The following is a 57671-nucleotide window of genomic DNA, read 5'->3' on the forward strand; positions in this document are numbered from 1 at the left end:
TTGATTTAACCAAGTTATTAAATCAGTATCTGCAATTTTAGCAAGATTATTGTCAGAATCAGGATATCCAGGATTTAAGGATTTACAGGATGTAAACTAATACAAATAGTTTTGAGAAGGATAATATCCCGAATTTCTTTTTTATTCTGTCAATAAATTATAATTGTCTGAATGAGATATTGGGTGGGTTGACGTTAGGAAAACCAAGATTTTCAAGCGTTTGTTGGGTTGCGCTGTTGCTTAACCCAACCTAGGAAAACTATTATGGATGATCTTGTTGATTTAACCAAGTTATTAAATCAGTATCTGCAATTTTAGCAAGATTATTGTCAGAATCAGGATATCCAGGATTTAAGGATTTACAGGATGTAAACTAATACAAATAGTTTTGAGAAGGATAATATCCCGAATTTCTTTTTTATTCTGTCAATAAATTATAATTGTCTGAATGAGATATTGGGTGGGTTGACGTTAGGAAAACCAAGATTTTTAAGCGTTTGTTGGGTTGCGCTGTTGCTTAACCCAACCTAGGAAAACTATTATGGATGATCTTGTTGATTTAACCAAGTTATTAAATCAGTATCTGCAATTTTAGCAAGATTATTGTCAGAATCAGGATATCCAGGATTTAAGGATTTACAGGATGTAAACTAATACAAATAGTTTTGAGAAGGATAATATCCCGAATTTCTTTTTTATTCTGTCAATAAATTATAATTGTCTGAATCAGATATTGGGTGGGTTGACGTTAGGAAAACCAAGATTTTTAAGCGTTTGTTGGGTTGCGCTGTTGCTTAACCCAACCTAGGAAAACTATTATGGATGATCTTGTTGATTTAACCAAGTTATTAAATCAGTATCTGCAATTTTAGCAAGATTATTGTCAGAATCAGGATATCCAGGATTTAAGGATTTACAGGATGCAAACTAATACAAATAGTTTTGAGAAGGATAATATCCCGAATTTATTTTTTATTCTGTCAATAAATTATAATTGTCTGAATCAGATATTGGGTGGGTTGACGTTAGGAAAACCAAGATTTTTAAACATTTTAGGACTCACGCACGAAGTAATCAAAAACCTGATTCTTTCCTAGGGGTAATTCATGAATTACCCCTACTTTCGAGGTATTTTGCGTAAGTCCTGCATTTGTTGGGTTGCGCTGTCGCTTAACCCAAGCTACGAAAACTAATTAATATCAGAAGTTGGGGATATGGATAAAGCGATATTATTGAGAACTTTCGATAATTTCAATTTCCTCTGCTGTTAAATTATATAGTTGATAAACCATTTGATCAATTTCTGTTTCTAATGCGGTTGTATCTGCATTGGGATCTGATTTTTTAGCGTTGAGAATTTTAGTAACGATGTTCATTAATATATGTCTTTGATGTAAATCAGTAACTATAATGGGCAACTTTCTAATATTGATTGGTTTAACTTCAGCAAAAGTTCTACTCTCTTCTTGAGTTAACTGCTTATAGATATAATTAATCAACTTTGAATTGAGAATAGCAAGAATATATTTGTAATCGAAATCTATTTGAAATTCTTTCTGTATTTTTAAAATAATTACATTATTCATAGCATAGTATGAATCATTATCAATAGTAGCAATTATGCGATCTGCGGTTTGTCTAATTATAATCTTATCTTCTTCAAATAATTCCTTGTATCGTGGCCAATGAAGACACCACCAAGGCAAAATCCCTTTCTTTGTTTCACGTTTAGTTTCTAGTTTCTCTCTATATTTTTCTAAATACAATAAAATATTAGGATAGTCATTAATATTAATTGATTTTGTAGTATATATGACCTTAAATTCACTTCTATAAACTATATATTTATTAAAATCTCCTCCTACTAATACATTTTTTAATATAGATTCTTCTAGTTTAAGTTCATTTGCTTCAGAAGAATGAATCCTAAAAATCTTATCTCCTGTAGGTTGAATACCATTTGCAACTTCAAGAGAAATATCATTAATTAATTTTATATTAATCGAATTTCTAGCATTAATAAATGCTAGTAGTTTACTAACTCCAAATACTGAAGATGGTGTATTTAATATATCCATCTTTGAATATTTAGAAAATTTAGTTGTATGAAACAAAAAGTGTGATTTATCCAATGACCTTAAATCTGCATATTCAACAAAATAATTAGCATTGACTTCTTTTTTAAACAACAAAATAGCAGTAGGCACTTCTGCATCATCAAAAACATTATCACCTAAATTTATTGTTAAATCAATTGATGATATTTCTAATAATTTTCTTCGAGATTTTTCATACTCATTCTGGAATAAAAAATTATTTGGTATAATTAAACAATTATATGACTTATCTTTTGCAATTAGTAAATTCTTACCTATAAAATAATTAAAGGTATCAGTCCATCTGGTGTGGTAATCTGAATATTCAGCCTTCATAAATTCTTTATCTACATCAGAAAGAGTTGCACCATAAGGAGGATTACCAATAACCACATCAAAACCAAGAAAAATACCGTCATCATTTAATACTTCAGGAAACTCAAAACGCCATTCCAAAGCATTTTCATAGATTTTACCATTTTCTATATCCTCAATCTCAACCCGTAACTTATCAATCTCATTATTTAACTTAGCAATTTTTTTCTCCCGCTTAGTTTTCTCAGCTTTAGTTTCTGGAATCAGAAAAATTTGATCCTCCAAATTCTCAACCTCACCCTCTAACTTTCTTAACTTAGTTTTATTAGGATCACTTAGTCCTAAACTAGTCTTAAAATTACCCTTAATTTCCTGAATTAATCTCTCCATTTTCCGCTTCTGCTGCTTATTTTCAGCATTGCGGTAAGTTTTGACAGCATTTTTATAATCTTCTATAGTGTATTTCTGCTTACTTAAAGCAACTTGCAAATTACCATCTAAGGAAAACCGACTAATTAAAGAATTACCACATTTGATATTAATATCAATATTCGGTAAAGTCTCCAATTCTCTCATATTCCCCTCTCCTCCTAAGAGAGGGGTTAGGGGAGAGGTCTTATAATAAGCATTTTTCAAAAGTTCAATCCATAAACGCAACCGACAGATTTTTACAGAGTTGGGGTTAATATCCACACCAAATAAACAATTTTCAATAATCGTTTGTTTCTCATGAAATAGAGTTTCTTGTACTCGTTGACTTTCCTGATTTTTCGGGTTATACTCAAATAATAAACCATCTTCATCAGTGACAATTAACTCATCATTAGCAACCTCAAAACTATATTCCTTTAATCTCTTACCTTGTCTATCCAGTAAAATTTTTAACTCACTTTTAATCGCAATAATTTCATTTAAAGCAGAGACTAAAAAATGTCCTGAACCCACAGCAGGATCACATATTTTCAAATTGTTAATAATATCATTAGCTGCTTTTTTATCCTCGATTTGATCATATAAATCATCAATAGTTTCACAATTCCAACCCTTAACATCATTAAACTTTTGGATAACCGCTCTTCTAATGGTTTCCCGACACATATACATAGTAATAAAACCGGGAGTAAAGAAAGAACCATCTTTATAACCATTAATTTTCTCAAAAATTAAACCCAATACAGAAGCATTAATTAACCTTTTATTTTCTTCCTGAATTTCTTCCCCAATGTCACTACTAAAATTGTAAGCATTGAGAAAAGCAAACAGATATTCTAAGGTATTAATTTCTCCGGTCAGTTTTTTACCATTATTGTCTTTTAAGATCGTACCAGGGAAAATGGGCAATTTTTCATTTCTCAAATTGCTAATACAAATAGTTTCTTGTTCAATGTCTGTCGGTTCAAACAAAGAACTATTCAAATAAGGAACATGAGCAAATCTTTCTTGTAATTTTTGTTGTAAATTCTGACTTCTTTCCTGTGGTTTACGCGCTAAAACACTAAAAAATAGACTATTGAGATCATCATAATTTGCAACTTTTTGTAAATTCAAGAATCCCCAAGACAGGTCATTTTTATGATATCTAATTAATTGAGCTTCTAATAATTTTAAAAACAGGATTCTATTCATCCAAGTAATTGCTAATTCTAAACCTAGATTAAAAAGTTGTTGTTGATATGTTTCTCCAAATAGTTCGGGTTTTTCTAAACGAGAAATTTTATCTAAACTATCAATTTGGGAAATAGCATTTTCTATCAAAGAACCAATATTTCTATCATGTTGTTTTTTGCGTTGAATCAGTTTTTTACCACCTTCTTTAGTTTCTACCAAACCGATAATATGTAATAATTCACTGTAAAAACCTTTATCAAGAGTATTACTATCATTGGTAAAAGGTAATTTTAATAAATGTTCTGGAGAAAATAGTTTAAATAGGGAAATTAACTTATGTTCATCTGGATGTTTACCAGGGTTTAAATATTCCTGATATTCTCGAATATCAAAATGGGTAAAGGTAATTTTATCGGTAATTTCAGTAATCGCAGGTTGAGCAATTTCTTTATAGAAAAATTCAGTTTTTTTGCTGGTTAATCTCCCTGCTTCAAAATCAGTAAATTGTTTAACCAGGGATTTATTACCAATAAATAAGTTTTCAAAGGTCTGAGCATCGAAAATAAACCATTCGTAAATATTAGTAGCGATTAAATATTTAATTTCTAAATTTTTCCCTGTTAAACGTTCTCGCAAGAAATATAAAACTAATTCCTGAAATGCTTTAGTATTGAGATGATCAACTTTCAACATTTCACTTTTATTATTTGGCTTTTTAAATTCTAAAATCACCCCTACACTAGTTTTAGCATCTTTACCATTATAAATAACTAGATCATTGCGTCCCTTAGTATTAATAAAATGATTTGCACTATAAAAAGTATTCTTGAAAAAATCCACAATGAGATTTTTATGAAATTCCTCAGATTCCGATTCATTGATTTTGTTAAGTAGATTTTGCAGATGATTTTTAAAATTTTCAACATCATTTCTAAAGGGGTTAATTTTCAGAAATGCTTTATTTAATGCTGCTCTAGGTTGTAATTTTTGTAAGTTCATTTTTTCACACTTTGATATTTATTAAAGTTGGTTAATTTCTATTATCTCATAAAACATCCTGTAAATCCCTAAATCCTATACTTCGACTAGCTCAATACAAGTCGCTCAGTAACCGGACACCCTGGGCTTGTGTCATGCTACGCTATCAGATAAATTATTATATAATTATAATATTAAGTAGGTGAACGGAAAAAAACCGACATAAGTAACGAAAAGTAAAGTTGCCGAAAACCGTTCGGCTGACGCTCACGGCGAAGCCTCTTCCCTGTTCCCTGTTCCCTGTTCCCTGTTCCCTGTTCCCTGTTCCCTGTTCCCTGTTCCCTTGTCATAACGACAATTTTTAACGCCAACTGTAATAAATGAAATTGATCAGGCAAACCTTTCTCCTCTGGATCTTCACTTTTGAGATCATACATCGTGGGTAACACTTCTTGGGGTGAAGGAGGTGGATCTGTTTGATACATAGTAGTATTCCTGGAAAATATACTTTATTGTGTGTTCACAGTGTCTTAAAACCCACGCAGATGGATTTTCTTTGTGTGCAAGATGAGTCACTTATGCTAATAAATCATAACTTATCTTTTCCCAACCGCAGACCAGGACATTTTTGTAAAAAACTGGCCGCTTTTTGATTAACATCTGCATTATTAATTTGTAGCTGTGTATTATTATTTGTGTATTATATATTTATAATATACAATTTAGAGGAGTATGAATAATATGACCATAGATAACAATACTTTAGATTTAGTCACCGGGGGATTAGCAATCATGATTTTAGTAGGGGGAATGTTGATGATGTTTACTACCATTTTCACTACCAAGAAATAATTAATTACTTCACTGACAAAAACTGAGTGATAAATAGTATCAGCAAACCTAATTTTTTGAAGAGAATGGGGAATTTGAATGATAAGCTTTAAAAAACTCAGTTAAGCAAATTAATTATAAATTAAATCTAATAAAGTACAAATACAATAATTAAAATAGTTTTTAGCACGCAACTATACATACATTTATAGTAGAGGTCAGAAACATCTGTTATGGAGGGAAAACAAGAAAATAACTAAAAAAATCAGATTTTACCAATATTTATTGGTCAATTAGTCAAAGATTGAGTTAGAATAAGGGGTCGCAAACCCAAGCAAAAAACCCGGATATTCCCCGGAGGTGTAATTGACCAAGTTCATTTTAAAAATTCTCTGGTTAGACGAAAACGTCGCCCTTGCAGTTGACCAAGTGGTTGGTAAAGGTTCTAGTCCCCTAACCAAATACTTTTTCTGGCCCAGAAATGATGCCTGGGAAGAACTAAAAAAAGAGTTAGAATCCAAACATTGGATTACAGATGTTGACCGCGTGGAGTTGCTCAATAAAGCCACAGAAGTAATTAACTACTGGCAAGAAGAAGGCAGAAAACGCCCAATGGCAGAAGCGCAATTAAAATTTCCAGAAGTTGCCTTCACTGGTAGCGCCTGATTATTTTCAACTGATAATTGATAATTGACGATAATTAATTATTGTCAATTATCATCTACGCCATAATTTGATTGTATTGTCTTTACTACCACTGACAATTAATTCTGTATCATCGCTAATAGCAAGGCTAGATACTGAGTCTGTATGACCTACAAGGCTGGTAATTTCTGATTTTGTGCTGATTTGCCAAATTTTCACTGTTTTATCCCAACTGCCACTAATTAGCTTTTCCCCATCTGTACTAAAGGCTACAGCTACTACTGACCAGGAATGACCGGAAAGTGTGTTAATTACTTCACCAGTGTTAACATCCCATAATTTAATTGTATTATCACCGCTACCAGTTGCCAATAAATTCTGATTGGTGGGACTAAATGCAACTGTCAAAACTGCCCAAGTATGACCTAAAAGAGTTGTTAATAAGTTATATTTTCCGTTTTGTAGTTGCCAAATACGAACTGTTTTGTCATGACTAGCACTAGCTAAAAGTTCCCTTTGAGGACTAAAAGCAACAGCATTTACTTGTAATTTATGTCCAGTTAAAGTGTGAAGTTCTAAACCTGTATTTATATCCCATATTTTAATGGTTTTATCCCAACTTCCACTGGCTAAAAGCCCATGGGGATGAAATGCTAGAGACTTGACAGCGTGGGAATGTCCACTTAAGGTCTGAATTGTTGTTAATGTTTTTATGTCCCATAATTTGATAGTTTTATCATCACTAGCAGTGGCTAAAATTGTCCCATTGGGATTAAATTTAACTGTTGTTATGGCTTGGGTATGTCCTTTGGAGTTAGCTATTAATTGTTGAGTTTTTAAATCCCATAATTTAATACTTTTATCATCCTCACCACTTGCTAAAATTTGACTATCAGGGTTTAATGCTATGGTATTAATAGGACTATGAATTTGATTTGTGATTGTATGATAAAGTTGCCAATCATCCTGGGAAATATGAGATGATAAACGTAAATAATTAGCTTTAATTCCCAAATTGTAAATAAGTTCATTTGCCGATTTCCAGCGTTCTTGTAAATTGTGTTTTACCAGTTTATCCAGGGTTTGCGCTAAATGTTCACTAATTTGATTAGTTAAATAATCCCGCCATATCCAGCTATGATGAGTTATATTAAATAATTCAAATGGTGGTATGTGAGTTAGTAAATAAATACAAGTTACACCTAAACTATATAAGTCACTTGCGAAAACGGCTTTACCTTGTATTTGTTCTGGAGAAATATATTCTGGACTCCCAACTATATCATCTTTTGATTGATTTCTATTGACGAATTTAACGACTGTAAAATCCGTTAAAAATAGATTTTCTAATAAATTTTGATTTTGGTTAACAGTCGGGCAAATAATATTGTCTGGGTTAATATTGCGGTGAATAATTTGATGATTATGAATAAAACTGAGAACGGGTAATAAACTTTTTAAAACTTGCCAAATCTGATTTTCATGAAAAATACCTTGCTTTTCTAACACAGTAGCTAAATTATCACCTTCGATAAATTCCTGAATTAAATAATCATATTTGTCTTCTGTAAAATGGGTGATTAATTTGGGAATTTGAGGATGTTTACCTAATTCTGTTAATTGCTGTACTTGATATTCAAAATCTTCAATTGTTTGCCCTGGAGATGACAATTTTTGAACAATACAAGCAAGGGGAGGAAATTGATTTTCATCTACTGCAAGAAATGTTTGATAAAATTCCCCCTTAGCAATCTGTTTGAGCAAACGATAACGGTTTTTAATTAACATCATAAATCGCAGAATTATAGCAAAGCAAAAAGCAAGAGGCAACAGAAAGCACACTGGTAGGGAGCGTCAGATATCAACAATCTGTTTATTTGCAAGATTTATGCAGTAGTAAAGCACCCTAAAACTTACAAAATTTCTAGAAGGGTTCATCGTTCCCTGTAACCTGTAACCTGTTCCCTGTTGCCTGTTCCCAGTTAAGAGTCCCCTGTTCCCTGTTCCCTGTTCCCTGTTCCCTGTTCCCTCTTCCCTGTTCCCTGTTCCCTGTTCCCTAAAACTAAAAAACTTTGTACCTTAGGAGCATGGGAACTGCTATAATTTATCCAAAAATGGACTAACATCAACCGCTAGTTTTTGTCCTAATTTGAGCAATTGACGACATTGTATGGTTTCTGCTTCACTGTTAATATTGGCAATTCGTGGCAATATTTGACTGTGTAAACAACTCCAATATAGTTCTTGGGAATGGTTTAAATTAATGCCAATATGCAGCTTATAACCAATATCAATCAACCGTTCTAACCGTTGGATATCTGTATCCAAATTGCTATTGGCATCATACAATAATTGCCACAATAACTTAACTATTAATTGTTCTAGGATTTGATTGCCTTCGGGAATATTTAATTGACAACGAAGATGTTCAGCTTCATGAGAAATCGCCTCCAATTCTACCATGAGATTCCAGTTTAATTGTGCTTCATTAATATCTTGTTCTAGCGATAGCTGCGCTTGCTGTAGCGATAGCTGCGCTTGCTGTAGCGATCGCAATGTTATCAAACAACGATGTCCTAAAGCAATTTCCGCTGCTACTTGTAATTCCCGTGGTACTTCTAATCCATCTCGATGAAAAGCCATGATAACACCGTAATTATCACGATAAGCTTGAGTATATAATTGGTCTAACCGCGCCAATGTTTCCTGACTTAACAACCGCATAATCCGATGACGTTCTTCAGCAAATAGAGTCTGTAAACTAAAAGCTTCACCCCCAAATACTTGAGTCATTACCAAAATAACATGAGCTACACTAGCTTGCTGTAAGGCTGTAAACAGCTTTTCTTTAATTTCACCATAGTTACGTCTGCCAGTAAACTGTTGAATGCAGCAGTGAAAATCCCAACCCCCCAAATGCAGTACAGCAAATATTAAATTTTCACTTTCCCAAGTAATATCTGACACTAGCTGCAAATGTCCTACTACCATAGTTAACGGACCAATACGCTGCTTATAGTAATCTAACTCATGGGCAGTATAGCAATAGACTCGCTGATAATTACCATGGGATTGTTTATCTGTGTCCTGTCCAGAAACAGTATTTTTGCGATGATTAAATAAGGAAGTAATAGCATAATGGGCGGCGACTTGTTTAAATCCAATTTGAGCAGTTAATACCAATTTATGATATATATCTGCTCCATGTTTAAACTCTTCCACATTACTAGGAGCTAACATCAGGCGTTTGAGAAAACCCTTTTCCAATTGTACACCTGATACATCTCCTGCTAATTCTAAAGCACGGGCGGCATAACGCAAAATCTGTGTTCCCTCTGGGCGGGAAATTTCTTCAAAAAACCAGCCGCAACTAGTGAACATTAGTAAAGAATGACGCTGCATTTCTAACAAGCGTAAAGCCTCTACCTGTTCACCAGCGTCTAGTTTATGAGTTTGATGACGAGATAAAAAATGGCTAACATTAGTATGAGAACGATCAGACATGACGTGAATATATTCGTCCCTTGCTTGCCAAGGATTACGGAATAACATACCACCATGTTTTTCATAAACATCAGTTAACTGATCCCGTAACCAATTTAACGCATTTCGTAGTGGCCGCCGCCATTTTTGATGCCACACACCCCCTTCCCCACCACAACCACAATCATCTTGCCATCTATCCACACCATGAGCGCAACTCCAGGCTGTGACGGGCTTTAATTGCACTTCCCAACTAGGAGGATTTAAACTCAAATAATGGGCGTAGTTGGTGACAGTCCAACCATGATCAGGAAACTCACCAATAAAGGCATAGGCCAGAGTCTTCTCCGTGCCTTTTTTGTGGTGTCCAAAAGTTTCCCCGTCCGTGGCTACAGAAATTAACTGGGACCGACGATGATCCCCACGAATAGCCGCCCCCACCCGGCCAGCAAAATGATGGGAATTATAGACAACATCACTAAAACCCATATCCCGGGAAATCGGACCATCATAGAAAAAGATATCAATATAGGCCTGTGATTTTTTTCCAGTTTCCCGACTATCCAAATAACAACGATAGGGACGAGTGGGATCAATCTGATTACCCCCTACCTCATGCCATTGACTATGGGGATCATCCTCTGTCGGGAAAGGACGACAACGTTGGGCTTGAGAAGGTGCTAAAATGATAAATTTAATCTTTTCCGCTACCAATGCCTGTAGGGTGGCATAATCTACGGCTGTTTCTGCTAACCACATCCCTTCGGGATCACGGCCAAAGCGCGAACGGAAATCTTCTTTACCCCAGCGAATTTGTGTGTATTTATCTCTTTCGTTGGCTAAGGGTAGGATAATATGATTATATACTTGAGCGATCGCATTGCCATGACCATTTAACCGTTGGCAACTTTTAGCATCAGCCTCCAAAATCCGCTGATAAACCTCCACATCATAGCGTTCTAACCAAGACATCAGCGTTGGACCAATATTAAAGCTCATGTACTCATAATTATTCACAATCCCCACAACTTCTCCACGGTCATTTAATACCCTTGCAAAGGCATTAGGACGATAGCATTCCCAATGAATGCGCTCATTCCAGTCATGAAAAGGCGTGGCGCTGGGTTGACGTTCAATCGCATCCAGATAAGGATTTTCTCTAGGGGGTTGATAAAAATGACCATGAACCGTAACATAAACACCTTGAGCAATTTTCAGGGGATCATGTTCAGGACTGTATTTAGCCCGTTTATCTAATGGTAAGATCGAGACAGAACTACTTGGTATTTCCGCTGCTGAAGTCATATATTGTTACCCAAATAAATGTGCAATTTTGAAGAAGATTCTTGCTATGTCTACCTTTCTACAATTGTTGTCTCACAAAATCAGTTATAAATAAAACATAAGAAACAAAACTAAATCTTATCACAATCTTTTCTAAACAAGAATACAACTATAGATGAAGCCAATTACCCATTACCCATTACCCATTACCAATTACCAATTACCAATTACCAATTACCAATTACCAATTACCAATTACCAATTACCAGTTCTGGCAGATATGATAGGTGTGCAAATGTAGATGATATTTCAGGGGATCTGGCACAGATACCCTGAAATTAAGGTAAAAATGTCAATCAAGAACATTATTTTCACCGTACTGCTGCTGTTTATACCCGTATCTCTAGCAGCCCACTTTTTAGAATGGGGAGACTTAATAATCTTCATCACTGCTGCATTAGCTATACTACCACTAGCCGCTTGGATGGGTACAGCGACCGAAGAAATAGCTGTGGTAGTCGGTCCAATTCTGGGCGGATTTTTAAACGCGACTTTTGGTAATGCTACAGAATTAATTATTGCCTTAGTTGCCCTGAATGCAGGACTAATTGATGTTGTCAAGGCCAGTATTACTGGATCAATTATCGGTAATTTACTCCTCGTCATGGGTTTATCCATGTTATTAGGCGGTATTCGTTACAAAGAACAAACATTTGAGTCAGTTGTAGCGCGGGTAAATGCTTCCTCCATGAACTTGGCGGTAATTGCCATTTTACTACCAACTGCAATGAACTATACCTCGGCAGGTATTAGCGAAAAAACGGTACAGAATCTCTCTCTAGCGGTGGCTATAGTCTTAATTCTAGTTTACGGCTTAACACTACTATTTTCTATGAAAACTCATGCGTATTTGTATGAAGTTGGTGTAGTGGACGTAGAAGGAATAGAAGGAGAAGAAGAGGTTGCCCATGAAAAACCAAATATTTGGTTGTGGACTGGTGTACTTTTAGCCTGTACCTTGTTAGTTGCCTTTGAGTCAGAATTATTAGTGAGTTCCCTAGAAGTTGCTACATCTAAACTAGGTTTAAGCGCACTATTTACTGGGGTGATTTTAGTCCCCATTATCGGTAACGCTGCTGAACACGCTACCGCTGTCACCGTAGCCATGAAAAATAAAATGGATCTTTCTATGTCTGTCGCTGTGGGTTCAAGTATGCAAATTGCCCTATTTGTGGCCCCAGTTTTAGTCATTGCTGGTTGGATAATTGGTCAACCCATGGATTTAGATTTTAACCCATTTGAATTAGTAGCCGTTGCTGTCTCAGTTTTAATTGCTAATAGTATTAGTTCTGATGGTAAATCTAATTGGTTAGAAGGGACTTTACTTCTAGCAGCTTATACTGTATTAGGTTTTGCCTTTTACTTTCATCCAGTTGCCAATAGTATTGGTTAAACTATTACCCTAGTCAAATCTTGACAATCTGAGATTCCCAATCTAATCTAAATAGATTGGGAATTTTTTTATACTCAAACACATTGCAATCTGCCATAAATATTTTTTTAATAATTTGAACTCCCTTAAGATAGATGACTAAAATTAATAATTCTTATAGTCTTCTTATAGTCTCAAATCAGATCGTCCTTTTGATATCAACTTCTTGAGGATATTTACTTGTAATTTAAATCTTCATGCTTGTGATACATCAATTCTCCTCAATGGCTAGAAAAACTCCATACACAACATTATTTTTGACTATTTCATAGTAGTAATTTTCTTTAACTTTAAATTACGTATAAATATTAGTAGTTTTATATTAGTAGTTTTATACAGTAATTATATTTTGTTTTTCCCTTTTCCCTGGCGAGTAAGTATATCTATAAAATACAATGACTGAAATCGGACTGCTGATGATGGGTGTATTTAATCCAAGAGAACTAAATATTCCCCATTTTCCATTCAACCAAACCCTGTTTCACTTAGAAAATGGTGTGCCATTAACAAATAGTCAATCAACCCAGTTAATTTCCCCGACTCAAATTATACCACCAGAATTTATACAAATAAGTGAACCTTCCCCAACTCATCCCTTAGCCATCTCTTTTCGACGGAACAAAATCTTTGAGCAAATTACACAAAAACAAATGTCTGTCAATTCTTTTGAAGCACAACTTCTTTTGGCTGATGCTGGTGACATAGACATTATAGCAACAACAGATATTAAATTACCAACACGATATCCCACAACCCAGAATAATCCTATGCCCGTGATTAGTTTTGGTAACTCAGGTATATCTGTGAGAGTTTTACAAAAACTTTTAGTTTCTAATGGTTATGGAATACCTGTTGATGGCGTTTTTGGACCAATCACCGAAGCCGCTGTTAAAGCCTTTCAAAATCGTCGAACTTTATCAGCAGATGGTATGGTTGGTCAAAAAACTTGGTGGGAATTAACAATGTAATTAAGTAGGTTGTCTTTTATCCGTTGTCCATTAATCATCTACATCACCAAAATCACCAAAATCACCAAAATCACCTTTAAAGTTGTTCTCTATCAGTGAGAATTTCATAACCAGTATCTGTCACTAACACCGTATGCTCAAACTGAGCCGATAAAGCATTATCAACCGTTACCGCTGTCCATCTATCAGCTAAAATTCTGGTATTTTTAGAACCAGCATTTAAAATTGGTTCAATTGCTAAGGTCATCCCTGAGCGTAATTTCACATTCGGTATTTCATGAGTCCGATAGTTGAAAACCGCTGGCTCTTCGTGCAAATTTCTACCTACACCATGACCAGTAAATTGTTCTACTACTGTAAAACCATGACCTTTCGCATGATCTTCAATCGCACCCGCAATCTCCGTGAGATGTACACCAGCTTTTACCTGTTCAATTCCCTTGTATAAGGATTCTTCAGCTATTTTAATCAGTTTCGCAGCTTCATTTGTGACATTCCCGACAGCGATAGTAATACAGGAATCACCGTGAAAACCTTGATAATAAGCTCCTGTATCAACTTTTAAAACATCTCCAGACCGAATTACCTTTTTAGGGCTAGGAATCCCATGGACAACCTCATTATTAATACTGGAACAGATGGAAGCAGGAAAGCCATGGTATCCTTTAAAACTAGGAGTTGCATCCATTTCCCGGATACGTTTTTCAGCATAAGCATCTAAATCAGCAGTTGTCATTCCCGGCTGCACTAGCTCAGAAATTTCTTTGAGGACGGTTGCTACAATCTTAGCTGATTGCCGCATAATTTCGATTTCACGGGGTGATTTAATTTCAATCCCTCGACGTTGTTGTTTTTCGGGTTTTGGCTCGACTGGTTGCGAAAGCAGGCTGGTGAAAATGTTCATCATTAAATTGAGAAATTACTGGTGCTTTACTAATTGAGTGTGAAGTTGTTGAGATTTATTGCCAAAAATATCTATATTGACGTTAACTTATTTTCGCGCCTCTAGAAAGAGATGATCACTTAATCACAATTTCTCCTTTCATTCCCGCTTCTGTGTGTCCAGCTATAGTACATCGTAAAGCATATTTTCCTGATTTTATGGGGACAAACACCCATTCTGCTTCTGCACCAGGTTTAAGTTCTAGTTCGTGAATATTACCTTTAATTTCTACCTTACCCGCTTCGACTTTTTGTGTCCAAATTCCATCAGCAAAGTCTTTAGCAGTAAAATAATGTTTTTGGGAGCTAGGATTATTTAATTTCAGGTTGTAACGTTTACCAGGGGTAAATTCTAAGTAATTTGGTTCAAATTTTAATTCATTAGCAGTATTACCCAAGCTGACCGTAATTTCTAACTGAGGTTGTTTTAAGAGATTATTCCATAGATTCTCTGCTGTTGCTGGAGATGTACCCATGATTACTATACTCATGAGCAGGGAGAAAATAACAGTCAAAAATTTACTCATAGCTAAATAGATAGTTGTAGATTACACCTTTGACAATGACTCATAACTATACTCAATTGATGTTTTTATGGGCAAGAATTGGCGGACCTGCTGTCACAACAACAATTTTATCAGAGTGAAGTAACTCACGAGCAGCTTGATTGACTTGACTCAATTTAACCTGCTCTATTTTACTAATAAATGAGCGCAATTCTACCTGATTTAAGCCATAAACCTGATTCATGACCATTCTTTCACTGAGTTGTTCTGGACTGGCTAAGGAAATATTATAATTACTGATTAAATTAGCTTTGGCTGTTTCTACTTCCTCTAGGGTAACACCTTGTTGGTGAACTTGTTTGAGCAGGTCACGGGTACTGGAAATCGCTTTGTGTGCGTCTTCTGGACTGGTTTGCATTTCAATTAAAAATGTGCCGACATTCTTACCTGTGATGAAATTACTATAAATTCCGTAGGTTAAGCCTTGACGATCGCGCACTTCTGCCCCTAGTCTACTTGATAATGTATCACCTCCGAGAATTTGATTCAAGACCATCGCCGCATAAAATCGTTTATCTTGACGATTAATCCCTGTATAACCCATATAAGTAATCGCTTGGGGTTTACCAGGAACAACGGGATTAACATTAATTACATTTTTCGGCATCTCCACCTTGGGGTATTTTACCACTGGTGGTTGGCCTTTTACTTGCCAATTTCCTAATTGTGCTTGAATGAGCGATCGCACTTTGTTAATATCAAAATCGCCTACAATTGCTAACACTGTAGTATCTGGACGATAATGTTGGGCTTTAAAAGCTATCGCGTCTTGACGTTTAATGCTCTGAATAGTCTCCGCTGTCGGAAAGCTATGTAATGGGTGTTTTTTTGGATAAATAGATTGAAGGAAGATACGAGTTGCAATCTTTTCAGGATCATCTAAATCTGAATCTAGGGAGGTTAAAGCCTGTTGACGCGAGAGTTTAAACTCTTTTTCTGGAAATGTGCTATTTTTAATTACGTCTGTCAATGTTAAGAGTAAAATCGGTAAATCTGCTGCTAAACTGCTACCTTTGATCCTCACACCTTCACGATAGGCTTGAAAGTCCAAATTTGCGCCTTTTGCTGCTAATTCTTGAGCAATAGTCCGCATATCTTTATTTTTCGTCCCATTCATCAGATTTGCTGCTACTAAGGAGGCTAATCCTCCCTTATTACTTCCATCAAATTCTGTTCCTGCTTTAATATGTCCGCTTAAAGTGACTGTAGGTGTAGTTTTATCTGGTAATAGTAGTATGCGTAACCCATTAGCAAATTTTAACTCCTGGGGTATTTCTTTTGTTCCTGTTTTCGGTAAGATATCTACTGGTGGTAAATATTTCTTTACTTCTGCTGGAACTACCGTAAGATCAACGGCAAAATTATCTTTTGTTATCCCGGAATCAGATTTGATCTGATTTGTACCTGTTTGTTGAGTAGGTTCAAAAAATCCCACTGTCCGCGCTTCTGGTTGTAGATATTTATTGATGACATTAATTACATCCCTAGGTTTAACTTCCCGAATATCTACTAAATGATTTTCTGTATATTGGTAATTATCTGTTGTGATTTGATCATTACCCAATTGCATGGCTTGACTGGTTATATCACGATTATTTAAAATAACTGAAGCTGTTAATTGGGTTTTTGCTCGTTCTACTTGTTCTGTTGTGATACCTATGTTAACAAGGTTTTCCAACGCTTTTGTTACCGCTATATCAATTTTATGCAAATCCTGATTTCTCGCAGCAGTTACTAATATTTCATACCAGCCACCAGCCCGTAAACTAGCGACATTTGCTTTCAAATCACTAGCTAAACCCGATTCTACCAACTCTTGATATAGGTAAGAATTTTTACCCGCAGTTAAGATATAATCCATGACTTCTAAAGCGGGTACATCTGGTTGATTAATTTGAGGAAGCGGATAAACTATCTGTAGTAATGGATTTCCTCCCGGTTCTTGTAGTTGAATTGCTGGTGATGGGGAATAGGATGGAGTTATAAGATTATCGGGTGAATATTGGCCTTTAGGGATTTTACCAAAAATAGCTTGGACATTTTTTAACGTTGGTGCGGTGTCAAAATCTCCTACAATTACCAAAACAGCATTGTCAGGACTGTAGAATTTTTGGTAATATTCTCTTACTTGTTCAACCGTTAATTTCTCTACATCAGCCTTAGTACCACCAATGGGTAAACCGTAGGGATGATTGGGAAAAACCGACTTCATCACAGCGCGTTTTAGACGGTATTCCGGGCTATTTTCGTAACCAAGTAATTCAGAAATCACCACTTGTTTCTCACTAGCTAACTGTTGAGGATCTATAAGTGAGTTTTTCATTCTATCTGCTTCTAACGTCAACAGAGAGGTGAGTTTATGCCCTTGAGCAGTGTTGTAATATGCAGTTTGGTCATAACTGGTAAAAGCATTAGAATCACTACCTAAAGCACTAAATAACTGGCCAAATTGAATCCGGCGATCGCTAGTACCTTTAAACATGATATGTTCTAATTGGTGAGCAATGCCATTTACCCCAATTGCTTCTTGACCAGAACCAAATTTATACCATACTTGTACTGTCACCACCGGAGCATTATGAACCTCCTTCGTGAGAACAGTTAAGCCATTGTCGAGGACTGTTTTGCGAACGTTTGCTGTAATGGCGAAATTGGCTGTTTCTTTAGTAACTAGTGTTTGATGGGATTTTTCCGGGTTGGACTTGTAGAGTGTTGTTGATAAACCCCCTTCTTTGAGATTAAAAGCAGCATCATGATTTAATGAAAATGCGGCTATTACCCAAAGACTCAAAATAACTAAAGAAAAGCGATGTCGTTGTGCTAGAGAAAAAAAAGGCATATCTTTGGCGAATAGATATATGTAACTTAGATTACATATATTGATGGACTAGAAAAATTGAGCAAATGTTTCCTTAGCACCCCATGGAAAATAAAAATGTACCTGAAAGGGAAAAATATTTTATCACCCAAAAGGCATGAATACTAATTTTCGGGCGATTTATGGAGAAACCGTATAAACTCCAGAGGTAAGCCGTCAAAATCAGCGATAAACGTGACTTCTAGGATGTTATCGCCAATTTGCTGCTGTGTAGGCTGCAAAAGAATCTTTAGAGGTGGTAAACTTTCTATTGCAGCTAACCGTGTTTTTAAACTTTCTAACCAAGTGGGTAAATCTGGTGTAATGTGTGTTAAATCAAAAGCCAGATGATAGTAACCCACATAATGTTCATCCTCAAAAGCATCTGGGGCTGGTTTGGGTTGGGGAATTTGGATGAGTTCAATTCTCCCTCCCAAACCTTCCATCCAGCAAGCTAGAGTATAACCGGTGGTGAAGCGATCGCCCACCGTAAACCCTAGTGTTTCATAAAAAGCGATCGCTAGATGGATATTTGCCGTTCTAATCGAAGTATGGTGCATAGAATTTCAGATTTTGGATTTTAGATTTTGGATTAATCTACAACCTAAAACCCAAAAAAGAGAACAGGTAGGAATACAAGAAGATATTTACAATCACCCATTACCCATTACCTATTACCCATTACCCATTACCTATTACCCATTACCCATTACCTATTCAAACAAGCGGAAATATGGGTAACGGACTGGTACACCAGGTTCTTTATCCAAATCAAAATTAATCACTTCCCAACAAGGTTCTGCGGCAGAATCAGGGCTAAAATCTACAGGTAAGCCATATAACCGCGCTCCTGTAGTAGTTTCCCCTTGTCCAGAACGCCAAGGTGTACTACGTTCTAAATAGCCACTCATTAACTCCTGATAACGGTTAGCAACAATTATTCTCGTAGCCCGATAACCTTGAGTATAAAGCTTATCTAAAGCTTCGTGAATTTCAAAACGAATCCCATCAGGATGAGTATGTTGACGATACCATTCGCCATCCCATCTGCGCCAGTGACGACCGGACTGTAAATGAACCAATTCCCCAGTTTTGGGTTCAGCTTCAAATGCGCCATGACGGGGACACAAATAAGTATCCGTCAATGTCAACGCTGAAATATTTTGGCGACAGTGGGGACACTGTATTTCAGGGCCAAATATCGGGTACTGAAAGCCTGGATTTATCATGAAGTGCGTATAAACATAGTATTGTTTTTCTGCCAGCACCAGTAGGTTTAACTTTACACTCCTGCTCCACTACTTTAGATAACTTGCTTACTCCTGCATAAAAGTGAGGATAGTGCCTGAGAACAAGTTTCACAACCGTCTGACCATAGAAGGCCAAAGCCGTGATATTCTGGTTTGACAACCAGCCCTAAAGGTTGGAGTTTCTCCAGTGTTCCTGGGTACAATATCCATATTCTATCGTGTCTATCTCTTCTGACTCAAAATCTCCTGAATTTTCTCAAGCCGCCTTTGTGGCAGCCAACGCTATAATCATTGGTTCTGTAAGCATAGCAGCCAGAGCCAGTGTTTGGTATGGATCTGTGGTTAGAGGTGATGTAGAACGGATTGAAATTGGCAAATATACAAATATTCAAGATGGTGCAATTCTCCATGGTGATCCAGGTGTACCAACAATTTTAGAAGATTATGTCACTGTTGGCCATCGGGCTGTGGTCCATTCTGCTCACATTGAACGTGGTAGTTTAATTGGTATTGGTGCTATCGTCTTAAACGGCGTGAGAGTCGGTGCAGGTAGTATTATCGGCGCTGGTGCAGTAGTTACCAAAAATGTCCCCCCCGGTTCTCTAGTCCTCGGCCTCCCCGGTAAGGTAGTTCGTCAACTCACAGACACCGAAATCACCGAACTCATTGCACACGCCGAAAAATACTATCAATTAGCCCTCCTTCATGCTGCTAATGACAACTGACTAGGGAATAGGTAATTGGTAATGGGTAATGGGTAATGGGTGATTCACGTTTTACAACTGACCACTAACTTTTAATGAAACTTTACATAGAACATTGAAAAAATTCCCCACTTGAGATCACAATAAAAACTGAGAACTGTTGACCGAAAAAAATCGGATACAAGCCCCATCTTTCTAGGACGGCTTTATAGTAAACTAGGTATAGTCGCCACAGGGCATTGGGAGACTATAAACGGACACTCAAGACCGGATCACACTACTTTTCGGTAGCACCAGTCAGTGAAGTGTCAAGGAATCCTCGCTCATGAAAGGACGAGGGGGTATGTCAAAAACTTAAAATTTTTAATTTACAGAGGGTTTCTAAATATGGACATTGATACTCGTGTAGTAATTGTTTTAGCACCTTTAGCGATCGCTGCTAGTTGGGCTGCTTTCAATATAGGCGCTGCTGCTATTAGACAAATACAAAACTTTTTGAGCAAAGAAGCGTAATTTGGGGAATAGGGAATAGGGAACTCTTAACTCTTAACTGGGAACTCTTAACTCTTAACTGGGAACTCTTAACAGGGAACAGGCAAAAGTTTCACCAATTACCAAATTACCCAAATTACCAATTACACAATTCCCATGAGCATAGATTCCCTACTCCAACCCTTTCAGCATTTTGGTGTCAATTTGGGATTATCTCGAATTGTCAATTTATTGGCAACTTTGGGAAATCCCCATCACCGAGTGCCAATTATTCATGTCGCTGGTACTAATGGCAAAGGTTCTGTTTGTGCTTATCTGTCTGCGGTACTTACTGAAGCTGGTTATAAGACCGGACGCTACACCTCCCCCCATTTGGTTGATTGGACAGAACGTATCTGTGTTAATGAACAAGCAATTAATAGTAATGAATTGTGTGAATCAATACTTCAAGTTCAAGCAGCAATTAATCCAGATGAAGAATCTCCTACCCAATTTGAAGTAATTACCGCAGCAGCTTGGTTATATTTTGCCCAGCAACAAGTTGATATTGCGGTAATTGAAGTGGGACTAGGAGGACGTTTAGATGCCACTAATGTCTGTGATCATCCTTTAGTGACAATAATTAGTTCCATAAGTCGAGAACATTGGCAACAACTAGGACCGACTATAACCCATATTGCCAGAGAAAAAGCGGGAATTATCAAACCCGGATGTCCGGTGGTGGTGGGTTTATTGCCAGAAGATGCTCAAAAAGTCGTGCGATCGCGTATATTAGAACTAAAATGCCCGATTTTTACCCCTAAACCATCTCGGAAAATCAATCAAAACTGGGTAGAATATCAAAAAATAGCAAGTCCAGAAACAATAAAATACCCCTTAGCATTACAGGGACAAATTCAATTACATAATTCAGCCTTAGCAATAGCTGCTTTAGAAATCCTGCAAAAACAGAATTGGCAAATTTCTGAGGAAGCTATTATTCAAGGAATGGCTAAAACCAAGTGGCCAGGAAGAATGCAATGGATTACTTGGAGAAGTCAACAAATCCTCATTGACGGCGCACACAACCCAGCCTCAGCTAATGTTTTACGTCATTATGTAGATACACTCAACAGCGAAAACATCACTTGGGTAATGGGAATGCTGGCCACTAAAGATCATGGTGAGATTTTCCAGGAACTTCTCAAACCAGGAGATAAATTGTATTTAGTGCCAGTACCCGATAGCAATTCAGCGAATTTAGGAGAATTAGCTAATTTAGCAGCGTCAATCTGTCCAGACTTGAATTTTTGTAACACTTATACAGATGTATTTTCAGCCTTAGACGCTGCCTATCCCTCTACAGATAATCAAGTTGTATTATGTGGTTCTCTGTATTTAATTGGTTATTTTTTGTCAGTAGTCAGGGGTCACTAGTCAGGTGTCAGGAAACACTTTTATTACCCATTACCCATTACCCATTAGCGATTATCCCACAGTTGAGCAGCATCTTCTACAGCTTTATCAACTGTTTTTTGTCCTAACATTGCTGCTTGTAAATTTTCGTAAATTGATTTTTGCAAAAGTTTAAAATCTTTGAGTTTAGGGGTTAATACCTGAGCTTGTTGTAACTGTGACGCACTAATTACCCGTCCATTTTCTGCGGTAGTAGCATTAGCAGGAACTTCCTTAAAGTAAGTATTAGACAATGCCTTAATTGTAGAAGGTAGGACATTAGCGGCTTTGGCAAAAGCTAATTGATTTTCGTCATTAGTCACAAATAAGGCAAATTTAACAGCCTCATCAGGGTATTTACTATCACGAGGAATGACAATATTCATCACAGCAACATTTTTCTTACCTGTATTACCCGTAATTTGCGGGGCAATAGCGGAGGCTAAGGCAACCTTGGGGGCATTATTAGCAATGGTTTTGAGAAACTCAGGACCGGAAGCTAAAAAAGCAGTTTCTCCAGATTGGTATAAATCTATAGCATGACGATGCCCTTGGGTTAAAGATTCCTTTGGTAACAAACCTTTTTTATACAAATCTACCCAATATTGAAAAGCAGCTTTTCCTTGAGGTGTATTAAAACCGGCTTTACCGTCATTATTAACTAGAGTGACACCCATTTGTACCAGTGATTCCAGAACCTCACCGGAGTCTTGAGGGACAAAAGTAGCAAAAAAAGCGTACTTACCAGTTTTGTCTTTGATTTGTTGTGCCATTTGTCCCAACTCAGCATAAGTGGCAGGTGGTTTAGTGATACCAGCCTGTTTTAATAAATCGGTGTTATAAATAGTTAGTCGCGTGGTAAGATACCAAGGAATGCCAAAACTCTTGCCATTAAGGGTACTTGCTTGCCAAATATTTGGTAAATAGGAGGAACGAACTTGATTAGAAACTTTATTGTCTAAATCTAACCAAGCATTTTTTCCCGCTAATTGGGAAGCAAAGTCTGGGTTAAGGTTAACAACATCTGGAGGTGTTTTTGCGGATACTGCGGTTAAAACCTTGTTCTCCATAGCGGACCAAGGTACATCTACCCATTTAACTTTGATACTTGGGTTCTGTGATTCAAATGTCGTAATTAGACCCTGAAAATAGTTGGTAAATTGAGGTTGAAGCTGCATTGTCCAGAACTCAATAGTGGCAATTCCTTTAACAGGAAGTTTCGGGTTATTATTGGAATTGCTAGAACCGCAACTAACAATAAAACTAGTAAATAAACCTAATAATGCCCAACAAACCAGTTGTTTAAATTTTGGTGATCGAATCATCTTAATAACAGTTTCAATTACTAATTAACTCTACAGCATCTCGTCCATCAATATCTTGTAAATAAACTTTAACAATTTCTTCTTTTGCTGTCGGTAATTTTTTACCAACGAAATCTGGATGAATTGGTAACTCTCGATGACCTCTATCTACTAATACAGCTAAACGAATCACTTCTGGTCTACCATATTCATTGACTGCATTTAAAGCAGCACGAATAGTTCTCCCTTTAAAAATGACATCATCTACAAGTACCACGGTTTTAGCAGTCAAATCAAAAGGAATATCGGTTTTTTCTGGAGTTCTCAAGCCAATTTGATCAAGATCATCACGATAAAATGTAATATCTAAAGCACCTACAGCAACACTAATATTTTCCAGAATTTCTATTTGTCGTGCTAATGAATAAGCTAAAGGAACTCCTCTAGTGTGAATACCCAGAAGTAACAACTGAGATAAATCTCGCGTTCTTTCCACAATCTGAGAAGCCATACGAGTTAATGTCCGACGCAGTTCCTCTGATGAAAGGATTTCAACTATTTTAGTAGACATAGGATTGGTAATTGGTGGTTGGTAATTGGTAATTGGTAATTTTTCATTATCTCGTTTCCATACTCTCCATAAGCACGAGATACTGGGAAGCAGATAACTAAGGTATTAAAAATATTGCTAATATTGCTAATCCTAACCACAATAAAAACGCATATCGGGTTAATTTTAAAGCTTTATCAATAGAATCTGGTGTAATGGGATAAATAGGATCTCCTAAAAGTGGTTTATGTTTAGCCACCCCACCATACCAATTTACACCTCCCATTTGTACACCTAAAACCGCAGCATAAGCGCATTCACTCCAACCAGAATTAGGACTAGGGTCTTTAATTGCGTCGCGGCGGCAAATTCGCCAAACATTTACAGGTTTGGTGGATAATAATGATAAAGTTATCACTGTTAGGCGACAGGGCAACCAAGTAAAACCGTCTTCCCACCGCGCACTAAACCAACCAATGTAAGTATAAGGTGCTTCCTTATAACCGATCATTGAATCTAAAGTGCTACTAGCTTTATATGCTAAAGCCAAAGGAACAGGACCGATAACAGGGATAAATGTACCAATAATAGTATAAAAAAGAGGAGCCATTACCCCATCCGTAGCATTTTCTGTAACAGTTTCCAAAACTGCTCGGAGAATTTCCGCTGCGGAAAGATTAGCTGTATCTCTCCCCACATAATTGCTTAAAATTTGTCGTGCTTGAGCTAATTCTCCATTACTTAAAGGTTGTAGAACTTCCATAGCTGCATTTCCTAAACTTTTGAGAGCGAAACAACTAGCTAGAAGAATGCTTTCCACAGTAATTCCTAAAAATGGATGTACCCCCTGGGCGATTTTAACTATTATCCACCCTAGCAACCCACTGGCAATAATGACAGTAATACCCAATATAATGCCCGCGAGACGCTGAGAAAAAGGATTTTGACAATATTTGAGGGAGAAATTACTCAAACGGTAAATTACCCAGCCCATGACCCGGACTGGATGCGGCCAACCCCAAGGATCACCTATTAAGTAATCTAACAATGCAGCCAAAATCAAAACGAAAGCAGATATCATTTATTATTCCTTGTTTCCTGATCCCGACCCCTGTTAAAACTAACGACTAAACCACAAAATTGGCCTCTTCACCAAGAGAAGCTTGCCAACTGCGAGCATCATAATAAAGATCAGCCAGGGTAATATTGTACAAAGCTTCTTTGAGCTTTTGGTTGAGCCTGTTCCAGAGAGAGGATGTTACCCAATCGGCTGTTTGAGAAGGTATAGGATGATTGAGAGGTAAATTAGTGATATTTTCACCAACAGCCTCCAAGATTTGTCCAATAGATATTTGTGCAGGTTTTCTGGCCAACTTGTACCCACCAACGCTACCACGAATTGATGTTACTAAACCAGCGCGACGCATTTCTATGAGCAGCTTTTCCAGATAGGGAGCGGGAATATCTTGACGTTTAGCGATCGCTTTAACTGATTCAGGACCATATTTTGGCTGTAAACTCAAATCTAGCAGAGCCTTCACACTGTAGTGTCCTCTAGTCGTTAGTTTCATCTATAGTATTCCTATTTAATTTTGAAAATGATTGATGAAAAAGCAGAAAAGGGGAAAGGAAAATCCCGGGAAACAACCATCCAGTTAACAATATATTTTTAGGACTGAGGCAAAATATCCCTCAAAGCCTTTTTTATTCGTGTTCTTCGCTCCTTCGTGGTTCATTATTCATTGACCTGTGTGTAAGTCCCGATCTTATAGAATTTCTGGAAAATATTGATGATAGTACAACAATTTTGTCCATGAGTGTAATATACTTGGCTAGAGTGATTGAAAAATTAAAGGAATCCTTTCCTATTAGTTCAATGTCAGCTAAAATAAAATTCACTTAACAACTTCAAAAATTCGTTTTCGACCCAAGTTAATGCCTAAACAGAAAAAAATTGAACCCCTAGTTGGCGAAGAACTGATCACAAAAGTCAGAGAGCTAGAAACCCTCAGCAAAGACGAGAAAGCTAAAGAGTGTGGCTACTATACTGTTACAAAAAATGGTGTAGAGCGTGTCAATATGATGAAATTCTTGAATGCCCTAATTGATGCAGAGGGTATTCAATTAGATAGTTCCCCTGGTGTTAATGGGCGTGGTGGTCGCAGTGCCAGCTATAGAATTAGTGTGCAATCAAATGGCAACTTGCTCATCGGTTCAGCCTACACAAAACAGATGAATCTTAAACCTGGAGATGAGTTTATCATCACCTTAGGCAAAAAACATATTCGACTCCGGCAAGTAGATTCAGAATCTTTAGAAGATGCAGAAGTAGAAGCTACAGTTTAGTTTAGTTCTGAGTTGTCAGTTGTCAGTGGTTAAGTTTTACCCCTGACGGCTGCACACTGATCTTCAATGTCCCTCTATACCTCTATATCGCTAACAGGTAGAACTGGTAAATAGCTATTGAGTGCTTTAGTAATTGCTGTTATATTACAAGTCAATTCCAGTTCCCTAAATTCTAGTAAACCCAGGATAAAATCGGGATTTTCCCTAGCTACCACTGGTAACTGATGTAAACCACGTAATGCCATGCGGTTTAAAGCTTCAGATAAAGGTTCATCAACCCAAGCATAAAGAATATCAGTAGTACAAATATCTATCAGTTTTTGGGTAGATAAAGTTCCGTGAATTTCCGGAGGCAAATTGGCGATATTTTGCCATAGAGAAAGAGTTCGCTTAATATCTTCCAGGGAAAGAATTCCCACCAATCTTCCTCCATCATCAATTATTAAAGCGCTGCGTGTACGTTCTTGGGTCATTGCCACCGCTGCCTCTATCACTCCCAGGGTAGCTGATAATTTTTGGGGACGAGTGTGCATGGCATCTGCGACTAACATTTGCTGCCACATTTCCACCTTTTCATCTTTCAACTCTGGCAAACCAATCTGTTGCAGATTAGAATTGGCATCTATTGTTGGTTTAATTCCTTCTACCAACCAAACACTTAGACCCACAGCCGCCATCAAAGGTAGTACAATGCGGTAATCGCGGGTTAATTCAAATAACATGATAATTGCCGTTAATGGCGCTCTGACGCTACCTGCTAAAACCGCCGCCATACCCACCATGGCATAAGCTGGAGGAGCAGCCATATATTTCCCCAGTTCTGGTGCTATCAAAACCAGAAATTTAGCATAAGTAGACCCAAAGGACGCACCTAAAAACATAGCTGGTGCAAATAGTCCACCGACAAAACCACTACCGGAACTTACTGCCGTCATCAGGAGTTTTAATCCTAGTAATATTAGTAATAGATTCAGGGAAAAATCCTCATCCTGTAGCATTGCTTGTACAGTTCCATAGCCAATACCCAAAATTTGCGGGTAGCGCCAACCTACTGCACCAATAATTACACCACCAATGATAGGCTGAATTGACTGAGGAATTTTCCCTAATAGCTTTAACCCTGGTAAATTCCCAGCAAAGCCGGCTTTAGCTAAACGAATTGATTCAGTATAAGCCAGAGAAATTAAACTCGCACCCAAACCCAAACCAAGATAAAGAGGTAATTCTAAGTAACTACGAACTTGATAAGCAGGTAAAGCAAAAGCCGGTTGTGAACCCAAGCCAATTTGACCAATTAAAGCGGCCACCACGGCGGCAAGTAAGACCACACTTACAGCCGAGGTAGCAAAATACGTAGTTCCCATGACTACTTCTAAGGCAAAAAATACTCCTGCAATGGGGGCATTAAAACCAGCGGCTAAACCAGCCGCCGCCCCAGCGCCCAAAAGTAACCGCTGGCGTTCCTGAGAGACTTGTAATATATCAGACAATAAAACCCCGAAATTCGTACCAATTTCTACACTTGGACCTTCGGGACCTAAGGACGCACCACTACCGAGAGAAACAGCCGCAGCGATCATTTTTGTCACTGGTCGTAGTGGTTTCTTGGCTTCCTTGCCTTGAGAAACAGCGATCAGAGATGAGAGTCCCGGTCCAAAATCCTGAGTGCGCCAACGCATCAAACCAACAATGATCCCACCTAGAGTAGGGACAGCGGCTAAAGTCCAAGCACCCCAGCCCCCAATCTGTCCCAGAAAATTTTCCAGCATCAAGTAGTTAATTAGCTGGATTAAATAGTGAAAGGTGACTATACCCATACCCGTACCACCGCCAATTAATACGGCTAAAAACAGCACTACTGTTTCTTGGGAGGGTTGAAAACGATTAATTAACTGGGTAAACTGAATGGAAGGTGTGGGAAAAGCAGGGGATTCCCTGACCTTCCTCTGGGAAGCAGGAGGCAAGAGAGTCATAGTCATTAACAACGGGGGTAAACTTAAGAAAAAATAAATCTATTTTTTATTTGTTATCTCTTATTGTGGTTCATTATGGGGGCAACTAGCCGATCAATAATTGATTAACTAAAATTACAAAATCTGTGGGAAAAAAGAATTACGCCTGGCGGTGCTGACAACTTGAGTTAAGATTGAAAGGAGTATGTCACCTGGACTTCCATTCTCAATCTGATGCTATTCTTCAAATAATTACAAGTAATTATGGTAGAGGTAGTAAATTTTAAGTAAAATTCAATACTGCTATTGTTATATAGAAAATCAAGGGATTAGGCGGACGAGGTAGATGAGTACAAATACTTTTGATAATCATTATGTTACTTGCCCAATTTGTCAAAGAAATAACAGAACAACGCCAATTAGGTCTTACATTGGTTTGTTTACCTGTCCTTATTGTCAAGAAAAGTTAGTTGTTTGCCAAAGTGGACATTATGTACGTGATCCGTTTATTTGGAGACAGATGATGATCTCTTCGGATCTCCGTCGTCAAAGCCGACCTTTAGCCAGGATGATCAGAGATTTTATCTCTATTAAACGTCCTCTTTTGTCTTTGGTGCTGGGAAGTGTGGTTTTTTTGGCTATTATGACTATAACCCAAAACAATACGAGTCAAGATAGCCAAGAAATTACCCGAATCGAAAGCATCAACAAGGTTGAAAAATAGATTTTTGTAGAAGCATGAACTGAATTTTGGATTTTAAATTTTGGATTGAAAACTCAAGATTTGCAAAGCTTTTAAGCCTTCAAATGTAAACACAAGAATAAATCTAAAATCCAAAATCTAAAATCTAAAATTGTTTAACTGCTAGATTCATATGATAGCCAGCCTGGCCTGGCCATCTGAATGTACAGATATATCAGTAGGATACTCACCTCATTATGCCTCATTTACTTGCAATATTGTGTAATTACCACATCCAATAATTAGATCTCATGAATAGAAATAGAGATATATAAGTTCCCCAAATGAGAATTTTTAGAAATTGCTTATCGCCTCGTTCTAGCAAAATTGCAGCTAAAGTCATAGTTAAAGCTACAGCCGCAAAAATGATCTGCAACTCAACTTTGTCTACAGTTCTCCAGCTAAAATAAATACTACCGGCAGAAGCAACCACCGCCAATATTGCTAAACTCGTTACCCAAGCACGGGGATAGCTTGAGAATAAAGGTACATTAGACATTTCTGTTAACCCAAACCCTAGGGCTAAAGCCAAACTAGGATAAATGGGGAGTATGTACCAGGGAAGTTTGACGCTAATGAGGGAAATAATGAATAAATAAACGCCAAACCAGACAATAATCAGTTTTGCCCAACTTAAGTTATTATTCTCCCAGGTGATACGGATAATTTGGGGTAGAAATATCAACCAAGGCCATGTCCACTTACAGATTTCGAGGAGATAATACCAAGGTGGTTCTGAATTGCCATTAGTACCATTAGTACCATTAGTACCATTAGTACCATTAGTAATAGTTTTGATATCGGACGAAAACATATTGATATCAAGTCTCAACGGATAACCATAGTGGAATAGCTCAAACCCATACCAACAAAGTACGGGTAGACAACCAATAAAAATACCCATCCAGAAATAATAACAAGTTAGCAGTCTGGGTGTATCCCAATAGAGAAATACTAAGACAATTGCACCCAAATAAATGCCCGTTATGCCTTGAATTAGACAAATTAAGCCAAAACTAATGCCTATACCTAAACAGTAGCGTAAATCTCGACGCGATCGCAAGACAAACCACATCATCAATATCAAAAAACTGACAACTGGGCCATTTAATATGGCCAACCTGCCATAACAGACAACAGGCAGCATTGTCAGATAAATTAAAGAACTATAAATAGCTACCCAACGTTGGCGAAATATTTCTCTACCAATACAATATAACAAAGGTACAGAAATTGCCGTCAAAATCGCACCGGGTAGCCTGGTTGTCCAATGGTTAACACCACCCAGGGAATAAGCTCCGGCAATTAGCCAGTGTATAAGGGGCGATGTATGATGATAGGGTTCACCATCTAAAGTGGGGTAAAGCCAGCGCATTGAATCTGCTGGGGCTTGCCAAATTTCCCGTGCTACCTGTGCCACAATTGTCTCATCGCCATTTTGTAAAGGCAACCCCCCCAGATTAATGGTAAACAATATTACTGCTGCCAATAGCAATACTAGCAACCAGAGCCAATCAATCTTCTTTTCAACCACACGGTGTTGTTTTTCCAGATGAGTCCAAACAAAACTTCCTTCTTGCATATTTTATTGGTAATATTATGACTGCTGGGGTTCATTACATAGAGATCAGAGGCAATCTCCAGTTTTACCATCCAGAACCTATATTTTAAACAATGGCTATATCCCAAATTAACTCAGTTTCTCAGGAACAGAGATAATTTTTTGGCGAAGATTTTCTTATTAATTTTTTAAAAAAGTTTACAAGCATTTTCCCTATTAAATGATATAAATACTACTATCAGAAGTTAGTCAATTATCCCTAAGGAGAATGTCAATGAACCTACCTTTCATTTTAGATGTGGCACTAGGCCTAATTTTTATTTACTTAATTTTAAGTCTACTGGCTTCAGAAATTCAAGAACTAATAACAACATTGCTGCAATGGCGTGCTGAACACTTGAGAAGATCCGTGGAAATTTTCTTAGCTGGTGATGCTCAAAATTCAGAAAAGCCGGAAGTAATTCAACTAGTTAATAGAATTTATGGCAATCCTTTAATTCAAAGCATTAATCAAGAAGCCAAAGGTTTATTAGCAACTTTACCGCGCCGGGCGACTTGGGTATTTGCTTCATTCTTTAGTCTCTTGAGAAAGTCTAACTCTAGATTTAAGAAAGAAACTGTTTTTGGTGATCAAAAACGTAGTGCGCCTTCCTATATTGGTGGAGACAATTTTGCCAATACTTTTATGGATACCCTACAATTGCCAACTCTGGTAAAAAAGATAACCCAAATCAGGCTAGAGAAATTCAAGAAAGAAAATTTAGATGAGATTATACAAGTTTTAATTACCTTGGAAAGTAGCATTAATAATCAAGAATTATCGAGTGATTTTGCTAAAAGTATTGCTAAAGATTATAAGCAGTTGGAATTTGAGTATAATCGCATTGTTAATGAATTTCAAAACGAAAAATATGATATATACATGAGTATAAATCTGATGAGAGATAGCCTGGACAAATATATATATTGTTTCGAGTCCAATATGGAAAATCATGAAGATATTCTCGATAAACCTTTACGGGAACTAAAATTCCTGAGAAAAGATATTTTTGAAGATCCAGAAAAAGCCATAGTTCTGGGAGGGCTAAAACCTAATATCAATGAAATTGTCAAATCTATTAAAAAAGGTAGTGATATTCATGATGAAGTTATAGCCAACCTCCAAGACAAAGATAGTGAAACTTATAAAAAAGTTAAAGAACTAATTGATATTTTACCAGATTCTGTAGTCAATGGTATTGAAACTATGGCCAAACGGGTGCAAATGAGAGCTAAAAGCACGGAAGAAGGAATTACTCTCTTGCGGAAAGAAATTGAAAATAGTTTTGATAGTTCTATGGAAAGAGCCGGTGGTGTTTATAAACGAAATGCAAAAGGAGTTGCCATTTTAATTGGTATAACTTTAGCTATTGCTACTAATACAGATACTTTTCATGTTATTAACCGTCTATCTAAGGATTCCTTATTGCGGGAAATAATTATTAAAAAGGCTGTAGAAGTAAAATCATCTAATGATTTAGGTATGAATCAACCAGATCCTAATGAGCTTTTAAAGGATGTTGAGTTACCAATTGGCTGGACAATCCCTAACTTAACACAGCAAATTTGTGGAGATGATGTTTCTGCGGAAAATGCAATTTTTTGTGTAAGAGTAAAAAATGGTCAATCAAATGTTTCTGTAACGGAAATTGACTGGAAAAAGTTCCAAGTTAGTAATTCACCTATTTTCAGAGTTTTGATTATGATTGGTGGTTGGTTTATTAGCGGTATTGCTATTGCTATGGGTGCGCCCTTTTGGTTTGATTTATTGAGTAAAGTTATGAATGTGCGCAACGCGGGTAAAAAAGGCAAACAATCATCTAAAAATCAAGATGAATAATCTGAATAACGTAGATACCTGACTTCTTAAATAAGTCGGGTATTTAGTAATTTAGAAAATAAAAATTATCTGTAAATTCCATTCTTGATTTTGGCGAATAATTTGAATTTGTTGGATAAATTCGCGGAAGTAAAATCGTCGTTCTACTTCTGATAAATCCAACCAAAATTGGGGAATGGAAACAGCTTGAGCCACAGAACGCAAATTAACAGGAGGAAGAATGGCTAACTGAGCTTGAAGTTGAGAAATTTCTGTGCGGAGTTTGTAAGCTCTTAATTTTGCGGTTTCTGGATCTAAAATTCCAGTTTCTATAAAAGTGGGTAATTTCTCAAGAATTTCTTGTTGATGAGATATACTATCCCCTAAACTATTTTTAATAGCATCTAATTGGGGAAAATTCATTCCTGCTACAGCTAAAGGTAAATCTCGACAAACACTATCAATGGTTTTTTCTAAAACTACTTGGTAAGGAATAGCACGACATTTTGGTTGTTGAGGACAGTTGATTGCGCGTAAATATAAATACTCTTTATCCTGATGATTTTGGGTAACACGAGTCACAATCATCTGTGACTGACATTGATCACAAATAACTAAACCAGCTAAAGAACGGGGCGCACTAGCAGTGCGTGGTGGTAAAAGGCTGTTGCGTCGCAATAGTCTATCAACTTGCGCGGCTTCGGCTCTGGAAATGATAGCTGCGTGGGTATTAGAGATAATTTCACTATTTTGATAGGCGGTATCACCTCGATAAACTGGATTAGTTAACCACCGTCTCCCCGTAGTTACGGATATATTTTTGCCGTATTTTTTACTTAAAAACCGAACAGAATCGCGTAAAGAACCATAGAGTAAAAAGTGTTCAAAAAAATCTTTGACCACAGGTGAAGTAGTTCGATCAATAATATATTTACCATATTTACCCTGTCCTCTGCGGTAGCCATAGGGTGATTTTCCGGGTGGTGGTGAAGCTTCAAGACGATTACGAGCGTGTCCTTGACGAATGCGGCGACTACGGTGTTGATTTTGAATTTCTTGTAATAATTCTAGTAGTTCAGACCGGATTTGACTAGAATTGGATGTGTATGGTTGTTGTGTCGCAATTACTACGACTCCCATTGTTTCCACTTGCTTGAGGCGATCGCTTACTTCTGTTAAAGTATCACCTAATTCTTCTAAGTGCCGAACTAGTAGATAATGGACGGTTTCTGTTTGAGTTTGACAGTCAGTTAATAAGTCAGTTAATAATTGTTGTAGTTGGGTACGCTTTCCCAAATCCTGATAAATTCTATCTACCTCCCAACCCCAGTCACTGTGAGTGGGAAGAACATCTAATAGTGGATCAGTATAAGTATAAACAATTATTTTCACCATAGTCACGCAATTTTAGATTTGAGATTCCCCACGATTTACCCTTTGGGAACGTTTTGCGTACACCGCTATATAAAACCTACTCAAATCTACCTATCTACTGATAGGCTGATCCTTGAGTGTCGTTTACTTCCTGCTTCACTCTAAAAGTGTCGGCACTACTCAGTTCACAGGCTAAGACTGTCTAGCTGACAGCTTTTGAGAGATTAATAGCTGCGTTTAAATCCCTGTCGCATTTCCATCCACAGCTATGACACTCAAACACTCTTTCACTCAATGACAGAGTTTCTTTTTTGACTCCACAATCAGCACAGGTTTTAGAACTAGGAAACCATCTATCAACTATGACTAATTTTGAGCCGTACAGTTGACATTTGTACTCTAATTGTCTCCTAAATTCATAAAACCCCATATCAGAAATTGCCTTGGCTAGTTTATGGTTAGCTAACATTCCTGACACATTTAAATCCTCTATCACTATCACACCGTGGTTTTTGGCTACTAGCGTAGTTAACTTATGTAATGTATCTTTTCTGATATTCGCTATCTTTCCATGTAACTTAGCTATTTTCAGTTGGGCTTTTTTCCAATTGTTTGAACCAATGACTTTATGTCTGTTTAACCATTGTAATCTCCTGAATTTATCTTCATACTTTTTATAAGATTTAGCACCTGTAATTACTTCACCTGTAGATAATGTCGCTAGGTTTTTTACTCCCAAATCTACACCGACAATATTGGTTAAATTAGATGCTTGTGGTTTTACTTCTATTTTGAAACTAATAAACCATCTATCAGCTTGACGACTGATGGTGACAGACTTAGGTATAACTTGTGGTAATCTTTCATAAGTCTTTAATATTCCTAGTTTGGGAACTTGAATTTTATTATTACCCAAGATTTTTACTGTTCCTTCTAAGGTAAAACTGTCATGTTTTCCTTTCTTTTTAAATCTGGGGACTCCTGAGATTTTTTGAAAACATCTATCCCAAGATTTTCTTAAATTCCTTAATGCTTCCTGTGGGGCTGATTTAGAACATTCATAATACCATTGATTTTCAGGTTTAACTAAAGCTACTAACCATTTATGTAAATCTATTGCTGTAGGAAATTTGATTTTTTCTTGAGGATTATTTTGGTTATGGTGTAATATTTGTTTAGTTAATGATAATCCCCAATTCCAAGCATGACGGGCTACTCCACAGTGTTTTACTATGTTTACCCGTTGATTTTGGTTGAACTTTAACTCAGTTTTAAAGCCTAGTAGCAATATCTTTTAACTCCTCTATAATTTTCTGGTTTTTATGACTTCTCGACCCATAAAGTCTAGCAGAAAATACTGTTATGTCCATTTGGGGTTCTTTCTGGTATTATTTTACCATCTAGTTCCCATCTTCTGAGAGTGGAAATACTCACACCTTTTAATTTTGCTGCCTCTGATATAGTTAATTTAGTCATATCTCAAGTATACAAGTATAGCATACTCATTGATGAGATATGAGTAGATTTAGATATACATTTTGATTCAGTTACTAGCCCCCGATTGTTTATAAACTTGTTCTGGGGTTAGGTATTTCATCTTGCGGTTAAATCCGATTAACCCCAGTATACTACGTTATTTTGAGATTAAATGACCAGACTCCTAATCAACAGCGGTGGAACTCAATTTCACTGCTTCCCATAAAACCATGTTTGGTGAGGTGGTGGGGAGAGGTTGATGGAGAGCAATCAGTTGTGTTAAAGTAGCCTTTAACTGTGTACGGGGGACGATATCATCAACAAACCCATGTTTAAGTAAGTCCTCCGCAGTCTGAAAATCTTCAGGGAGTTTTTCCCGCAAAGTTTGTTCAATTACCCGTCTTCCAGCAAAACCAATTGTTGCTTTCGGTTCAGCGATGATAATATCACCTAACATGGCAAAACTGGCGGTAACACCTCCCGTGGTAGGGTTGGTTAAAACGGGAATATATAATAGTTTAGAATCTCGGTGACGTTGTAGGGCGGCGGATATTTTTGCCATTTGCATTAAAGACAGCATTCCTTCCTGCATTCTCGCACCACCAGATGTGCAAATAATGACTACAGGATAACGCCTTTGGGTAGCTTGTTCAATCATGCGGGTGAGTTTTTCCCCGACGACAGAACCCATACTTCCACCCATAAATCGGAAGTCCATGACCCCTAATGCTATTGGAAGGGTATTAATTTGCCCTAACCCAGTTTTAACTGCATCTATCAGTCCTAGTTTTTCTTGGGTTTCTTTTAAACGATCAATATAGGGTTTGCGATCGCGGAATTGTAAGGGATCGGTTGGGCATAAATCTTCATCTAATGGTTTCCATGTATTAACATCAATTAATTGACGAATACGCTCATCACTATCAACCCGATGATGATAACCACATTCACTGCAAACCATTTGATTGGCTTTCAAATCTTTTGTATATGTTAAAACACCACACTTAGGGCATTTATGCCATAAACCATCAGCAATTTCCCGTTCTTGACGTTCTAAGTTGCTACTTCCCGATTTACGGCGATTTGCGAACCAATCCAATAGAGATTTTAAACCGCGTGATTCTTCGTTATTTGCCATTTTTATCTGAATCTAATTAGGTATGAGGTCAAAAATGATCAATATATTGTGATTGACATTAAGCGACCCGGAGGTGGAGATTGAGAGTTGTAGATTTTGGATTTGAGAAGGTTAGAATTATGACTTTTGTAACTGCTTTGACCTGGATGATTGCTTAGATATTACCAAAATCTAATATCTTCATGGGGTGATCACAACTACAGTCAGAAAGGATAAAGATTTGGATTGATAAAATCATCAGCATGAGATAAAAAAGATTTAAAAGTTTGATGTTAATATCCGGGTAACAATAATCTCATATATTGACACTCTCTGGTCTAAAGACACACAGATTCTTTAAGACTTGCTTAAAAGGAATAGTCAATTATTCCGCTACACGCTCAAAACAACTACCAGTACGACAGGTATTGCAATTGCGCTTACTTTTACGTTTTTTTGCTTTCCGAGTCCATCAAATTTTGGCGGTATTACACTCCATATTTTACCTTTACTTGTTTACCTAGGCTACAGTCAAATGCTGAAACGAGATAAATCAGGGGTTTCTCCTTATTAAAATACTTCTTCGTGTAGATGGTTGTTCTTACTTGCGGTTTAATTATATCTTATGCTCGGCGAATAAATTCGCTGTTGGCACTTTCTCCACTGTCTAAAGCCAAGTGGCTTCCGTGCCTTTCGGCAATTTTCTGGTGAGACAAAATAGTGTCACTGCTAAAGACAGTAATTACCGCACTTAAAGCTAGAAATGGTCCAAAGGGCATTTTTTGACCCATTTGCTGACGGGAGAGGATAATTGCTCCACTTCCTATTAATACACCCAAAATGCAGGAAATAAAACTCGCTAGTAGTAAATAACGCCATCCTCACCATGCTCCCATCATAAGGGACAGGGGACAAGGAGGACAAGGAGGACAGGGGGACAAGGAGGACAAGGAGGACAGGGGGACAAGGAGGACAAGGAGGACAGGGGGACAAGGAGGACAAGGAGGACAGACAAGAGATACAGAGATTAGATTTCTATTGTTTTCCCAAATGTACAATTAATTTTGCCCAGGTAATTAATATATATAGGATTCGATTTGATTCAACGGGATAAAACATTCCTGTGGTAACAGCACTGGGTACTGAGTAAAAATAACTTTCCCCCGATGAGTGACTCGACTGATGGCGACTCCTGTAGCTTTTCCTACTATTTCCGGGTGTACTTCACAGTAGGTATAGTAAATTTGACTAGCGGCTTTAATTATATTAGGGTCAATCAAAGACGGTTGATTTTTTTGTGGAAAGTTTGCTTGTTCTTGTTTTAAAGCGTACACAATTTGCTTTTATATAAGTTATAGATTTGCTGCCGTTTGACAAACTTAGTTTATCTGAAATTTTTAACATTATAGATGTTAAAACTTCCAGATTTATACTTTAACGTGATTTTAACTCAAGAATTTGTATCAGTGCTGCGCCCATAGCCCGACAACCGACAAGCTGCATTCCTGGTGACATAATATCTCCTGTGCGATAGCCTTGTTCTAAAACTTCTAAAACACTATTTTCAATTAAGTCTGCTGCTTCTGGCTGATTTAAAGCATAACGCAACATCATGGCGGTACTTAAAACCTGTGCTAAGGGGTTAGCTTTGTCAAGTCCTGCAATATCCGGGGCTGAACCGTGAACTGGTTCATAAACACCAGGACCATCAGCACCCAAACTAGCAGAAGGTAACATTCCTATACTACCGGTTAACATAGCGGCTGCATCTGAGAGAATATCACCAAATAGGTTTCCTGTGACAATCGTATCAAATTGTTTGGGAGCGCGAACTAATTGCATGGCCGCATTATCTACATATAAGTGAGATAATTCAACATCAGTATATTCTGCGGAAAGTTGTATCATGCGATCGCGCCAAAGTTGAGATACTTCTAATACATTGGCTTTATCCACAGAACAGAGTTTTCCGCCGCGTTTTCGTGCCGTTTCAAAGGCTACGCGCCCAATACGTTCAATTTCTGACTCGCTGTAAACCATGGTATTTACACCGCGTTTTTCTCCGGTTTCCGTTGCAAATATGCCCTTAGGCTTACCGAAATAAATGCCGCCAGTGAGTTCACGCACGACCATGATATCTACACCTTCGACAATTTCCCGTTTGAGACTAGAAGCGTCAATTAACTGGGGGAGAATTTTCGCAGGGCGTAAATTAGCAAATAGCCCTAAACCAGCCCGCAGCCCTAATAAACCTGCTTCTGGGCGTAAATTGGCACTAAGAGAGTCCCATTTGTAACCACCGATAGCCGCGAGTAAGACGGAATCACTATGCCGACACTTATCCAATGTGACAGCAGGGAGGGGTTCACCGGTTTCGTCAATAGCAGCGCCACCAATTAAAGCCGTGGAAAATTCAAAGTTAATATCAAAGGTTTGACTGACGCATTTTAGCACGTCCACCGCGACAGCCATAATTTCTGGACCAATGCCGTCGCCAGGTAGTAGGGTAATGTAGTATTTTTGGGTCATGGTTGGGTTTTGCTGGGTGAATGTTTACAGATATAAGTAGGTTGGCGTGAAAAATTGTCGTTATGACAAGGGAACTCTTAACTCTTAACTGGGAACAGGGAACTTTACTTTTCGTTACTTATGTCGGTTTTTTTCCGTTTATCTACTTATGTTGAGTTTTTGGACTAGTTGACTTTTTGTGGCACACCCACAGTGATCAGGTTTAACAGAGTTTCGTCTTCTGTTGATTAACCTTCTGAGTTAAAAATACTCTTAAACGAGCGCCCATATCTCAATCACTTTACTAGATGTTTTCTTCGTATTTACTTATCTTTACAGATTTTGGTTGTTTCACCCCAACTTACTTGTCAGTAAATCAAAAACAATGTAGGATAAAGGAGAACACGGTCAGTGTGATTATTAATCAAATTTTGGCAATTCCTTATGCACTTAAATAAATCTAGTCAGCGGATTTTATGGCAATCCCAACCGATGACAATGATACCTGAGAAGGGGGAGATGGAACTACCTAAATCCTGGAGATGGCGTGAATGCGATAGCGCAAGCGCTGACTTGTCAGTTCGCTGGTGGCACAGATAGTGATAAGTTGGATCTAATCAAGGTATAAAATCAAATAAAAGTATAATTAATTTTGCTTTATTACTTACTTCTAATAACGCACTTACGAGACTTACCCCCTTTACAAAGCAACGCTAAATGATATTAGACAACGAAAAATATCGGAAAGTTCATGAGTGGATGACAAAATATACAGAGGAAGGTACTGTAGACATTGTTACAGGTTATTTTACTGTTGGGGCTTTAGCTTATCTTTCTCAGCAAATTAATCATAAAATTGCTAAATTTCGACTAGTGCTTGGGGATATTGTTAACCTAGATCAAGTCGAGAATCGTCCGTTAGATTTACTAAACGAGAATATTACGATTGAAGCGGCTCTGAATCTTAGTCTTTTGGCACAGGAAGCCGTTATTTTTTTAAGACAGGACAAGGTTAAAGTAAAAACTTTAGAGCCAAATTTTTGTCATGCTAAGTGTTACTTATTTGAGCCATTGAAGGACGATGATCGCAATAAGTATTTTATTTCGGGTAGTTCAAACTTAACTGAGGCAGGAATTGGCCTAAAGCATACAAATAATTTAGAATTGAATATTGCTGAGACGGGGAATAATCATCAATATAAAGAATTGGTAAAATGGTTTTATTCACTTTGGATAAAACCTCAAGCTCATCAAGAAAAAACTCTCTTATTGAAAGATGGAACAACTGAAAAAGTAGATTTTAAGCAATATCTAATTCATGAAATTGAAAAAATATTTATTAAATATACTCCCAGAGATATTTACTATAAGATATTATTTGAGTTGTTTGGTAATCAAGTTTTGGAAATTGAGAATGATCCAGACTTTAATCGTCAAGTTGGTAGATTAGAAAATACTGCTATTTTTACTGCACTTTATGACTTTCAAAAAAAGGGTGTTCTGAGTCTGATTCGGATGCTACAGAAATATAATGGAGCTATTTTAGCAGATGCGGTGGGTTTAGGAAAAACTTGGAGTGCTTTGGCTGTGATGAAGTTTTTTCAAATGCAAGGACGGGAAGTTATATTACTTTGTCCTAAAAAATTAGAGAGTAATTGGAGACGCTATAAGGAAGATCAAGCATCAAAATTTGAAACCGATAAGCTTAAATTTTTCATTCGTTTTCATACTGATATGAACAGCGATCGCCTAAATTCCTATCATGATCGCGCTGATAAGTTTTTTTGTGATGACAAACCCAAATTAATTGTCATTGATGAAAGTCATAATCTCAGAAATGACAAATCTAATCGTTATAAATTTTTAGTTGATCAAATTTTAAAAAAGAATCAAGATATCAAAGTTTTACTGATATCAGCAACTCCCATTAATAATTCCTTAAATGATGTCAGAAATCAATTTAAGTTAATGGTTCAAGGTGATGTACATGACTATGATAGCAAATTAGGTGTAAAAAATATTGATTATTCCTTTAAACAAGCACAGACTATATTTAACGAGTGGCGCAGAGATACAAAACCTCAAATCGGCAATTTTATTAAAAAGCTCTCAGACAATGATTTTTTTAGGTTAACAGATTCTCTATTAGTTGCGAGAACTAGAAAAATGGTGGAAGGTCAACAGACAAATTTAGTATTTCCTACTAAGATAAAGCCTAAAAATTTATTTATAACACCACATCAGCTTGGTAATTTTGAAACCTTTGAGGAATTGTTTGATCATTTTCCACCGATGTTATCAGGATATCAGCCAGCTTTTTATTTAGATGATGAATCAAATCAGCAAAAAGACGCTAAGAAAGATATATTACGCGATGAAAAATCACGCGATCGCTTTCTAGTTAAGATGATTTATATCTTGATGGTGAAGCGATTGGAGTCTTCTTGGTTTTCCTTTTACTCAACAGTTGAGAAAATCAAAAACCATCATCAAAATGCTTTAGATAGGATTAAAGCATATCAAGCAAGCAAGGTGAAAACAGCATTATTAGAAAATGATGTTTATGATTTAGAAAATGATGAAAATGATGAAAATGATGATGATTTTACTGAAGCAGTTGAACAATATACCTTAGGTAAAAAACGCCCGATTAGGATCGCGGAAATTGATCAAGCTGGTAATTTGGATAAATTTAAGGAGGATCTAAAAAAAGATTTAGATGCTCTCGATAAGCTGTCTGTCAATTTGCAAAAGTTTCATATCAAAATTGATAAAGAAATTAAGAAGCCCAATCAGTTTAAATCCTGTGATGACAAGTTGGAGAGACTGATTACAGAAATTATCGAAAAGCGGAAATCAGGGGCAAATAACCATAATCAAAAAGTGGTAATTTTTACAGTCTATCGTGATACAGCGATGTATTTGTTTAATCAGCTTCGAGCTAGAGGTTTTGACAAGATGGCGATTGCATCGGGGACAGGCTCATACTCAGATGATAGCGATCGCCAACAGTCTATGGAAGCAATTCTCGAAAGATTTGCACCATATACCAAGCTATTTTGTGAAAAGGAATGGTCTTTTAGCTCTGAGAAACAAGGGTTAGAAGCTTTTGCACAATGGCAAGAATGGGTTAAAGATAATCACCCCCAGACGTATCAAAAGCTGAATAATCCTCTTGATATCTTGATTGCTACGGATGCTCTCAGTGAGGGACAAAATTTGCAAGATGCTGATATGGTGATTAATTACGATATTCATTGGAATCCTGTGCGAATTATTCAACGCATGGGACGGATTGATCGCTTGGGTAGTCCTAATCAACAAATTTTTGGGATTAACTTCTGGCCATCAGATAATATTAATTCCTATCTCAATTTGCAAGGACGGATTGAGCAACGAATGGCAACGATGAAGTTGGCGGGAGCAGAGGTGGATCATCAATTTTCTGATAGTTTTGCTAAGATGGTTCATGATGAAGAGTTTGATCAAAAGATGAATGATTTGATGATGCAGCAAATGCAAGTCACTTGGGATGATATTGAAGTAAGCGATCAAGGGTTAGGCTTTGATAGTTTGTCTTTGGAGCGATATCGTCAGGATTTATTAGCAGAATTTAATCGTGACAAGGATAAATATCGCCAAATGCCCAAGGGTGTCTATACGGGATTTGTAGCAGAGCAGAAATCTGGTGTTAGTGATGATTTGAGTGATGGTATCATTGCTTTGTTGGGGTATCCTGCCAAACCAGCTAAGAAATTAGATCATCAATATCAGGTGTTTGATTTAATTTACATTGATAAATCAGGTAAATTAATTTTAAAAAATCAAAAAGAAGTTTTAGATTTGCTAACCTTGTATAAAGATAATGAGCGTTTTGTACCAGATGCAATTGATCGTGGTGAAGCAGTGGTAATTGCAGAGTTGGTGAACGCGCTTAAAACTTGGTTAAGCAGTCAAGCAGTGCAAACTGAGGAAATGGAAGATGGTTCTATCAAAGAAACAATGGGTAATGAAACGCTGGGAATTTTGCAAGGCTTAAAAAAAGGTAACAAGGCTTCTATAGATAGGATCAAGCAAAATGTTACAGTTGATGGTAAATATCAGCTTAATAATTTCGACTTAATCAGTTGGGTTTTATTAACGGTATAAAATTATGCAACTAACAAGATTTAATGAAATAGATTTTTTACCTGCTTTAAAGGAGTTGTTTGGTAAGTCAAATCTAAATATACCGATTAATTATGTAGATGATAAGCCGGTTTCGGCAAAAAAAATATTACAGAATACTTATAAAGATAATGAGGTTTTTAGGTTAATTAATGATGTTTATTTTGTTGGGTTAGTAGATGATGCAGCTTTTAGAGGTAATCAAAGTTTAGCGATTGATCAGATTAAGTCAGATTATGATGGAATTTTGATTTTTGGGGTGACTTTAAATAATCGTGATCATGGACAATTACCAAAGCGATCGCATTTAGCAGAAATATCACGGGCGTTTAATCGGGAATTTTACTATACACCTGTGGTGGTGGTGTTTAAGTACACTGATGCAAATAGCGAATATCTAGCGTTTGCAAATACCGAGAGATTGAAATACAAGGACAATCAAGAAGGTGAGAAACCGGGGAAGGTGACACTGTTACGGGATATTGATATTCGACAACCGCATTCTGGGCATCAACGTATTTTAGCAGAGTTAGCAATTCCAACAACAGGTAAGGATCGAGTTAATTCTTTTGCCAATTTATATGCTTATTGGCAGAAGGTACTTGATGTTAGTTTGCTGAATAAGAATTTTTACAGAGAACTTTCTAACTGGTATTTTTGGGCAGTTGGGCGCGTAACTTTTCCCTCAGAACCAAATTTGCTTGAAGCTCAGGCTAAGAAGGTTAGTCCTGAAGATTTGAAACAAGAACACAAATCTAAAAATGTGATTCGTTTGCTGACGCGATTGCTTTTTGTGTGGTTTATTAAAGAAAAAGGACTAATCCCTCCAGAGCTTTTTAATCTTGATGATTTACAAAGGGATATTCTCAAGAATATCTCTCCCTATACTGATTTAGGACTCTTTAAGCAGGTAAATCAAGAAAGTATCTATTACAAAGCTATCTTACAAAACCTCTTTTTTGCAACGCTAAACTGTCCAATTAAACCAATGGAAAGCCACGATAATCGCGTCAGAGGCTTTCGGAAAATGGATAACTATGGACAGCACCGAGACGCTAACTTTTTGATGCGCTACAGGGAACACTTCCAGAATCCAGAGAGACTTGTGGAAATGGTGAATGGTGTTGTCCCTTTCCTCAACGGTGGGTTATTTGAATGTTTGGACGATAAGTTAAACAAGGTATTTATTGACGGATTTTCAGACAATCTACCTAAAACAGAGCAATTGATTGTTCCTGATTATTTGTTTTTTGGAGCAGAAGAGAAAGTTGATTTAAGTGCAGAATATGGTGCAACTAATAAGGGGACAAAAGAGGCGGCGGTCAAGGGTTTAATCAATATTCTCAAAGCTTACAAATTTACGATTACAGAAAATACCCCAATTGAAGAAGATGTCGCACTCGATCCTGAGTTGTTGGGTAAAGTATTTGAGAATCTTTTGGCTAGTTATAATCCTGAGACAAAGACGACAGCCAGAAAGCAAACAGGCTCTTTTTATACGCCCCGTGAAATTGTTAATTACATGGTGGATGAAAGTCTCATTGCTTACTTAAAAAATGAGTTACTTGCTCAAGAATCTGGATATAAAGAGGAAGATTTAGATCGGCAATTGCGTCAACTGGTTTCTTTTGATGCTGTTAATCCATTTGAAGGAAATGCTGAGGTTCAGAAACGGATTATTAAGGCTTTGGATAAATGTACTATTCTTGATCCTGCCTGTGGTTCGGGTGCTTTCCCGATGGGGATTTTGCAAAAGATGGTACATATTCTATTTAAAGTTGACCCGAAAAATACGGAATGGAAACACCGTCAAATTGCCAGAGTTGAAGCGGCTATTAGTCAGTTAGAGGAGTTAGATGATGCTCAATATCGGGAGCAAAGTATTCAAGATTTGAATGCTCAAATTAAGGATATTGAGGAGGCTTTTGCTAATAATGAGTTAGATTATGGACGTAAGTTATATCTGATTGAGAATTGTATTTATGGGGTAGATATACAGTCCATTGCTACCCAAATTTCTAAGCTACGGTTCTTTATTTCGTTGGTGGTTGATCAAAAGGTTGATCTAAATAAGGATAATTTTGGGATTCGTCCTTTGCCTAACCTCGAAACTAAGTTTGTAGCGGCTAATACTTTGATTGGGATTGAGAAACCAAAGGTGCAGTTAAGTTTGTTTGATACGCCAGAAATCAAGAAGTTAGAGGCGGATTTGAAGAAGGTCAGGCATCGTTTATTTAGTTCTAAGTCTCCTAGTCATAAGCGCAAGTTGAGAGATCAAGATAAGGCTTTGAGAGAAAAAATTGCTGTAGTTTTACAAAAAAATGGCTGGGAAACTGATACTGCAAATAAATTAGCAAACTGGGACCCATACAACCAAAATGTTTCTTCTCCTTTCTTTGATTCAGAATGGATGTTTGATATTTCAGATGGTTTTGATATCGTGATTGGTAATCCGCCTTATGGAAACATTTTTAAAGACAAAAAAATGTTCGATCAAATTTTGAAATTATATTTGACAGCAGAATATAAGATCGAGGCGTATTCTGTTTTTGTTGAAAAAGGAACAAATTTATTGTCAAATGATGGAATATTAAATTTTATTACACCTTACACATTTTTGTCAGGAACATACTTTTCAAAGTTTAGACAATTTATTAAGAATAATTGTCTAAAAAAATTAACAGTTTTAGGAAAAAAAGTATTTGAAGCAGCAGAAGTAGATACTTGTATTATATTTCTTCAAAAAAATACAAGTCATAGGTTTTGTTCATTACTCGATTTAAGAAAAAATAATTATCTAGAATCGCTAAATAATATACCTCCAACAAACATTCCTCTAGATGTATTGTTAAGTTCATTTCAAGAAGTTATATGTGTTGGTAGTAAAGATGAAATTGAAATTTTCCAAAAATTAAATCGTCAAATCTTAAAGCTTGATGATTTAATAGAATTTTATCATGGAATACAAACTAGGGGCAACAATGATTCCATTTTTGAGGATCAAATTGATGGAACTTACCCTATCATTAAAGGACGTGATTTTAATAAATTTTATTTGGGTAGAATTGAACAGTATTTTATACTTAAATCAGAAAATATTAAATCGGGAGGTGATCTTAGTTACCACTATACCAATCCAAAACTTATAATAAGAACAACGGCAGATGGCATAATTGCAACAATTGATAGGAATAAAAATCTTGTTCTTAATAGTGTAAATATTGGTATTCTAAAATCAAAAAATAGCTATAGTTTAGAGGCTATTCTTGGAATAATTAATTCCAAGCTAATAGATTTTTGGTATAGTATGGCTGTTCAAGAGTTAGATAAAACATTTGCCGAAGTTAAGATTGTTTATTTGAAGAGAATACCAATTCCAAACTATACGGAAACAAATAATAAATTGATTGCTACTATAGTTGAAGTTATTATTTTTTCTAATTTTCAAAAAAGAGGATTTTACAAGCAACTTGATGATATTTTAGATTCTTTGGTTTTCAACGTGTATTTTCCTGAACATATGAAAAATTGTGGCATAAATGTGTTAGATTTTATCGAAAGAGATATTACAGAAGTTATGCAAGGTAAGGAATTTAAAAATTTATTAGATGAAGAAAAACAAAAAGTAATTGAACAACTTTATGACAAATGGACAGATCCAGATAATGAAATTCCTAACCGCATCAAACTATTTGCTGTCAGAAGTCCTGATATTTTAAAACCCATCTTGGAAAGTAAATAATGAAGCGAATCAAAGAAATTAAAATCAAAAACTTATCTTTGCTTTTGCCTAACTACCCAATTTTTTTTGCCTTTTTCCACTTTTTCAGCAAGCCCTAATTATTATTCCATAAATAAACTCGGTTCTACATGAAAAAAATCTCCTAAATTCCGTGCTTGTTCTGCATTTATCTTTTCTTGTCCATTAAAAATATTATTAACTATATCTTCATTTCCTAAAACTGCTACTAAATCATCTCGACTTCTTTCAGATTCTTCCAATAAAAATAATAACATAGATAGAGGATGATTTTGCTGATTAGGTTGATAATTTTCTTTTTCAAACTTTTCTATTAAAGTAATTAACAACTGATATAATTCATCTTCTTCCGGTGTACGTTTCCGGTGCATTAAATCTTCCACGATTCCTAAAGCTTGCTCATTTTCCGCTTCAGTTTTTATCAACTTGGGAAGATAAGCTGTTAATAATTCCTTGTATTTTTCCCGATTAAAAGTAAGGGTCATTAATTTTTATTATCTATTCGGGTCTGTCAACAAACACCGTAACGCCATTAATACCCGTCTAGGACTTTTGCGTTGCATAGCCATTCTCAACCAATAAGCAGCTTCCTCCTTACCCATAGCCAGGCTTGGCATATTCTGGGGGTGCTGTACCATTGATGTCTAATTTTTATCAATTATAATGAGTTTGTTTCTAGATGTTACACCAGATTTAATTGTAATAGATGATTTAGGAACATCAAATTTTTTGGCTAATAGTTTAATTAGTTCTTCGTTGGCTTTACCGTCTACTGGTGGTGATTTTAAATGTACATTTAAACTACCATCTGCTAATTCTTCAATCTTTTGTTGCTGGGAATTTGGTTTAACTTTTACTATTTTTTGCATTATCTAAGTAGGTTGGCGTTAAAAATTGTCGTTATGACAAGGGAACAGGGAACTCTTAACTGGGAACTCTTAACTGGGAACTCTTAACTGGGAACTCTTAACTGGGAACGAGGAATTTTTTGGCGCTGCTGAATTGAGGTGTGAAAATCAAAAACTCCATTTCTCAAACTCTCACTCTTTATCTACTTTCCCTGTCTCTATTTTTTTCTGGAGGTTTTAAGTAATCCCTAACATTCTATTTACTTGTTGTAATGCTAGGGGTTTGCGTTCGATATTTTGGAAACATTCAATATTTTTTAGTTGTATGTAAGCAGTTTTGAAATTACTCGTTTTTAATAAAACAATGTCTTGATAAACTGCTTCTTGGGGAATTTTTATTTCTATTACCAAGTCTTGTAGTTGATTTTGGCTGATAGCTATATTCAAATATTTCAAAAATACTTCTCTTTTCTTGGAACGAACAGTTACCAAGTACCAGTTATCAATGCTTTTTTCTGATGGGTTTGAATCTATGGTTTCGATTTGTGACATGATTGCAGGTTTGACTTTTTTGAATTTATTTCAAGAGGAATTTCAAAACCTGATTTGTTTGATTAATTGATCATGGAAATCCTAATCAGCCAAATCACAGTTCTGACTTATTTAACCAATATTTGTAAGCTGCATAAGCTAGGGTGACTACTCCTGTCATAATAGCAGATTCATCAACTTCAAATTGTGGATGATGCAGGGGATGATTAATTATTCTCTCTTCATAGCCTACACCCAAGCGAAACATTGCACCAGGGGCGTGTTCTAAATAAACAGAAAAATCTTCTGCACCTAAGGATGGTTCTGGTAAAATCTGTACACGCTCATTAGTCCATGCTTCTTCGGCTGCTGATTGTAATAGCTGCGTTAGCGTATTATCATTTTGGACACTGGGTACACCTTGACGATAATTAACTTGATATTTCGCATTATAAGAATTACAAACGTTAGCTACTATCTTTTCAATCCAATCTGGTAAATTATTACGAGTTTCTGGATGTAGCGATCGCACTGTCCCCAATAATTGTACTCTATCAGCAATTACATTTGGCGCTCTCCCACCATTTATTTTACCAATACTCAATACTACGGGACGCAAAGGATTTTGGGTACGACTAATGGCCTGTTGTAATGATGTAATTACTTGTGATGCAATCCAAATCGCATCTATGGCTTCATGGGGACGCGCACCGTGTCCAGATTCACCAATAATAATAATCTCTAAATCGTCTGCTGCGGCTGTTAATGCACCATAACGAATACCAATCGAACCTGCGGGAATGGAAGGAAAAACGTGCAACCCTAAAATGGCCGCAACATTATTCATAACTCCATCTTTTACCATCCAATTTGCACCTTGAGCTATTTCTTCTGCTGGTTGAAATATAAACCTCACTTTTCCCCCCAATTCTGAGGCAATTTGGGAAAGTATCATCGCTGTTCCCAAACCTACTGTAGTATGAATATCATGTCCACAAGCGTGCATGACTCCGGGAATGCGAGAAGCATATTCTAAACTTGTACGTTCTTGAATGGGTAAAGCATCCATATCAGTACGAATTGCCAGTATATTATCACTATATTGTGTCCCTTTTAATTCACCAATCACACCTGTTCTGCCTATTCCCTCTTCTACGTGCAGTCCATTGGCGGATAATACACCAGCAATAAAAGCAGCGGTTTGATATTCTTCTCCGCTCAATTCTGGATGTGCATGAATATGTCGGCGGATTTCGACTAATCGAGATAATATACTTATTGATAATTCTTTGATTCTGTTGAGCATGGAAATAATTCTAAATTAATTGGGACTGAATTACCACAATTATTAGTATAGCATTTTATGAACAAAAATGAAATCACGGCGAATTACGATGAATCCTGGAAAGAAGCATTAAACGAATATTTTGATAGTTTTTTATCCTTCTTCTTTCCTGTAGCTTATAAAGCAATTGATTGGACAAAACCACCGGAATCACTAGATAAAGAACTGCAAGAAATTACGGCTTCATCAGCAACTGAAAAACGCATAGCCGATAAACTTTATAAAGTTTGGTTATTGGATAAAACACAAGTATGGATTTTAATTCATATTGAAATTCAAAGCCAATATGATGTTGACTTCCAAGAACGGATGTACACTTATAATTATCGTGCCTTTGACCTTTATCACCAATTTGTCGTGAGTTTGGCGATTTTAGGTGATACGAGTTCCACTTGGCGACCTAACAGTTATCATCAAGCAATGTTAGATTGTGAATTAAGTCTGAAGTTCCCCATTGCTAAACTCCTGGACTATGAATCACGGTGGAATGAACTAGAATCAAGTGATAATCCCTTTGCTATCATAGTAATGGCGCATTTGAAAACCAAAGCCACCACAGGTAATTTAGCAGAACGGGAACAGTGGAAATGGACATTAGTTAGGGGACTTTACGAGCGAGGCTTAACAAAAGAAAAGATTGTTAACCTTTTTAAGATAATTGATAAAATGATGACATTGCCCAAAGAATTGCAACAGGGATTAGTCGCTAAAATTAAACATTTGGAGGAGGAAAATCAAATGCCTTTTATTAGTCCAACAGAAGAATTAGCAATGGAACGAGGGGTAGAAAGGGGAATAGAGCAGGGAGAACAACAACTGATTTTCCGGCAACTAAATCGGCGAATTGGTCGAATTGAATCATCATTCATTGAGACAATTCGGACATTGACAATTGACCAATTAGAATTACTCGGTGAAGCACTCTTAGATTTCTCCACTGTCACTGATTTAGAACAATGGTTAGAAAATAACTCAGAGTTTTAGAAAACAAAACCCCATGGTTCACTAATTACTGTGGGGTAAAACAACTTTCTAGAAGCCGAGATTCTTGGGAGAAATTAAATTAGGACTTACGCAACTGTCACCCCAAAAATCTCTTGTAGGGTGCGTCAGATATCAACAATCTGTTTATTTGCAGGATTTATCCAGTAGCAAAGCACCCTACCAATGTGCCAGTTGGGTAAGTCCTGGAAAAGTTAGAAAATTTGCTACTTAGGTAAATCTCAAATATAAAGAAATAATTAAGAATATCCAAAAATTATATAAATTGTTATTACAGAACTATGCAAATGGGAACAAAGACTGTATATTAGTGTCAACTTGAGTATACCGAAAGATTTATAGTCTACCAATTATGAGATACCTCTGGTTCACCACAAAATGAACCGGGGGTATCTGTGTTTTGGGGCTAATTAACAGAATTTACCTCCAACCTAACCAACGTAAACAAGGACTAATTAAGTAATAGCTGATACTTAAAGAAAAACTAATTAAGATACTCACAAAACTAAAAAAACCCAGAGGTGAAAATATATCAAACCCTTGTGGTTCTCTATAAAAATGAAATAAATGTAGTCTTAATCCTAAGTTAGTGAAAACACCTATCAAATTAGCACTACCCAAACCAGCAATTACAGCATAAGCGATTTTATGAGTGCGAATACCTAAACCTAATGTCAGTATGGGAAGTGATATCAAAATCCATATTACGAAGTTTTCACTACTATTTTGAGTGGGAATGAATTGACAAGCTATCCAGCCTAGACTATAACCAATCAAACCCATAAAAGCGGAAACCAGAAACCGTCGCTTTTGTCCAAAACAACCTGACAAGCTTAGTCCCAAACCTGTTCCCAAACCTGCAAAAGCGTAGACTATGGTTTCGGCGGCTATGTACGGTTGATTTTTGACTAATGTTGGTAATAGATAGGCTAGTAATTCTAGCCAGCGATCGCCTAAACTGGTATAATCAGCCAGAATAAAACCGATGATAGTGGCTATTCCCATGCAAATACTAGTCAAAATCATTACCCAAATAGTCACCAAACCAGCAAATAAAAACTTAAATACTCCCCGAATAATAAATAAAGTTGTATTACCTATAGCTTGGAAAAATTGAACAACTAATTTTACTAAATACTTGCCAATGCGGGTAAATAATCCTTCCCGTGGTAATGGGGAAGCAATCTTTAATAATCTTTTGTGAATAATACCTGCGTGTGCTGGACGCGATCGCGCGTCATCCTGTACCATTTCATCTAGCAAGTCTGCTAAATCTGGTTTAATCTGACAATAATTACGCCACCGTAATTTTCCCGTGAGACTGTCTTCCAATTCAGGTGGATATTTACCCGTTAGGAGTTGAATCATCGTCCGTCCCAAAGCATAGAAATCTGCCCCAGGACCGACATTACTACCATGAATTTGTTCTTGAGGACTATAACCGGAGGAGTATAAGCGGGTGGAGGTAGAATGGGATTTTAAAACTGAACCACTAACTTGTTTAGCGCCCCCAAAATCAATTAAGACTAACTTATCCTCCTTGAGGGGTTTAGCGGGTGTAGAGGTTCGTAACATTAAATTAGAAGGCTTTATATCTCGGTGAATAATTTGGCGCTTGTGTAACTCCTGCAAAATCTGTACAGCTTGAATAAACCAACATAAAACTAAATCTTCTGGACAACCTTGGGGGGAATTTATTAATACTTCCTCTAAAGTATAGCCATGGATTTTTTCCATCACCAAACATGGTAATTGAAGGGGTTGAGGATTGATCAAATTAACTTGAAAATACCCATCATTGTCCACTTTGGGGACGGCATTACTACGGAAATTACTTAAAAATTCCGCCTCTTGCATGAACAATTCAAGTGCCTTCGCTGAAGTCTCTACAAGCACCTTGAGGACTTTTTCTGTTTGTGTCTTTTCATCCCAAATTGTATAAATTTGAGCAAATCCCCCTGATCCTAGTGGTTTAAGAGGGAAATAACGTTCTAACAAATGCAACTGTGCGCCACAACTGTTACAAAATTTGTTTCCCCAGGGTTGGGGATAAGGACGTTGACAATGAGGATTTATGCAGTGAACTGCACTCTGAGTTATCTGGGTCAAAACCACGAAAATACAAAGGCTGGATTGATTTTAGCGTCTCTTGAGGGTTGTGGATAGGGTTAAATCAAAATCAAGAAAAAAATTGGCACAAACACAGACCATTCAAATCAATTCAGATCAGGAATGATGGGTCTGACCCCCTATTAATTATCCGGTAAAAATGTAATTAAAAAAGATTAATAATCAAGAATGAAAAAATTTCAGAAAAATGCCAAATTGGCAACCATGGTTAAATAAACCAGGCTAAATTATATGAGACAAGCAAAAACAAGGGATTGTTAAGAGGTTAAATCAACTAACATAAAGCTCTTGTGGAGATTGTCTAAAAAATCAATAGAATTAGTATTTGCTGCACAGGAATACCTGCTAAATATAGACGTGATCGTTAACCTGCAAATTACCCCCCTAATTAACGGGTTTCGTCTATATGAATAAATTCCTAAACGCTTCAGCAGCAAATGGTAGAGTGGGAGAGAAAGGCGCTTGGTAATGCCTCCTCCCACTCTCTTTTTCTGGGGAGTTTTTCCTCACATAGAATTGGTATGACCCAACAACCAATTTAAATGCTGTGGTAATAATGTTGCTAAATCATAGTTATTGATTATAGTCTTTCTGGCAGCGGCACGAATAGGAATCATATCTGGGGAATTATCCAAAGCCGCGTTGACTTTATTAGCAATTTGTTGGGGAGAAAAGAAATCTACCAACAGTCCATTTTTACCATCTTCAATTACTTCTAAAACTGGTGGAGTATCAGAAGCTATTAATAAACATCCTGTAGACATGGCTTCTAACATTGACCAGGATAAGACAAAAGGACGGGTTAAATAAATATGGGCTGAGGAAGCTTGTAAAACTTGGAGATATTCACTATAAGGTAGTCTACCGGTAAAGTGTAATCTGGATAAATCCAAATCTAACTTTTCTAACATTAACTGTTTATAGGTTTTACCATCTGGTAGAGTTTTTCCATAAGCTACCCTATCTTCCCCCACAACTACAACATGACAATTTGGCCGTTGTTGTTGAATTAATGCTACTGCTTCCATGAACTGAGGAAAACCGCGATAAGGTTCCATTCCCCTGCCTACATAGGTTACTAATTCTGTAACCTGGGAAAGGTCAAGATTAATGCGAGGTAAAACTAATTTAGCATCTGGCTGGGGTTGAAAAAAATTAGTATCAATTCCATCGTGACAAACACTGATTTTACTATGATATTCTGGGGGAAATTGCTGCCGTTGCCAATTAGTAGGAGAAAGACCACGATGACAATTATATAAATCAATTAAAATCGGGGCATTTTTCACACGAATACGACATAAATCATCTGCATTTAGTGGTTCACTGGGATCAAAATCAGCATCAGAACCGCGACCATGATAAAACCATTCAAAGAAACACAATAATTCTGCTTCGGGGAAAATTTCTTTCATAAATAATGTCGGACCCCAACCCGAATGACCGTAAATTATATCTGGGATAAAACCCTGTGTTTTCAGATTTTCTGCCATTCGATATACAGCTTGTCCAGTAATAACTGCATTTTCTAAATTGCGGACATAATGATGGGTTTGGGGTGCTGCTTGACGGGAAGGTTGATAAATAGCTTTAAATACACCAGGTATAGTTCCTTCCTGACGATTAGTGCCAAATACAATTTGGTAATTGCTATCTTGGGCTAAAGCTGCGGCTAAATGGCGAAATTGAGCGGGAAAGTTGGGATGTAAGAATAAAATCCGTTTGGGAATTGTCGCAGCATTTTTCATATATGTAAATACTTATCTTTGAGTCAATGTGATACTTATTTTATAATACATTACAGCCATTTTATTTTGAGGGTGATATTATTGACGCTCCCCGCCCTATAGAGGGACGGGGATTCTTGTTTCAATGAGCAACCTTACTCAAACTTGTTACCAAGTCTGAGCAGAGGGTCATCTCTCCACAAGGGTTAGAAGTTCCGGTGCGCCCCACCGTACTTAGATCATAGCCAGTTTGTTTTAGTGCTTTTGCTAGAATGTTAATTGCAGCATTGTGGTCACGGTCAAGTATGCACCCACATTTACAAACATGAGTTCTAACTGAAAGTGACTTCTTGACGATTTCTCCACAATTAGAACAATTTTGAGAAGTATATTGTGGTGCAACAGGTACAACCACACGACCATAGACTTTACCAAAATATTCTAACCATTGAGTAAACAATGACCACCCCGCATCACTAATTGACTTGGCTAATTTGCTATTCTTAACCATATTTTTCACTTGCAGTTTTTCAAAGACCACCAAATCGTTAGATTTGACCACGCACAATGCTGTTGTCACAGCCAAGTCTTGACGCTGACGTGATACTTGCAAATGTTTTCAGGGATTTTATCACCCATTACCTATTACCCATTACCCATTACCCATTACTAGTCTCAACTAGATAATTAGCAACTTGAGTTATTAATAAATTTATAGAACAAAATACATTATTGCAAATATAATTCACTACTAGACAAATAAAGTCCACACTTTGATAAACTCTGTTATCATCTGCATGGACTAATGTACATTTGCTGAAAGTTAACTATGGAACATCCCTATATTCTTTATTACTTATTTTCTAGTCGCCATTTTTTCCTCAAGAGGTTTAAAAGTCTTTTTAGTAGCGCCACAAATAGGACAACTCCAATCATCGGGAATATCAGTAAAAGCTGTACCCGCTGCAATTCCCGAATCAGGATCACCGATAACAGGATCATAAATCATGCTGCATTGTCTACAAATCCATTTTTGAGTGTGAGGGTCTTCGCTTATTACTCTGGTGATAGTTTCTCCACCATTTAATACTTCTAAAGCCTCAATATAGCGATCTGCATGATAATTTTCAATGAATTTGAGCAACCCAAAACGGTGGGCTGCGGTGCGAAATGTGTTAGCATGATCACTAGATTCTTGAGCTTGGTTGAGAAATTCTGCCGCTGCTAAATCATCTCGATCTTTTTGGGCAGCCGCCGCGAATTGGGGATACATTGTAGTGTATTCATAGGTTTCACCTTCAATGGCTAAAGATAAACAACGAGAAATTATTTCCCGTTTTTGTTCATCATTTAAAGCAGCAGCATTTTTAACTACAAGTTCAGGATGTAATAATTCAAAATGTGCGAAAGCGTGTTCAGTTTCTTGATCTGCTGTTTCTTTAAAAAGTTTCGCTAAATCGGAAAAACCCAGTTGACGCGCTACCGCTGCAAAAAATAAGTATTTGCGATTTGCCATTGATTCACCAGCAAAGGCAGATTCTAAATTTTGTAGTGTGGTAAAATTTGATAAATCCATAATTTTGAATGTCTGTGAAGTATTTTTTATGTCGTGGTACAGGATTTGAAAATTGGCTCTTTTAACCAATTTCTCAAGTATTCATAGAATAGTGATCAGCCCATTTTTAATAATCCAGTTTTTTGAGCTATTTCAGGATAATTATCCAACTCAAAATCTTTGATAGTGGTGTAATTGGTTGAGACGGTTGAGGGAATTATAAACTGGGATAATCAATATATTCTCTGGCTTCTGAACCATAAATCTTTTCAGGATTTAGTGTATGCAAATGTGGGTTAATTTCTAAGTCTTTTGGTAAATCTGGATTGGCTATAAATAGCAGACCAAAAGATACTAAATTGGTATGATTACTGTTTATAATTGTATGAATTAAAACCCATTAAAACCAGATGCCAAGGCGTTTTTTGCCCCTTTGATTTCTAGTCACCAAGAGATTTTCAAGAGATTTTCAAGAGATTTTATTTTTCTAAGCGCACCGCATACCACTGTAAATATTTTCCTGGTCCAACATCCAAATTACAACTTGTATTTAGTAAATATCGTGCTTTTTCGGTGACAGACTGGAATTTTTGTACATCTGGCGGTAAATCATGATCAGGAAGTTGTGATACAATTTCCTCTAGTTTTGTTAATAACTCAGCCGCTGTGAGAAATTGTTCTGGTTGATTTGTTTCCAAAACCACGAAATCGTCCTCTTGATACATTAATGAATTTGGCATTTTTGGTAATGGGTAATTGGTAATTGGTAATTGGTAATGGGTAATGGGTAATAGTTTTACCACTGATAACTAACTAATAACTAATAACTACGATGGATATACTGGCAAAGTAAAATGAAACCATGCACCACCGTGGGGAGATGAATCCACCCAAATTTGACCGTAGTGAGCGCGGATAATGCGTTGACATAAACAAAGACCAATTCCATATCCATCTACGTTTTGATCACGTTGGAGACGGAAAAGATGCTCAAAAATGCGATCGCGGTTTTCTTCAGGAATACCAGGACCGCTATCACCAATACTAAATTCCACCTTTTGCGTAGTGCGATGTAGTCCCGACAAACTGATAATACCACCAACAGGTGTATATTTGATGGCATTATCTAAAAGATTAATTAATGCTTGCCTAATTCGGGCTGGATCTGCATACACTAATGGTAAATCTTGAGGAATATCTGTTTCTATAGTTTGGGATTTGCTAATATAGCGATCGCTCAATTCCTCTAACACCTCTAAACACAGTTCCCCTAATTGTAGTTTTTGGGGTGTAATTGGTAGTTCTGTGTCTTGACCAAACCCTACTTGTAAAAGTTCAGCAATCATCCGATCAATAATCCGTGTTTGTGCGCGGGCTTGTTTTAATAAATGCAGTGCCATGGCTGGTTTTAAGCGGGGAAATTCCCCTGTTTCTGGATTGTAATGAGATTGAAGAGTTTCAATAGCGATCGCCGCAGCCGTGAGGGGATTGCGGAGGTCATGGGCTAAAATGGCAATGACGCGGTCTTTAAACTGTAGCTGTTCTTGTAGTTTTTCCTTTTCCTGCTTTAGCCGAAAAATTTCATCTGAGAGTTGAATCAATGCAGATGAAGTAGCAACAGAATGAATAGTATACTTAGGTGATATTACTTGATTCTTTTCATCCAGACGTTCTTGTAAATCCTCCTGTAATTTCAAAAACGTATCTACTGTGGTTTGCCAACGCGGCCACCAAGTTTTTAACTGCGGGATGATATTAGTACCAGCGATAGTCTGTTGTGGTTCTGGATGAATTTTCACCAAAGCAGGAGTTGCTATTAACTTAAAGTGTTCCGCTAAATAAGGCTGTTGTTCAACATCAATAAGTTGTAGTT

The 57671-nt window shown here is 36.8% G+C and carries 43 protein-coding genes and 3 pseudogenes (1 of these 46 running past the window's edge); 13 read left to right on the forward strand and 33 right to left on the reverse strand.

All coding sequences use genetic code 11. The features are described 5' to 3' along the window. Positions 1–1229 precede the first annotated feature (1229 nt). Positions 1230–5018, reverse strand: a complete 3789-nt coding sequence (locus tag H6F39_RS04735; RefSeq protein ID WP_190396315.1) for a TaqI-like C-terminal specificity domain-containing protein — start codon at positions 5016–5018, stop codon at positions 1230–1232. 173 nt (positions 5019–5191) lie between these two features. Next, positions 5192–5482, reverse strand: coding sequence for a hypothetical protein (locus tag H6F39_RS04740; protein WP_190396334.1), 291 nt, complete (start codon positions 5480–5482; stop codon positions 5192–5194). A gap of 712 nt (positions 5483–6194) precedes the next feature. Between H6F39_RS04740 and H6F39_RS04745 the strand changes: the two genes are divergently transcribed. Then, positions 6195–6494 (forward strand): 30S ribosomal protein PSRP-3, encoded by a 300-nt coding sequence (locus H6F39_RS04745; RefSeq protein WP_015079494.1) that lies wholly within the window; start codon positions 6195–6197, stop codon positions 6492–6494. A 51-nt stretch (positions 6495–6545) separates the two neighbouring features. Here the strand turns inward: H6F39_RS04745 and H6F39_RS04750 are convergent, their stop codons facing one another. Beyond that, positions 6546–8264: a protein kinase gene (locus tag H6F39_RS04750; protein ID WP_370539364.1), complete on the reverse strand. Its 1719-nt coding sequence runs from the start codon at positions 8262–8264 to the stop codon at positions 6546–6548. A gap of 306 nt (positions 8265–8570) precedes the next feature. Next, entirely contained in the window at positions 8571–11261 is a 2691-nt protein-coding gene (locus tag H6F39_RS04755; protein WP_190396316.1) for a DUF3536 domain-containing protein, read from the reverse strand. 154 nt (positions 11262–11415) lie between these two features. Between H6F39_RS04755 and H6F39_RS20945 the strand changes: the two genes are divergently transcribed. The 3 genes from H6F39_RS20945 to H6F39_RS04765 all read left to right on the forward strand — a co-directional run bounded on the left by H6F39_RS20945 (position 11416) and on the right by H6F39_RS04765 (position 13700). Continuing rightward, positions 11416–11541 (forward strand): hypothetical protein, encoded by a 126-nt coding sequence (locus H6F39_RS20945; protein WP_255501521.1) that lies wholly within the window; start codon positions 11416–11418, stop codon positions 11539–11541. Positions 11542–11589: 48 nt separating this feature from the next. After that, positions 11590–12693, forward strand: a complete 1104-nt coding sequence (gene cax / locus H6F39_RS04760; protein ID WP_190372491.1) for a calcium/proton exchanger — start codon at positions 11590–11592, stop codon at positions 12691–12693. A 434-nt stretch (positions 12694–13127) separates the two neighbouring features. Continuing rightward, on the forward strand, positions 13128–13700 hold the full coding sequence (locus tag H6F39_RS04765) for a peptidoglycan-binding protein (RefSeq protein WP_228036594.1): 573 nt from the start codon (positions 13128–13130) through the stop codon (positions 13698–13700). Positions 13701–13776: 76 nt separating this feature from the next. On the opposite strand, the gene map is transcribed toward H6F39_RS04765, so the two are convergent. The 5 genes from map to H6F39_RS04790 form a co-directional block, all read right to left on the reverse strand. Further along, positions 13777–14604 carry a type I methionyl aminopeptidase gene (gene map / locus H6F39_RS04770; RefSeq protein ID WP_137907365.1) on the reverse strand — a complete coding sequence of 276 codons (828 nt, stop codon included), beginning with the start codon at positions 14602–14604 and terminating at the stop codon, positions 13777–13779. Between the two features lie 115 nt (positions 14605–14719). After that, the gene (locus H6F39_RS04775) at positions 14720–15118 is read right to left on the reverse strand and encodes a plastocyanin/azurin family copper-binding protein (protein ID WP_370539365.1); all 399 of its coding nucleotides are present in this window, start codon (positions 15116–15118) and stop codon (positions 14720–14722) included. A gap of 103 nt (positions 15119–15221) precedes the next feature. Then, on the reverse strand, positions 15222–18047 hold the full coding sequence (locus H6F39_RS04780) for a pitrilysin family protein (protein ID WP_190396317.1): 2826 nt from the start codon (positions 18045–18047) through the stop codon (positions 15222–15224). 143 nt (positions 18048–18190) lie between these two features. Further along, entirely contained in the window at positions 18191–18625 is a 435-nt protein-coding gene (locus tag H6F39_RS04785) for a VOC family protein (RefSeq protein ID WP_137907305.1), read from the reverse strand. 153 nt (positions 18626–18778) lie between these two features. Next, positions 18779–19294 (reverse strand): TIGR02652 family protein, encoded by a 516-nt coding sequence (locus tag H6F39_RS04790; protein WP_137907306.1) that lies wholly within the window; start codon positions 19292–19294, stop codon positions 18779–18781. Positions 19295–19533: 239 nt separating this feature from the next. Here H6F39_RS04790 and H6F39_RS04795 point away from each other — a divergent pair, with 239 nt between their 5' ends. The 3 genes from H6F39_RS04795 (at position 19534) to H6F39_RS04805 (ending at position 21927) form a co-directional block, all read left to right on the forward strand. Continuing rightward, positions 19534–20040 carry a gamma carbonic anhydrase family protein gene (locus tag H6F39_RS04795; RefSeq protein ID WP_137907307.1) on the forward strand — a complete coding sequence of 169 codons (507 nt, stop codon included), beginning with the start codon at positions 19534–19536 and terminating at the stop codon, positions 20038–20040. 366 nt (positions 20041–20406) lie between these two features. Beyond that, entirely contained in the window at positions 20407–20532 is a 126-nt protein-coding gene (locus tag H6F39_RS04800) for a photosystem II protein Y (RefSeq protein ID WP_028082918.1), read from the forward strand. Between the two features lie 135 nt (positions 20533–20667). Beyond that, a complete protein-coding gene (locus tag H6F39_RS04805; protein WP_190372488.1) occupies positions 20668–21927 on the forward strand; it encodes a folylpolyglutamate synthase/dihydrofolate synthase family protein in 1260 nt (419 codons plus the stop codon). 44 nt (positions 21928–21971) lie between these two features. On the opposite strand, the gene H6F39_RS04810 is transcribed toward H6F39_RS04805, so the two are convergent. The 4 genes from H6F39_RS04810 to H6F39_RS04825 form a co-directional block, all read right to left on the reverse strand. Continuing rightward, positions 21972–23270, reverse strand: coding sequence for a sugar ABC transporter substrate-binding protein (locus tag H6F39_RS04810; RefSeq protein WP_137907309.1), 1299 nt, complete (start codon positions 23268–23270; stop codon positions 21972–21974). Positions 23271–23283: 13 nt separating this feature from the next. Then, positions 23284–23820, reverse strand: coding sequence for a bifunctional pyr operon transcriptional regulator/uracil phosphoribosyltransferase PyrR (pyrR, locus tag H6F39_RS04815; protein WP_137907310.1), 537 nt, complete (start codon positions 23818–23820; stop codon positions 23284–23286). A 97-nt stretch (positions 23821–23917) separates the two neighbouring features. Then, a complete protein-coding gene (gene cbiB, locus H6F39_RS04820) occupies positions 23918–24880 on the reverse strand; it encodes an adenosylcobinamide-phosphate synthase CbiB (protein WP_190372487.1) in 963 nt (320 codons plus the stop codon). A 46-nt stretch (positions 24881–24926) separates the two neighbouring features. Then, positions 24927–25370, reverse strand: a complete 444-nt coding sequence (locus H6F39_RS04825; RefSeq protein WP_137907312.1) for an RrF2 family transcriptional regulator — start codon at positions 25368–25370, stop codon at positions 24927–24929. Positions 25371–25734: 364 nt separating this feature from the next. Between H6F39_RS04825 and H6F39_RS04830 the strand changes: the two genes are divergently transcribed. Continuing rightward, positions 25735–26145 (forward strand): AbrB family transcriptional regulator, encoded by a 411-nt coding sequence (locus H6F39_RS04830; protein ID WP_137907313.1) that lies wholly within the window; start codon positions 25735–25737, stop codon positions 26143–26145. Between the two features lie 74 nt (positions 26146–26219). On the opposite strand, the gene H6F39_RS04835 is transcribed toward H6F39_RS04830, so the two are convergent. Next, positions 26220–28118, reverse strand: coding sequence for a chloride channel protein (locus tag H6F39_RS04835; protein WP_168359403.1), 1899 nt, complete (start codon positions 28116–28118; stop codon positions 26220–26222). Between the two features lie 325 nt (positions 28119–28443). Here H6F39_RS04835 and H6F39_RS04840 point away from each other — a divergent pair, with 325 nt between their 5' ends. Next, on the forward strand, positions 28444–28821 hold the full coding sequence (locus H6F39_RS04840) for a hypothetical protein (RefSeq protein ID WP_137907315.1): 378 nt from the start codon (positions 28444–28446) through the stop codon (positions 28819–28821). A gap of 247 nt (positions 28822–29068) precedes the next feature. Here the strand turns inward: H6F39_RS04840 and H6F39_RS04845 are convergent. Continuing rightward, positions 29069–30421 (reverse strand): annotated as a pseudogene (locus H6F39_RS04845) (ArnT family glycosyltransferase); the annotation flags it as partial. Positions 30422–30674: 253 nt separating this feature from the next. Between H6F39_RS04845 and H6F39_RS04850 the strand changes: the two are divergent. Then, positions 30675–32279, forward strand: coding sequence for a hypothetical protein (locus H6F39_RS04850; RefSeq protein ID WP_137907316.1), 1605 nt, complete (start codon positions 30675–30677; stop codon positions 32277–32279). Positions 32280–32330: 51 nt separating this feature from the next. On the opposite strand, the gene H6F39_RS04855 is transcribed toward H6F39_RS04850, so the two are convergent. The 7 genes and pseudogenes from H6F39_RS04855 to leuB all read right to left on the reverse strand — a co-directional run bounded on the left by H6F39_RS04855 (position 32331) and on the right by leuB (position 38754). Continuing rightward, a complete protein-coding gene (locus H6F39_RS04855; protein WP_190396331.1) occupies positions 32331–33650 on the reverse strand; it encodes a recombinase family protein in 1320 nt (439 codons plus the stop codon). Between the two features lie 184 nt (positions 33651–33834). Further along, positions 33835–34920 (reverse strand): RNA-guided endonuclease TnpB family protein, encoded by a 1086-nt coding sequence (locus tag H6F39_RS04860; protein ID WP_137907317.1) that lies wholly within the window; start codon positions 34918–34920, stop codon positions 33835–33837. A 56-nt stretch (positions 34921–34976) separates the two neighbouring features. Then, positions 34977–35108 carry a MerR family DNA-binding transcriptional regulator gene (locus tag H6F39_RS04865; RefSeq protein ID WP_236097082.1) on the reverse strand — a complete coding sequence of 44 codons (132 nt, stop codon included), beginning with the start codon at positions 35106–35108 and terminating at the stop codon, positions 34977–34979. A gap of 184 nt (positions 35109–35292) precedes the next feature. Further along, entirely contained in the window at positions 35293–36246 is a 954-nt protein-coding gene (gene accD, locus H6F39_RS04870) for an acetyl-CoA carboxylase, carboxyltransferase subunit beta (protein ID WP_137907318.1), read from the reverse strand. A gap of 602 nt (positions 36247–36848) precedes the next feature. After that, positions 36849–37133, reverse strand: a pseudogene (locus H6F39_RS04875) (hypothetical protein); the annotation flags it as partial. Between the two features lie 168 nt (positions 37134–37301). Then, positions 37302–37559 carry a hypothetical protein gene (locus H6F39_RS04880; RefSeq protein ID WP_137907319.1) on the reverse strand — a complete coding sequence of 86 codons (258 nt, stop codon included), beginning with the start codon at positions 37557–37559 and terminating at the stop codon, positions 37302–37304. 100 nt (positions 37560–37659) lie between these two features. Beyond that, positions 37660–38754, reverse strand: coding sequence for a 3-isopropylmalate dehydrogenase (gene leuB, locus H6F39_RS04885; protein ID WP_137907320.1), 1095 nt, complete (start codon positions 38752–38754; stop codon positions 37660–37662). A gap of 696 nt (positions 38755–39450) precedes the next feature. On the opposite strand from leuB, the gene H6F39_RS04890 reads away from it, so the two are divergent. Together H6F39_RS04890 and H6F39_RS04895 are read left to right on the forward strand one after the other, a co-directional pair. After that, positions 39451–42882 carry a helicase-related protein gene (locus tag H6F39_RS04890; protein WP_190396318.1) on the forward strand — a complete coding sequence of 1144 codons (3432 nt, stop codon included), beginning with the start codon at positions 39451–39453 and terminating at the stop codon, positions 42880–42882. Positions 42883–42886: 4 nt separating this feature from the next. Continuing rightward, a complete protein-coding gene (locus H6F39_RS04895) occupies positions 42887–46642 on the forward strand; it encodes a TaqI-like C-terminal specificity domain-containing protein (RefSeq protein WP_190396319.1) in 3756 nt (1251 codons plus the stop codon). A 101-nt stretch (positions 46643–46743) separates the two neighbouring features. Here the strand turns inward: H6F39_RS04895 and H6F39_RS04900 are convergent, their stop codons facing one another. The 5 genes from H6F39_RS04900 to H6F39_RS04920 form a co-directional block, all read right to left on the reverse strand. Then, positions 46744–47145, reverse strand: coding sequence for a type II toxin-antitoxin system HigA family antitoxin (locus H6F39_RS04900; protein ID WP_137907323.1), 402 nt, complete (start codon positions 47143–47145; stop codon positions 46744–46746). Positions 47146–47154: 9 nt separating this feature from the next. Then, positions 47155–47298, reverse strand: a complete 144-nt coding sequence (locus tag H6F39_RS04905; RefSeq protein ID WP_168359252.1) for a hypothetical protein — start codon at positions 47296–47298, stop codon at positions 47155–47157. A 6-nt stretch (positions 47299–47304) separates the two neighbouring features. Further along, on the reverse strand, positions 47305–47529 hold the full coding sequence (locus H6F39_RS04910; protein WP_137907324.1) for a DUF167 domain-containing protein: 225 nt from the start codon (positions 47527–47529) through the stop codon (positions 47305–47307). A 216-nt stretch (positions 47530–47745) separates the two neighbouring features. Then, the gene (locus tag H6F39_RS04915; RefSeq protein ID WP_137907325.1) at positions 47746–48060 is read right to left on the reverse strand and encodes a chromosome segregation ATPase; all 315 of its coding nucleotides are present in this window, start codon (positions 48058–48060) and stop codon (positions 47746–47748) included. A gap of 94 nt (positions 48061–48154) precedes the next feature. Continuing rightward, complete coding sequence (locus H6F39_RS04920; RefSeq protein ID WP_137907326.1) at positions 48155–49345, reverse strand: M20 family metallopeptidase; 1191 nt, start codon at positions 49343–49345, stop codon at positions 48155–48157. 57 nt (positions 49346–49402) lie between these two features. Between H6F39_RS04920 and H6F39_RS04925 the strand changes: the two genes are divergently transcribed. After that, positions 49403–50368 carry a DUF4351 domain-containing protein gene (locus tag H6F39_RS04925; protein ID WP_137907327.1) on the forward strand — a complete coding sequence of 322 codons (966 nt, stop codon included), beginning with the start codon at positions 49403–49405 and terminating at the stop codon, positions 50366–50368. A 438-nt stretch (positions 50369–50806) separates the two neighbouring features. Here the strand turns inward: H6F39_RS04925 and H6F39_RS04930 are convergent, their stop codons facing one another. From H6F39_RS04930 to H6F39_RS04955, 6 genes and pseudogenes are all read right to left on the reverse strand, one after another. Beyond that, positions 50807–52501, reverse strand: coding sequence for a serine/threonine-protein kinase (locus tag H6F39_RS04930; protein WP_137907328.1), 1695 nt, complete (start codon positions 52499–52501; stop codon positions 50807–50809). A gap of 521 nt (positions 52502–53022) precedes the next feature. Further along, positions 53023–54264 (reverse strand): glycosyltransferase family 4 protein, encoded by a 1242-nt coding sequence (locus H6F39_RS04935; RefSeq protein WP_137907329.1) that lies wholly within the window; start codon positions 54262–54264, stop codon positions 53023–53025. A 121-nt stretch (positions 54265–54385) separates the two neighbouring features. Then, a pseudogene (locus tag H6F39_RS04940) lies at positions 54386–54862 on the reverse strand (RNA-guided endonuclease InsQ/TnpB family protein); the annotation flags it as partial. Positions 54863–55099: 237 nt separating this feature from the next. Beyond that, positions 55100–55819, reverse strand: a complete 720-nt coding sequence (locus H6F39_RS04945) for a rubrerythrin family protein (protein WP_190372510.1) — start codon at positions 55817–55819, stop codon at positions 55100–55102. Positions 55820–56277: 458 nt separating this feature from the next. Next, positions 56278–56538, reverse strand: a complete 261-nt coding sequence (locus H6F39_RS04950; RefSeq protein ID WP_137907367.1) for a chlororespiratory reduction protein 7 — start codon at positions 56536–56538, stop codon at positions 56278–56280. Positions 56539–56625: 87 nt separating this feature from the next. After that, positions 56626–57671, reverse strand: the 3' portion of a protein-coding gene (locus tag H6F39_RS04955) for a histidine kinase (RefSeq protein WP_190372509.1). 160 nt of this gene lie beyond the right edge of the window; only the last 1046 of its 1206 coding nucleotides appear in the window; the start codon falls outside the window, past its right edge — the gene reads right to left on this strand; its stop codon occupies positions 56626–56628.

Origin of the sequence: Dolichospermum sp. FACHB-1250 (assembly GCF_014696335.1) — a bacterium.
Taxonomy (GTDB): domain Bacteria; phylum Cyanobacteriota; class Cyanobacteriia; order Cyanobacteriales; family Nostocaceae; genus Dolichospermum; species Dolichospermum planctonicum.

Excerpts from the sequence above, each read along its gene's own strand:
- pyrR (WP_137907310.1), bottom strand. The coding sequence starts at position 23,820 with ATGTCTACTAAAATAGTTGAAATCCTTTCATCAGAGGAACTGCGTCGG.
- H6F39_RS04805 (WP_190372488.1), top strand. The coding sequence starts at position 20,668 with ATGAGCATAGATTCCCTACTCCAACCCTTTCAGCATTTTGGTGTCAAT.
- H6F39_RS04920 (WP_137907326.1), bottom strand. The coding sequence starts at position 49,345 with ATGCTCAACAGAATCAAAGAATTATCAATAAGTATATTATCTCGATTA.
- leuB (WP_137907320.1), bottom strand. The coding sequence starts at position 38,754 with ATGACCCAAAAATACTACATTACCCTACTACCTGGCGACGGCATTGGT.
- H6F39_RS04835 (WP_168359403.1), bottom strand. The coding sequence starts at position 28,118 with ATGACTCTCTTGCCTCCTGCTTCCCAGAGGAAGGTCAGGGAATCCCCT.
- H6F39_RS04840 (WP_137907315.1), top strand. The coding sequence starts at position 28,444 with ATGAGTACAAATACTTTTGATAATCATTATGTTACTTGCCCAATTTGT.
- H6F39_RS20945 (WP_255501521.1), top strand. The coding sequence starts at position 11,416 with ATGAAGCCAATTACCCATTACCCATTACCCATTACCAATTACCAATTA.
- H6F39_RS04890 (WP_190396318.1), top strand. The coding sequence starts at position 39,451 with ATGATATTAGACAACGAAAAATATCGGAAAGTTCATGAGTGGATGACA.
- H6F39_RS04850 (WP_137907316.1), top strand. The coding sequence starts at position 30,675 with ATGAACCTACCTTTCATTTTAGATGTGGCACTAGGCCTAATTTTTATT.
- H6F39_RS04935 (WP_137907329.1), bottom strand. The coding sequence starts at position 54,264 with ATGAAAAATGCTGCGACAATTCCCAAACGGATTTTATTCTTACATCCC.
- H6F39_RS04740 (WP_190396334.1), bottom strand. The coding sequence starts at position 5,482 with ATGTATCAAACAGATCCACCTCCTTCACCCCAAGAAGTGTTACCCACG.
- H6F39_RS04750 (WP_370539364.1), bottom strand. The coding sequence starts at position 8,264 with ATGATGTTAATTAAAAACCGTTATCGTTTGCTCAAACAGATTGCTAAG.
- H6F39_RS04780 (WP_190396317.1), bottom strand. The coding sequence starts at position 18,047 with ATGCCTTTTTTTTCTCTAGCACAACGACATCGCTTTTCTTTAGTTATT.
- cbiB (WP_190372487.1), bottom strand. The coding sequence starts at position 24,880 with ATGATATCTGCTTTCGTTTTGATTTTGGCTGCATTGTTAGATTACTTA.
- H6F39_RS04925 (WP_137907327.1), top strand. The coding sequence starts at position 49,403 with ATGAACAAAAATGAAATCACGGCGAATTACGATGAATCCTGGAAAGAA.
- H6F39_RS04825 (WP_137907312.1), bottom strand. The coding sequence starts at position 25,370 with ATGAAACTAACGACTAGAGGACACTACAGTGTGAAGGCTCTGCTAGAT.
- cax (WP_190372491.1), top strand. The coding sequence starts at position 11,590 with ATGTCAATCAAGAACATTATTTTCACCGTACTGCTGCTGTTTATACCC.
- H6F39_RS04905 (WP_168359252.1), bottom strand. The coding sequence starts at position 47,298 with ATGGTACAGCACCCCCAGAATATGCCAAGCCTGGCTATGGGTAAGGAG.
- map (WP_137907365.1), bottom strand. The coding sequence starts at position 14,604 with ATGAACATTTTCACCAGCCTGCTTTCGCAACCAGTCGAGCCAAAACCC.
- H6F39_RS04945 (WP_190372510.1), bottom strand. The coding sequence starts at position 55,819 with ATGGATTTATCAAATTTTACCACACTACAAAATTTAGAATCTGCCTTT.
- H6F39_RS04785 (WP_137907305.1), bottom strand. The coding sequence starts at position 18,625 with ATGCACCATACTTCGATTAGAACGGCAAATATCCATCTAGCGATCGCT.
- H6F39_RS04735 (WP_190396315.1), bottom strand. The coding sequence starts at position 5,018 with ATGAACTTACAAAAATTACAACCTAGAGCAGCATTAAATAAAGCATTT.
- H6F39_RS04895 (WP_190396319.1), top strand. The coding sequence starts at position 42,887 with ATGCAACTAACAAGATTTAATGAAATAGATTTTTTACCTGCTTTAAAG.
- H6F39_RS04810 (WP_137907309.1), bottom strand. The coding sequence starts at position 23,270 with ATGATTCGATCACCAAAATTTAAACAACTGGTTTGTTGGGCATTATTA.
- H6F39_RS04910 (WP_137907324.1), bottom strand. The coding sequence starts at position 47,529 with ATGCAAAAAATAGTAAAAGTTAAACCAAATTCCCAGCAACAAAAGATT.
- H6F39_RS04790 (WP_137907306.1), bottom strand. The coding sequence starts at position 19,294 with ATGATAAATCCAGGCTTTCAGTACCCGATATTTGGCCCTGAAATACAG.
- H6F39_RS04765 (WP_228036594.1), top strand. The coding sequence starts at position 13,128 with ATGACTGAAATCGGACTGCTGATGATGGGTGTATTTAATCCAAGAGAA.
- H6F39_RS04755 (WP_190396316.1), bottom strand. The coding sequence starts at position 11,261 with ATGACTTCAGCAGCGGAAATACCAAGTAGTTCTGTCTCGATCTTACCA.
- accD (WP_137907318.1), bottom strand. The coding sequence starts at position 36,246 with ATGGCAAATAACGAAGAATCACGCGGTTTAAAATCTCTATTGGATTGG.
- H6F39_RS04915 (WP_137907325.1), bottom strand. The coding sequence starts at position 48,060 with ATGTCACAAATCGAAACCATAGATTCAAACCCATCAGAAAAAAGCATT.
- H6F39_RS04950 (WP_137907367.1), bottom strand. The coding sequence starts at position 56,538 with ATGCCAAATTCATTAATGTATCAAGAGGACGATTTCGTGGTTTTGGAA.
- H6F39_RS04800 (WP_028082918.1), top strand. The coding sequence starts at position 20,407 with ATGGACATTGATACTCGTGTAGTAATTGTTTTAGCACCTTTAGCGATC.
- H6F39_RS04865 (WP_236097082.1), bottom strand. The coding sequence starts at position 35,108 with ATGACTAAATTAACTATATCAGAGGCAGCAAAATTAAAAGGTGTGAGT.
- H6F39_RS04775 (WP_370539365.1), bottom strand. The coding sequence starts at position 15,118 with ATGGGTACATCTCCAGCAACAGCAGAGAATCTATGGAATAATCTCTTA.
- H6F39_RS04900 (WP_137907323.1), bottom strand. The coding sequence starts at position 47,145 with ATGACCCTTACTTTTAATCGGGAAAAATACAAGGAATTATTAACAGCT.
- H6F39_RS04830 (WP_137907313.1), top strand. The coding sequence starts at position 25,735 with ATGCCTAAACAGAAAAAAATTGAACCCCTAGTTGGCGAAGAACTGATC.